The organism is Stenotrophomonas muris (assembly GCF_052751275.1).
Genome location: NZ_CP199879.1, coordinates 57672 through 114952 on the forward strand (window position 1 = coordinate 57672; position 57281 = coordinate 114952).

At 65.9% G+C, this 57281-nt stretch carries 50 protein-coding genes and 1 riboswitch (2 of these 51 cut by a window edge); of the genes, 28 read left to right on the forward strand and 22 right to left on the reverse strand.

Annotation, left to right across the window (positions count from 1 at the left end; genetic code table 11):
- The 7 genes from leuC to ilvC all read right to left on the reverse strand — a co-directional run.
- Window positions 1-852, reverse strand: partial view of a 3-isopropylmalate dehydratase large subunit gene (leuC, locus tag ACUVWL_RS00215; RefSeq protein WP_032958185.1) — the 5' portion only. The gene continues 567 nt to the left of window position 1, outside the view; 852 of the gene's 1419 nt are visible here — the first part of the coding sequence; its start codon is at window positions 850-852; the stop codon falls past the left edge of the window.
- A gap of 60 nt (window positions 853-912) precedes the next feature.
- Window positions 913-1692: a class I SAM-dependent methyltransferase gene (locus tag ACUVWL_RS00220; protein WP_445978730.1), complete on the reverse strand. Its 780-nt coding sequence runs from the start codon at window positions 1690-1692 to the stop codon at window positions 913-915.
- 10 nt (window positions 1693-1702) lie between these two features.
- The gene (locus ACUVWL_RS00225; protein WP_049440612.1) at window positions 1703-3289 is read right to left on the reverse strand and encodes a 2-isopropylmalate synthase; all 1587 of its coding nucleotides are present in this window, start codon (window positions 3287-3289) and stop codon (window positions 1703-1705) included.
- Window positions 3286-4377 (reverse strand): threonine dehydratase, encoded by a 1092-nt coding sequence (locus tag ACUVWL_RS00230; protein WP_049420878.1) that lies wholly within the window; start codon window positions 4375-4377, stop codon window positions 3286-3288. The genes ACUVWL_RS00225 and ACUVWL_RS00230 overlap by 4 nt, the downstream gene beginning before the upstream one ends.
- A gap of 96 nt (window positions 4378-4473) precedes the next feature.
- Window positions 4474-4725 carry an ACT domain-containing protein gene (locus ACUVWL_RS00235; protein WP_014648335.1) on the reverse strand — a complete coding sequence of 84 codons (252 nt, stop codon included), beginning with the start codon at window positions 4723-4725 and terminating at the stop codon, window positions 4474-4476.
- Window positions 4709-6445 (reverse strand): acetolactate synthase 2 catalytic subunit, encoded by a 1737-nt coding sequence (ilvG, locus tag ACUVWL_RS00240; protein ID WP_014648334.1) that lies wholly within the window; start codon window positions 6443-6445, stop codon window positions 4709-4711. Before ilvG ends, ACUVWL_RS00235 begins: the two co-directional genes overlap by 17 nt.
- A gap of 39 nt (window positions 6446-6484) precedes the next feature.
- Window positions 6485-7459 (reverse strand): ketol-acid reductoisomerase, encoded by a 975-nt coding sequence (gene ilvC / locus ACUVWL_RS00245; protein ID WP_014648333.1) that lies wholly within the window; start codon window positions 7457-7459, stop codon window positions 6485-6487.
- A gap of 687 nt (window positions 7460-8146) precedes the next feature.
- On the opposite strand from ilvC, the gene ggt reads away from it, so the two are divergent.
- Window positions 8147-9865, forward strand: a complete 1719-nt coding sequence (ggt, locus tag ACUVWL_RS00250) for a gamma-glutamyltransferase (RefSeq protein WP_445978731.1) — start codon at window positions 8147-8149, stop codon at window positions 9863-9865.
- 549 nt (window positions 9866-10414) lie between these two features.
- On the opposite strand, the gene ACUVWL_RS00255 is transcribed toward ggt, so the two are convergent.
- Complete coding sequence (locus ACUVWL_RS00255; protein WP_075076028.1) at window positions 10415-11992, reverse strand: BCCT family transporter; 1578 nt, start codon at window positions 11990-11992, stop codon at window positions 10415-10417.
- Between the two features lie 265 nt (window positions 11993-12257).
- Window positions 12258-12359: riboswitch (TPP riboswitch) on the forward strand.
- 82 nt (window positions 12360-12441) lie between these two features.
- On the opposite strand from ACUVWL_RS00255, the gene thiC reads away from it, so the two are divergent.
- From thiC to ACUVWL_RS00285, 6 genes are all read left to right on the forward strand, one after another.
- On the forward strand, window positions 12442-14286 hold the full coding sequence (thiC, locus tag ACUVWL_RS00260) for a phosphomethylpyrimidine synthase ThiC (RefSeq protein ID WP_032955989.1): 1845 nt from the start codon (window positions 12442-12444) through the stop codon (window positions 14284-14286).
- Between the two features lie 93 nt (window positions 14287-14379).
- A complete protein-coding gene (locus ACUVWL_RS00265; protein WP_014648329.1) occupies window positions 14380-15051 on the forward strand; it encodes an ion channel in 672 nt (223 codons plus the stop codon).
- 259 nt (window positions 15052-15310) lie between these two features.
- Window positions 15311-17635: a winged helix-turn-helix domain-containing protein gene (locus tag ACUVWL_RS00270; RefSeq protein ID WP_445978732.1), complete on the forward strand. Its 2325-nt coding sequence runs from the start codon at window positions 15311-15313 to the stop codon at window positions 17633-17635.
- Window positions 17636-17750: 115 nt separating this feature from the next.
- Window positions 17751-18650, forward strand: a complete 900-nt coding sequence (locus tag ACUVWL_RS00275; protein ID WP_032955994.1) for a helix-turn-helix transcriptional regulator — start codon at window positions 17751-17753, stop codon at window positions 18648-18650.
- A 49-nt stretch (window positions 18651-18699) separates the two neighbouring features.
- Window positions 18700-21549, forward strand: a complete 2850-nt coding sequence (locus ACUVWL_RS00280; protein ID WP_014648326.1) for a TonB-dependent receptor plug domain-containing protein — start codon at window positions 18700-18702, stop codon at window positions 21547-21549.
- 169 nt (window positions 21550-21718) lie between these two features.
- Window positions 21719-21928, forward strand: coding sequence for a hypothetical protein (locus tag ACUVWL_RS00285; protein ID WP_049440581.1), 210 nt, complete (start codon window positions 21719-21721; stop codon window positions 21926-21928).
- A 59-nt stretch (window positions 21929-21987) separates the two neighbouring features.
- Here the strand turns inward: ACUVWL_RS00285 and ACUVWL_RS00290 are convergent, their stop codons facing one another.
- Both ACUVWL_RS00290 and ppa read right to left on the reverse strand, forming a co-directional pair.
- Window positions 21988-23109, reverse strand: a complete 1122-nt coding sequence (locus tag ACUVWL_RS00290) for an HDOD domain-containing protein (RefSeq protein WP_445978733.1) — start codon at window positions 23107-23109, stop codon at window positions 21988-21990.
- A 152-nt stretch (window positions 23110-23261) separates the two neighbouring features.
- On the reverse strand, window positions 23262-23798 hold the full coding sequence (gene ppa / locus ACUVWL_RS00295) for an inorganic diphosphatase (protein WP_005410935.1): 537 nt from the start codon (window positions 23796-23798) through the stop codon (window positions 23262-23264).
- Between the two features lie 186 nt (window positions 23799-23984).
- Between ppa and ACUVWL_RS00300 the strand changes: the two genes are divergently transcribed.
- Genes ACUVWL_RS00300 through ACUVWL_RS00310 form a run of 3 tightly spaced genes read left to right on the forward strand, consistent with a single transcriptional unit; the run spans window position 23985 to window position 25452 of the window.
- On the forward strand, window positions 23985-24488 hold the full coding sequence (locus tag ACUVWL_RS00300) for a hypothetical protein (protein WP_049440579.1): 504 nt from the start codon (window positions 23985-23987) through the stop codon (window positions 24486-24488).
- The gene (locus ACUVWL_RS00305) at window positions 24485-24976 is read left to right on the forward strand and encodes a hypothetical protein (protein ID WP_049440578.1); all 492 of its coding nucleotides are present in this window, start codon (window positions 24485-24487) and stop codon (window positions 24974-24976) included. Before ACUVWL_RS00300 ends, ACUVWL_RS00305 begins: the two co-directional genes overlap by 4 nt.
- Entirely contained in the window at window positions 24973-25452 is a 480-nt protein-coding gene (locus tag ACUVWL_RS00310) for a hypothetical protein (protein ID WP_049440576.1), read from the forward strand. Before ACUVWL_RS00305 ends, ACUVWL_RS00310 begins: the two co-directional genes overlap by 4 nt.
- Before the next feature lie 294 nt (window positions 25453-25746).
- Here the strand turns inward: ACUVWL_RS00310 and ACUVWL_RS00315 are convergent, their stop codons facing one another.
- Window positions 25747-26004, reverse strand: a complete 258-nt coding sequence (locus ACUVWL_RS00315; RefSeq protein ID WP_049440608.1) for a DUF2789 domain-containing protein — start codon at window positions 26002-26004, stop codon at window positions 25747-25749.
- Window positions 26005-26112: 108 nt separating this feature from the next.
- Between ACUVWL_RS00315 and ACUVWL_RS00320 the strand changes: the two genes are divergently transcribed.
- The 3 genes from ACUVWL_RS00320 to ACUVWL_RS00330 all read left to right on the forward strand — a co-directional run bounded on the left by ACUVWL_RS00320 (window position 26113) and on the right by ACUVWL_RS00330 (window position 27836).
- Window positions 26113-26700, forward strand: coding sequence for a biliverdin-producing heme oxygenase (locus ACUVWL_RS00320; RefSeq protein WP_111206098.1), 588 nt, complete (start codon window positions 26113-26115; stop codon window positions 26698-26700).
- 162 nt (window positions 26701-26862) lie between these two features.
- Entirely contained in the window at window positions 26863-27348 is a 486-nt protein-coding gene (locus tag ACUVWL_RS00325) for a hypothetical protein (RefSeq protein ID WP_136191766.1), read from the forward strand.
- Entirely contained in the window at window positions 27345-27836 is a 492-nt protein-coding gene (locus tag ACUVWL_RS00330) for a hypothetical protein (protein ID WP_065428105.1), read from the forward strand. The genes ACUVWL_RS00325 and ACUVWL_RS00330 overlap by 4 nt, the downstream gene beginning before the upstream one ends.
- Before the next feature lie 21 nt (window positions 27837-27857).
- On the opposite strand, the gene ACUVWL_RS00335 is transcribed toward ACUVWL_RS00330, so the two are convergent.
- Window positions 27858-29885 carry a sodium-translocating pyrophosphatase gene (locus tag ACUVWL_RS00335; RefSeq protein WP_032956016.1) on the reverse strand — a complete coding sequence of 676 codons (2028 nt, stop codon included), beginning with the start codon at window positions 29883-29885 and terminating at the stop codon, window positions 27858-27860.
- Window positions 29886-30240: 355 nt separating this feature from the next.
- Between ACUVWL_RS00335 and ACUVWL_RS00340 the strand changes: the two genes are divergently transcribed.
- Window positions 30241-30744 carry a hypothetical protein gene (locus ACUVWL_RS00340; RefSeq protein ID WP_014648314.1) on the forward strand — a complete coding sequence of 168 codons (504 nt, stop codon included), beginning with the start codon at window positions 30241-30243 and terminating at the stop codon, window positions 30742-30744.
- A 74-nt stretch (window positions 30745-30818) separates the two neighbouring features.
- Here ACUVWL_RS00340 and ACUVWL_RS00345 read toward each other — a convergent pair whose 3' ends face one another.
- From ACUVWL_RS00345 to ACUVWL_RS00355, 3 genes are all read right to left on the reverse strand, one after another.
- A complete protein-coding gene (locus ACUVWL_RS00345; protein WP_014648313.1) occupies window positions 30819-31208 on the reverse strand; it encodes a DUF488 domain-containing protein in 390 nt (129 codons plus the stop codon).
- A gap of 120 nt (window positions 31209-31328) precedes the next feature.
- Window positions 31329-32123: a hypothetical protein gene (locus ACUVWL_RS00350; protein ID WP_046432358.1), complete on the reverse strand. Its 795-nt coding sequence runs from the start codon at window positions 32121-32123 to the stop codon at window positions 31329-31331.
- A 165-nt stretch (window positions 32124-32288) separates the two neighbouring features.
- Window positions 32289-33545, reverse strand: a complete 1257-nt coding sequence (locus ACUVWL_RS00355; protein ID WP_445978734.1) for a 6-phosphofructokinase — start codon at window positions 33543-33545, stop codon at window positions 32289-32291.
- Between the two features lie 136 nt (window positions 33546-33681).
- On the opposite strand from ACUVWL_RS00355, the gene ACUVWL_RS00360 reads away from it, so the two are divergent.
- The 3 genes from ACUVWL_RS00360 to ACUVWL_RS00370 all read left to right on the forward strand — a co-directional run bounded on the left by ACUVWL_RS00360 (window position 33682) and on the right by ACUVWL_RS00370 (window position 36516).
- Complete coding sequence (locus tag ACUVWL_RS00360; protein WP_032956019.1) at window positions 33682-34245, forward strand: adenylate kinase; 564 nt, start codon at window positions 33682-33684, stop codon at window positions 34243-34245.
- A 331-nt stretch (window positions 34246-34576) separates the two neighbouring features.
- A complete protein-coding gene (gene mpl, locus ACUVWL_RS00365) occupies window positions 34577-35941 on the forward strand; it encodes a UDP-N-acetylmuramate:L-alanyl-gamma-D-glutamyl-meso-diaminopimelate ligase (protein ID WP_069117927.1) in 1365 nt (454 codons plus the stop codon).
- On the forward strand, window positions 35938-36516 hold the full coding sequence (locus tag ACUVWL_RS00370) for an LON peptidase substrate-binding domain-containing protein (protein WP_445978735.1): 579 nt from the start codon (window positions 35938-35940) through the stop codon (window positions 36514-36516). The genes mpl and ACUVWL_RS00370 overlap by 4 nt, the downstream gene beginning before the upstream one ends.
- 177 nt (window positions 36517-36693) lie before the next feature.
- On the opposite strand, the gene ACUVWL_RS00375 is transcribed toward ACUVWL_RS00370, so the two are convergent.
- Window positions 36694-38691 carry a bifunctional DedA family/phosphatase PAP2 family protein gene (locus tag ACUVWL_RS00375; RefSeq protein WP_049440502.1) on the reverse strand — a complete coding sequence of 666 codons (1998 nt, stop codon included), beginning with the start codon at window positions 38689-38691 and terminating at the stop codon, window positions 36694-36696.
- Window positions 38692-38776: 85 nt separating this feature from the next.
- Here ACUVWL_RS00375 and ACUVWL_RS00380 point away from each other — a divergent pair, with 85 nt between their 5' ends.
- The 5 genes from ACUVWL_RS00380 to ACUVWL_RS00400 all read left to right on the forward strand — a co-directional run bounded on the left by ACUVWL_RS00380 (window position 38777) and on the right by ACUVWL_RS00400 (window position 46887).
- Window positions 38777-39439 carry a serine/threonine-protein kinase gene (locus tag ACUVWL_RS00380; protein WP_014648307.1) on the forward strand — a complete coding sequence of 221 codons (663 nt, stop codon included), beginning with the start codon at window positions 38777-38779 and terminating at the stop codon, window positions 39437-39439.
- A complete protein-coding gene (locus tag ACUVWL_RS00385) occupies window positions 39436-39942 on the forward strand; it encodes a DUF2867 domain-containing protein (protein ID WP_346601641.1) in 507 nt (168 codons plus the stop codon). The genes ACUVWL_RS00380 and ACUVWL_RS00385 overlap by 4 nt, the downstream gene beginning before the upstream one ends.
- Window positions 39943-40125: 183 nt before the next feature.
- Complete coding sequence (locus ACUVWL_RS00390) at window positions 40126-45360, forward strand: RHS repeat domain-containing protein (RefSeq protein ID WP_014648305.1); 5235 nt, start codon at window positions 40126-40128, stop codon at window positions 45358-45360.
- A gap of 7 nt (window positions 45361-45367) precedes the next feature.
- On the forward strand, window positions 45368-46384 hold the full coding sequence (locus ACUVWL_RS00395) for an RHS repeat-associated core domain-containing protein (protein ID WP_080053011.1): 1017 nt from the start codon (window positions 45368-45370) through the stop codon (window positions 46382-46384).
- Complete coding sequence (locus ACUVWL_RS00400) at window positions 46381-46887, forward strand: hypothetical protein (protein WP_041863781.1); 507 nt, start codon at window positions 46381-46383, stop codon at window positions 46885-46887. The genes ACUVWL_RS00395 and ACUVWL_RS00400 overlap by 4 nt, the downstream gene beginning before the upstream one ends.
- A 155-nt stretch (window positions 46888-47042) precedes the next feature.
- Here ACUVWL_RS00400 and ACUVWL_RS00405 read toward each other — a convergent pair whose 3' ends face one another.
- Complete coding sequence (locus ACUVWL_RS00405) at window positions 47043-47726, reverse strand: hypothetical protein (RefSeq protein WP_032956036.1); 684 nt, start codon at window positions 47724-47726, stop codon at window positions 47043-47045.
- A gap of 108 nt (window positions 47727-47834) precedes the next feature.
- Here ACUVWL_RS00405 and ACUVWL_RS00410 point away from each other — a divergent pair, with 108 nt between their 5' ends.
- The 3 genes from ACUVWL_RS00410 to ACUVWL_RS00420 all read left to right on the forward strand — a co-directional run bounded on the left by ACUVWL_RS00410 (window position 47835) and on the right by ACUVWL_RS00420 (window position 50836).
- Complete coding sequence (locus tag ACUVWL_RS00410; RefSeq protein ID WP_088375448.1) at window positions 47835-48653, forward strand: SDR family oxidoreductase; 819 nt, start codon at window positions 47835-47837, stop codon at window positions 48651-48653.
- Window positions 48654-48746: 93 nt separating this feature from the next.
- Complete coding sequence (locus ACUVWL_RS00415; RefSeq protein WP_134809250.1) at window positions 48747-49739, forward strand: YiiG family protein; 993 nt, start codon at window positions 48747-48749, stop codon at window positions 49737-49739.
- Between the two features lie 155 nt (window positions 49740-49894).
- Window positions 49895-50836, forward strand: coding sequence for a YiiG family protein (locus ACUVWL_RS00420; protein WP_111206092.1), 942 nt, complete (start codon window positions 49895-49897; stop codon window positions 50834-50836).
- Window positions 50837-50938: 102 nt separating this feature from the next.
- Here ACUVWL_RS00420 and ACUVWL_RS00425 read toward each other — a convergent pair whose 3' ends face one another.
- The gene (locus ACUVWL_RS00425; protein ID WP_014648300.1) at window positions 50939-51811 is read right to left on the reverse strand and encodes an ion transporter; all 873 of its coding nucleotides are present in this window, start codon (window positions 51809-51811) and stop codon (window positions 50939-50941) included.
- Between the two features lie 63 nt (window positions 51812-51874).
- On the opposite strand from ACUVWL_RS00425, the gene ACUVWL_RS00430 reads away from it, so the two are divergent.
- Window positions 51875-53101, forward strand: a complete 1227-nt coding sequence (locus ACUVWL_RS00430) for an acetylornithine transaminase (RefSeq protein ID WP_049440495.1) — start codon at window positions 51875-51877, stop codon at window positions 53099-53101.
- Between the two features lie 144 nt (window positions 53102-53245).
- Here the strand turns inward: ACUVWL_RS00430 and ACUVWL_RS00435 are convergent, their stop codons facing one another.
- The gene (locus ACUVWL_RS00435; protein WP_014648298.1) at window positions 53246-53848 is read right to left on the reverse strand and encodes an HAD-IA family hydrolase; all 603 of its coding nucleotides are present in this window, start codon (window positions 53846-53848) and stop codon (window positions 53246-53248) included.
- Window positions 53849-53971: 123 nt separating this feature from the next.
- On the opposite strand from ACUVWL_RS00435, the gene azu reads away from it, so the two are divergent.
- Entirely contained in the window at window positions 53972-54421 is a 450-nt protein-coding gene (gene azu / locus ACUVWL_RS00440; protein WP_032956045.1) for an azurin, read from the forward strand.
- 72 nt (window positions 54422-54493) lie between these two features.
- Here azu and hemL read toward each other — a convergent pair whose 3' ends face one another.
- Both hemL and thiE read right to left on the reverse strand, forming a co-directional pair.
- The gene (hemL, locus tag ACUVWL_RS00445; protein ID WP_049407023.1) at window positions 54494-55783 is read right to left on the reverse strand and encodes a glutamate-1-semialdehyde 2,1-aminomutase; all 1290 of its coding nucleotides are present in this window, start codon (window positions 55781-55783) and stop codon (window positions 54494-54496) included.
- A 16-nt stretch (window positions 55784-55799) separates the two neighbouring features.
- Window positions 55800-56426: a thiamine phosphate synthase gene (gene thiE, locus ACUVWL_RS00450; RefSeq protein ID WP_032956049.1), complete on the reverse strand. Its 627-nt coding sequence runs from the start codon at window positions 56424-56426 to the stop codon at window positions 55800-55802.
- Window positions 56427-56460: 34 nt separating this feature from the next.
- Here thiE and ACUVWL_RS00455 point away from each other — a divergent pair, with 34 nt between their 5' ends.
- On the forward strand, window positions 56461-56685 hold the full coding sequence (locus ACUVWL_RS00455; protein WP_445978736.1) for a rubredoxin: 225 nt from the start codon (window positions 56461-56463) through the stop codon (window positions 56683-56685).
- A 40-nt stretch (window positions 56686-56725) separates the two neighbouring features.
- Here ACUVWL_RS00455 and ACUVWL_RS00460 read toward each other — a convergent pair whose 3' ends face one another.
- On the reverse strand, window positions 56726-57281 hold the 3' portion of the coding sequence (locus ACUVWL_RS00460) for a SirB1 family protein (protein WP_024957828.1). 290 nt of this gene lie beyond the right edge of the window; only the last 556 of its 846 coding nucleotides appear in the window; its start codon lies off the right edge, out of view; its stop codon occupies window positions 56726-56728.

Consider the following 57281-nt stretch of genomic DNA (forward strand, 5'->3'; position numbering starts at 1 on the left):
TTCGCTGTCGAAGCGCGCGCCGTCATCACTGCGCAGCTGCTGCCAGCGCGCCACCGCAGCCTCGAAATCGGCGCCCTTTGGGCCGCGCGGGGTGTTGGCGACGAAGTCGAAGGTGACCTGGTCCGGCGCCACCATACCGGCACGCGCACCCGCTTCGATCGACATGTTGCACAGGGTCATGCGCTGTTCCATGTCCATCGCTTCGATGGTGCTGCCGCGGAACTCGATCACGTGGCCGGTGCCGCCATTGACGCCGATCACGCCGATGATGTGCAGAACCACGTCCTTGGCGCCGACACCCGGCGCCAGCGGCCCATCGACGGTGATCGCCAGCGTCTTCGCCTTGCGCTGCAGCAGGCATTGCGTGGCCAGCACGTGGCCGACCTCGCTGGTGCCGATGCCGAACGCCAGCGAACCGAAGGCACCGTGGGTGGAGGTGTGGCTGTCGCCGCAGACGATGGTCATGCCCGGCTGGGTGAAGCCCTGCTCGGGCGCGATCACGTGGACGATGCCGCGGTTGTCCGAGGCCATGTCGAACAGCTCGATGCCGTGCTCGGCGCAGTTGCGCGCCAGCGTGGCGACCTGTGCCTCGGAGGCGGCGCTGGCATAGGGCAGCGTGCCGTCCGCGGCGGCCGGCAGGGTCGGCGTGGAGTGGTCCATCGTCGCCTTGGTGCGGTCCGGCCGGCGCGGCGACAAGCCGCGTTCGCGCAGTTCGGTGAAGGCCTGCGGCGAGGTCACCTCGTGGATCAGGTGCAGGTCGATGTACAGCACGGCGGGCGCGCTGTCGGATTCGGGAACCACCACGTGGGCGTCCCACAGTTTGTCGTACAGGGTGCGGGGTGCGGAAGTCATGCGTATGCCTGGCAGAAGTACGAAATAGCGAACATCAGTAAGGAAAGCGGAACGGTCAAGTCAGCGACGGCGGGCGAGCACACGCAGGCGCACGTAGTCGGCCAGCGGCTGGCCAGATGCGTCACGCGGCAGCTCGGCCAGCAGTGCGGTGGCCGCCTCGCGCACGGTGGCGCGGGCCTCGGCCGGCAGGTCGTCCAGCAGCGGTGCGGCGAATACCCGCAGCCAGCCGGCCACGCCGGTCGGCAGTGCGGTCGGGCGCGGCGTGCACTCGATCAGTTGCACCTGGAAGCCATGCTGGCGCAGGCGATCGGCGTAGGCATCGGCCGTCGGGAAGTACCACCGGAAGGTGCTGGCGCCATGCCCGTGGGCCACGCGCGCGGCCTGCACGGCCGCGATGATCGTGGCCACGTTGCCGTGGCCGCCGAACTCCGCGACGAAGCGGCCACCGGGGCGCAGGGCGCGGCGCACGCCTTCCAGCACGCGGTCCGGAGTCGTCATCCAATGCAGTGCCGCATTGCTGAACACCGCATCGAACTCGCTGTCGAACGACAGTGCGTGGCCGTCCATCAGCTGGGCGTCGACGCCGCGCGCACGGGCGGCGATCACCAGTTCCGGCGAGGCATCCACGCCGTGGATGCGCGCACCGCTCAGGGCCAGTTCGGTGCTGAGTACGCCATCGCCACAGCCCAGGTCGAGGATGCGCTCACCGGCGCGCGGGTCGAGCAGGCGCGATACCGCACCGCCGAGCAGCGGCACGAAGCCGGCATCGATCGCATAGTCCTGGGCGTTCCACTGCTGGCCAGCGGCGCTGGCCTGGGTGGGGGTGTCGAAGGCGCTCATGGTGGGATCCTCAGGCGGTGGCGGAAGCGGGAACGTCGGTGCTGCTGTGGACGGCGGCCTGACGCTGGCGCAGCAGGCGGTTGGCCACATCCAGCCAGGCCAGCGCGGAGGCTTCGATGATGTCCTTGCTGGTGCCGGTGCCGTCGTACTCCACGCCGTCATGGCGCACACTCAGGTTGGCTTCGCCACGCGCATCGGCACCGATGCCGACGCTGTGCACGTGATAGCTGTCCAGCATCAGCTGCACGCCGGTGGCGGCCGACAGCGCGCCGAACAGCGCATCGACCGGGCCGTCGCCCTGCGCGGTCTCGGCCACGCGGTTGCCATCCGGGTCGGACAGTTCGACCAGCGCGTTGGCGCGGCTGCCGACGTCGCTGATGGTCATCGAGGCCAGGCGGTAGCCCTGCGCGCTGGAGCCGCCCTGCATCAACGTCTGCAGGTCGGCATCGGTGACCACGCGCTGCTGTTCGCACAGGCCCTTGAACTGCTCGAACACCAGCTTCAGTTCGTCTTCGTCCAGCCAGAAGCCCAACGCACGCAGGCGCGCTTCGACGGCGGCGCGGCCACTGTGGCGGCCCAGCACCATCTGCGAATCTTCCCAGCCCACGTCTTCCGGACGCATGATTTCGTAGGTGCCGCGGTGGCGCAGCATGCCGTGCTGGTGGATGCCCGATTCATGGGCGAACGCGTTGGCACCGACGATGGCCTTGTTGCGCTGTACCGGCATGCCGACCAGACGCTGCAGCAGCTGCGAAGTGCCGACGATGCGTGGGGTGTTGATCGAACTGTCCTGTTCGTAGAAGGCCTGGCGGACCTTCAGCACCATCGCGATCTCTTCCAGCGAACAGTTGCCGGCGCGCTCGCCGATGCCGTTGATGGTGCACTCGACCTGGCGTGCACCGCCTTCGATGGCGGCCAGCGAGTTGGCCACCGCCAGGCCCAGGTCGTTGTGGCAGTGCGCGCTGAAGATCACGTTGGCCGCGTTCGGCACGTCGGCGACGCCGGCGATGACCTGCTGGAACATCGCGCGGATTTCTTCCGGCGTGGTGAAGCCGACGGTGTCGGGCAGGTTGATGGTGGTGGCGCCGGCGGCAATGGCCACGCGCGAAACCTCGATCAGGTAGTCCAGCTCGGTGCGGGTGGCATCCTCGGCCGAGAACTCGACGTCGTCGATGTAGGAACGGGCCAACGAGACGTGCTTGCGTACCGACTCCAGCACCTGCTCGCGGGTCATCCGCAGCTTGTGCTCGCGGTGCAGCGGGCTGGTCGACAGGAACACGTGCAGGCGCGGGTTGGCTGCCGCTTCCAGTGCACGTGCGGAGGTCTCGATATCGGCCTGCAGGCAGCGCGACAGCACCGCCAGGCTCAGGCTCGGGCGGCGCAGCTCGCGGCCGATCATCGCCATCGCCTCGCGGTCGGATTGCGAGCTGGCCGGGAAGCCGGTCTCGATGATGTCCACGCCCAGTTCGTCCAGCGCACGCGCCATCACCAGCTTCTGCGGCGGGCTCATGCTGCAGCCGGGGGACTGCTCGCCGTCACGCAGGGTGGTGTCGAAGATGCGGATGCGCGGGGTGGTAATTCGTTCGATGGTGGTCACAGGGAAATCTCCTCGACAGCGGGTGCGACGGCTTGCAGGGGGGAAGGGGAAGAGGCGGGGGAGGCGAGGGCGCTGGCCTTGGTCGGCGAGCGCGGGGTTTCGCTGCGCCGTCGCCGCGGTTTGCGTGGCGGGCGCGGACGGATGTCGGTGAGCAGGCCGGCCAGGACACCGGCATCGATGTTGCCGCCGGACACCACCGCACACTTGCGGCGGCCGGCGACGCGGCGGCCGGCCGCCAGCGCCAACGCGCCCGCGCCCTCGGCGATGATGTGTTCCTCCAGCGCCAGCCGGACCAGCGTTTCGCGCAGTTCGGCCTCGCGCACGATCACCACATCGTCCAGCAGCGAGGTGCACAGGCGGCGGGTCAGGAAGCCGGGAATCTTCACCCGCACGCCGTCGGCCAGAGAGGCAACCGGGGCGATCTCGCGCACGTCGCCGCGGATCGCACGTGCCATCGAATCGACGCCTTCCACCTGCGCGCCAATCACGCGAACGCCCTGCGATTTCAGCGCCAGTGCAACGCCGGAGGCCAGTCCACCGCCGCCGATCGGCACGATCACCACGTCCGGCGCGTGTGCGGCCAGCTCGATGCCGACCGTGCCCTGGCCCGCGATCACATCGGCGTCGTCGAACGCGGACAGGAAGCGGTAGCCGTGTCGCTGTGCCAGTTCGACCGCGAAGGCGTAGGCCTCGTCGTAGCTGGTGCCGTGCTGGCGAACGGTCGCGCCCCAGTGGGCGACGCCGGCGATCTTGGTGGCCGGTGCGCCATGTGGCATCACGGTGATGGCCGGCACGTCCAGGCGGTAGGCCGCCCACGCCACGCCCTGGGCATGGTTGCCGGCCGAGGCGCAGATCACCGGCCGGGTATCGCCGCGCTCGCGGCCGGCCAGCAGCGCGTTCAACGCGCCGCGGACCTTGTAGGACCCGGTGCGCTGCAGGTTCTCCAGCTTCAGCCAGGTGCCGAAGCGCTCGGCATGGTGCAGCGGGGTAGGCGGCAGGAAGCGGCGCAGCCGGGCCTGCGCCGCCAGTACGTCGGCGACGCTTACGTCGCCGACATCGCTTTCCTGGCTGGCATCAGCGGCCGGCATGGGCCACCAGCGCGGTGCGGGCGACCGCCGCATGCGGGCACGGGCGGCGAAGAAGACGCCTCCGTACCGGCACCGTGGTCACTACGGTACGGGTGTTCATACGGATGCTCCTTCCACGGCAGTGACCTGCACGGACACGCAGTCGTAGATCTTCTCGATCTGCCGGCACAGCGTTTCCGCCGGGCGCTGGCCATCCACCACCAGCTGCAGGTGCCAGCGGCCATCGTCGTCGGCCACCGGCGCACCGCTGATCGCGCGCGGTGCGAAGCCGCGGCGTTCGGCCATGCCGATCACGCGCAGCAGCGCGCCTTCGGCCGGGTGCAGCACCAGGTCAAGCCGGTATTGCATTGGGGGTCTCCTGGCGGGCATGGGCGGGGTTGCTTTCCAGCATCGTGCTGTTGGCGGTGTTCGGCGGCACCAGTGGCCACACGTTGGCACGTGCATCGATGGCCACGTGCAGCAGGGCCGGGCCCGGTTCGGCCAGCAGCGCGGCCAGGCCGCCTTCCACGTCGTCGCGGTTGTCGATGCGGGTGGCGGCGATGCCGAACACCTGTGCCAGCGCCACGAAGTCCGGGTTGTCGGACAGGTCGATCTCGCTGTAACGCTCGGCGAAGAACAGCTCCTGCCACTGCCGCACCATGCCCAGCGAACTGTTGTCCAGCAGCACGATCTTCACCGGCAGGCGGCAACGCGCGATGGTCGCCAGCTCCTGCACGTTCATCATGAAGCTGCCGTCGCCGGACACCAGCACCACGGTGCGCTCCGGGCATGCGAACTGCGCACCCATCGCCGCCGGCAGGCCGAAGCCCATGGTGCCCAGCGCGCCACTGGTCAGGTGGTTGCGCGGGTGGTTGAAGCGGCAGTGCTGCGCCACCCACATCTGGTGCTGGCCGACATCGCAGGCGATCACCGCATCGGCCGGGGCCAGCTCGCTCAGGCGCTTCAGCAGCGCCGGGGCGTAGATGTGCTGGCCCGGTGCGTCGTAGCGTGCAGAGAAGCGGTCGCGGTGCTGCGCGCAACGCCTGCGCCACGCGTCCTGGTGGGCCTTGGGGGAGGGGAAGGCCGCACGCAGGGCACGGATGGCATGGCCGACGTTGCCAGGCACGGCGACATCGGCGCTGCGCAGCTTGGAGATCTCGTAGGCGTCGGCATCGATATGGACGACGCGGGCGAACGGTGCGAACTCGGCCAGCTTGCCGGTGGCGCGGTCGTCGAAGCGTGCACCCAGCACCAGCAGCAGGTCGCTTTCCTGCACCGCCATGTTGGCCGCGCGGGTACCGTGCATGCCCAGCATGCCCAGTGACTGCGGATGGCTGGCCGGCAGCGCGCCCAGGCCACGCAGGGTCATCACGGTGGGGATGGCGCTGGCTTCGACGAAGTCGCGCAGGTCCTGCACCGCATCGCCCAGCGCGATGCCGCCACCGGCGTAGACCACCGGCTTCTCGGCGGCCGCCAGTGCGGCGATGGCTTCGGCGATGGCCGCTTCGGCCGGCGCAGGTGGCGGCTCGACGCTACTCGGCACGTGCGCCGGCAGGTGGCTGGCATCGGCCAGCTGCACGTCCTTGGGCAGGTCGATCAGCACCGGGCCGGGCCGGCCCTCGCGGGCGACGCGGAAGGCATCGGCGACCACGCGCGGCAGGTCGTCGACGCTGCGCACCAGCCAGCTGTGCTTGACGATCGGCATGGTCAGGCCGAACACATCCAGTTCCTGGAAAGCGTCAGTACCCAGCAGCGGCGTGGCGACCTGGCCGGTGATGCAGACCATCGGCACCGAATCCAGCATCGCATCGGCAATGCCGGTGACCAGGTTGGAGGCGCCCGGGCCGGAGGTGGCCACGCAGACGCCGACCTGGCCGCTGGCGCGGGCGAATCCATTCGCCGCCAGTGCGGCACCCTGCTCGTGGCGCACCAGGATGTGCTTCAGCGACGAATCCACCAGCGCGTCGTAGAACGGCATGATGGTGCCGCCGGGATAGCCGAACAGCGTGCGGATGCCTTCGGCTTCCAGCGCCTGGGTCAGCCAGCGCGCGCCGTTGGGCGGCGCGCTGCGGTGTGTGGAAGAGTTCATGGGGGAACCTTGCAAAGCGGGTGGGGGAGGGCCGCGCGGTTACGCGGCCTGTCCTTGCAACCAGACCATCTTGGCGCGCAGTTCCTTGCCCACCTTCTCGATCGGGTGCTCCAGGTCGGCCTGCTTGAACCGGTTGTAGTTCGGCAGGCCCGCTTCGTACTCGGCCACCCAGTTCTTGGTGAAGGTGCCGTCCTGGATGTCCTTCAGCACTTCCTTCATGCGCGCCTTGGTGCCGGCGTCGATCACCCGCGGGCCGCTGACGTAGTCGCCGTACTGCGCGGTCTCGGAGATGAATTCCAGCATGCGCGAGATACCGCCTTCATAGAACAGGTCGACGATCAGCTTCAGTTCGTGCAGCACTTCGTAGTAGGCGATCTCCGGCTGGTAGCCCGCTTCGACCAGGGTCTCGAAACCGGCCTGCACCAGTGCCGAGGCACCGCCGCACAGCACCGCCTGCTCGCCGAACAGGTCGGTCTCGGTCTCTTCCTTGAAGGTGGTCTGGATCAGGTTGGCGCGTGCACCGCCGAGGCCGGCCGCATAGGCCAGTGCGTACTCGGCCGCCTTGCCGCTCTTGTCCTGGTAGACCGCCCAGATGCAGGGCACGCCACGGCCGATCTCGTACTCGCGGCGCACCAGCGCGCCCGGGCCCTTGGGCGCAACCAGCACCACGTCCAGGTCGTCGCGCGGCCTGATCATGTCGAAGTGCACGTTCAGGCCGTGCGCGAACAGCAGCACCGCACCCTGCTTCATGTTCGGCGCCAGCACGTCGTCGTAGAGCTTCTTCTGCACCATGTCCGGGGTCAGCACGGCGACCAGGTCCGCATCCTTCACCGCGTCGGCCGGTGCTTTCACGGTGAAGCCGTCGGCCTGTGCCTTGACTTCGGTCGGGCCGCCCGGACGCAGGCCTACCACCACGTCGAAGCCGGATTCGCGCAGGTTCAGTGCGTGGGCGCGGCCCTGGCTGCCGTAGCCGATGACGGCGATCTTGGTCTGGGGCAGGTCGTTGGTGCTCATGGGGGAGGTTCCTTGCGGTGGGAAGAAAAAAGAACGGCCGGTCGTCGAGGTGACGTACCGGCCGGTCAGGGGAAAGCGGTGGAGGAGGCACCATGCGCCGCGCAGGCACAGCCACCACGAGGCGTGGCGGCGGTGTGGGTCCGGGTTTTGCGTTGGGCGTTGTGCATGGTGGTTGCGTCTGAAACCAGGTTCTGAAATGAAAAAACCCGCACCGGGGCGGGTGCGGGTTTTTGAAGAGTTCCGGTGTATTCGTTGCTTACACGCTGGCTCGTCCCGCACCTGTTGGTTGGGTAATAAGTACGAGCACAAGAATCGAACGCAGCGAGGCGGCGCCGATGTCGGCGGCTTCGTTGTGGGTTCGCGGTGGCGTGTTGTGATGCAACATGTGATCGAGAGAAACACAGCCGTTTTGGCGATGTCAACCCTCGCGACGGAATTCTTGTTGGTTTCCGTTGCATCCGGCGCAATCGCCTGTGGCACAAGGATGGTTGCCGCTGAAAGTGTTTCGGTGAACCGGAATTCACTCCTTTCAGGGCGGTTTTTGCGCGGAATCCGGCGGATCCTCGCCTTGCTGGGTGCGGACCTTGCACACCCGCCCCAGGATCAACGTCCATGACCTCTGCCCGATACCCCAGGATGGCCGCAGCGGCGAAGATCGGGGGACCACCCTTCCATCGGAACCCGACCGTGTCCCGACGCCTTGCCCGTTCCCTGCTGGCCGCCGCTGTACTGGCCGCTGTGCCCGCACTGTCTTCGGCCGCCGACCGCATCACCGGCCACACCTTTGCCACCCGTTCGGAGGTGATCGCCCCGCATGCGATGGCCGCTACCTCGCAGCCGCTGGCCACCCAGATTGCACTGGACGTGATGAAGGGGGGAGGCTCGGCGGTGGACGCGGCGATCGCCGCCAACGCCGCGCTTGGCCTGATGGAGCCGACCGGCAACGGCATCGGTGGCGACCTGTTCGCCATCGTCTGGGACTCGAAGACGCAGAAGCTCTACGGCTACAACGGTTCGGGGCGCTCGCCGAAGTCGCTGACCCTGGCCGAGTTCCAGCGACGTGGCCTGAAGGACATCCCGGCTACCGGCCCGCTGCCGGTCTCCGTGCCCGGCGCGGTCGACGGCTGGTTCGCGCTGCACGACCGCTTCGGCCGCAAGCCGATGGCCGACAACCTGGCGCCGGCCATCCGCTACGCGCGCGAGGGCCATCCCGTCGCCGAGGTGATCGCCTACTACTGGGACCGCTCGGTGCCCAAGCTGTCGCAGTACCCGGGCTTCAAGGAGCAGTTCACGATCAACGGCCACGCCCCGCGCAAGGGCGAGATGTGGAAGAACCCGAACCTGGCCAGCACCCTGCAGCAGATTGCCGACGGCGGACGCGATGCCTTCTACAAGGGCGCCATTGCCCACACCATCGGCGACTACTTCAAGGCCAATGGTGGCTACCTGAGCTACCAGGACATGGCCGACCACCATGGTGAGTGGGTCGAACCGGTCAGCAGCAACTACCGTGGCTACGACGTGTGGGAGCTGCCGCCGAACAGCCAGGGCATCGCCGCCCTGCAGATCCTCAACGTGCTGGAAGGCTACGATTTCTCGAAGATCCCGTTCGGTTCACCCGAGCACGTGCACCTGTTCGTCGAAGCGAAGAAGCTGGCCTTCGCCGACCGTGCGCGCTTCTATGCCGACATGGCCTTCCAGCCGGCGCCGGTGCAGAAGCTGATCTCCAAGGAATACGCCGCGCAGCGCCGCGCACTGATCTCGATGGACAAGGCGCTGAAGGAAGTGCAGCCGGGCACGCCGAAGCAGCTGGAAGAAGGCGACACGATCTACATGACCGTGGCCGACGCCGACGGCATGATGGTGTCGTTGATCCAGTCCAACTACCGCGGCATGGGCAGCGGCATGGCGCCGCCGGGACTGGGCTTCATCCTGCAGGATCGTGGCGAGATGTTCGTGCTGCAGAAGAACCATCCCAACGGCTATGCACCGGGCAAGCGGCCGTTCCAGACGATCATCCCGGCGTTCATCACCAAGGGCGGCAAGCCGTACGCCAGCTTCGGCGTGATGGGCGGCGCGATGCAGCCGCAGGGCCACGCGCAGATTGTGATGAACCTGGTGGATTTCGGCATGAACCTGCAGGAAGCCGGTGACGCACCGCGCATCCAGCACGAGGGCTCGACCGAACCGACCGGACAGGCCACGGCGATGACCGACGGTGGTGAAGTGAATCTGGAAACCGGCTTCCCGTACGAGACGGTGCGTGCGCTGATGCGCAAGGGGCATCGCATCGTGTTCGCCGATGGGCCTTATGGCGGGTACCAGGCGATCATGCGCGACCCCGAGAGCGGGGTTTATTACGGAGCTTCGGAGAGTCGCAAGGACGGGCAGGCGGCGGGGTATTGAGGTTTCCCTGCCACCGGGCGCAGCCCCCTCTGCGGTGATGGTTCAGCGATGCTTGGCTTGGCCGGGCGGATGGATTGTCTGGGGGACGCCGTGAATACGTCCCTGTAGGCTCGGTCGCCGCATCCATGCGGCTCACGCCCCCAGCCAACCCACCCGCCCGGCCACGGACAGTTTCCGTGTCCGTCACCGCAGGAAAAGAAAAAGAAGAGCAAGAGCAAAGGCAACGGCAACAGCCGCGGGCTTTGGGTTGGGGTCGGATCCGTTTTCCGCAGGAAAACGGATCCGACCCCTTCTTGTTTTCCGATACACATCTTCCACGCAAAGCGTGGAAAACCAACCGTCACCGGAAATCTGTCGGGCGTGGGGCGGTGTGGGTGGGCAGGACCGTTGGCGCCATGGATGGCGCCATCGAGCCCCCATGGATGGGTTCACGGCGTGTCCTGCCCACCCACACCGCCCCACCCAACCAGCAGCAACCCGGAGCCGCCTTTGAATTTGACCTTGGCCCTTGCCTGGAAAAGCGGTGCAGCCGCAGGCTGCAAAACACACTCAATCTTGATCGTGCGCGCGCGCCGCCTCGGCCTGGGTCTCCTCCTGCGCCGCCATCTCGCGCGCGATCCACGCATCGATCATGTGCCGCTGGCGCTGCGCCTGCCGCCGCTCACGCGTGTACTCCTGGTCGAGCACGCGGTACAGCGACACCATCACCAGCACCATCAGCAGCGCGAATGGCAACGCCGCAATCGTGATCATGCCCTGCAGTGCATCCAGGCCACCGGCCAGCAGCAAGGCCGCTGCGATCAACGCCACCGCAATGCCCCAGGCCAGCTTGCGCTTCAACGGAGGATCGCCTGCTTCGTCAGTGGACATGCTGGCCAGCACCAGTACCGCCGAGTCGGCCGAGGTCACGAAGAAGATCATCAGCAGTACCAGTGCGATGCACGACAGCAGCAGCGGCAGCGGCATGCTGTCGAACAGCGTGAACAGCACGGTCTCGTAGCCATTGCCCAGCGCCTGCACCAGGTCGGCATGGCCGAAGATCTGTGCCCACAGCGCGGTGCCGCCGAATACCGCGAACCAGAAGAAGCCCAGCAGCGTCGGCGCGAGCACGACGCCGATCACGAACTCGCGCACGCTGCGGCCGCGCGAGATGCGTGCGATGAACGACCCCACGAACGGTGCCCACGAGATCCACCAGGCCCAGTAGAAGATTGTCCAGTCCGCCACCCAGGTGCTGCCGGAGAACGGTGACATGCGCAGGCTCATCGTCACCAGCTGGTTGAGGTAGGAGCCCAGCGTGGTGGTGAAGGTATCGAAGATGAAGCCGGTCGGCCCCAGCACCAGCAGGATGGCGGCCAGCAGGGCAGCCAACGCCAGGTTGAAATTGGACAGCCACTTCACACCTCGCTCCACGCCACTGGCGGTGGAGGCCATGTACAGCACGAAGGCGACGGCAATGATGGTCATCTGCACGGCGACGGTAGCCTGCACGCCGAACACGCGCTCGATGCCGGCGGCGATCTGGATGGTGCCGAAGCCCAGCGTAGTCGCGACACCGATCGCGGTGGCGACCACTGCAGCGATGTTGACCGCCCTACCGATCCAGCCGCGATGGTGGCGGCCGATGATCGGCTGCAGCATGTCGCTGACCAGGCCGCGGCCGTTGCGGTTGAACTGGAACCAGGCCATTGCCAGCCCGATCAGCGCATAGATGGCCCACGGATGCAGGCCCCAGTGGAAGAATGCATAGCGCATCGAGGCGCGTGCCGCATCCAGGCTCTGCGGAGCAAGCCCTTCCGGTGGCTTGCTGAAGTGCGAAATGGGCTCGGCGGCGCCCCAGAACACCAGGCCGATGCCCATGCCGGCGGCGAACAGCATCGACATCCAGCTGGCTCGCGAGAACTCGGGCTCGGCGTCTTCGCCACCGATGCGCAGGTTGCCGAAGCGACCGAAAGCCAGGTACATCAGGAACACCAGGGCCAGGAATACCACCAGCAGGTACAGCCAGCCGACGCTGCGGATGACTTCTGCCAGCATCGACTGCACCACGGCATTGAAGGGGCCTGGTGCAATACCGGCAAGCAGCACCAGCAGCAGAACGAGTGCGATGGAAACGCGAAACACCATGAAGGAGCTTCTCCGATCAAGGGATTGAGGGGAGCGAGCAGAGCTTGCAGCGAAGGACCGGCGGCATGCAGCGCGAACCGGGCAGGGGCCGCGTCGGCGGCGAAGGACGCATCGGTCGCTGGAGGGCGACGGACGTGCACGTTACTGAACGCGACGTCATGGTTCTGTTAACGAACAACGATCCGGATCAGATCCGCTTTCCACAGGAAAGCGGATCTGACCGCGGGGGCAACTCCCGGAGCGGGCGGTCTATGCTCTAATGCACGCCAAGAAGCGGGGGTACCGCGGCCATGTGGCCACGGTTGAGACAGTCCCTTGGAACCTGATCCGGCTCATACCGGCGTAGGGAAGCTTTGCAGTGCAGCCGTGCCCGGACACCGCCCAAGGACCGTCCGTGCGCGGTCGCAGTGCGCCGCCGCTTCGTCCCTGACCTTCCTGGACGATGCCCGATGAACGCACAGCTCTCCGCCCTGCAGCAACAGGCCCAGCAACTCTCCGAATCCGTGACCCGGCCCATTCCCGGCTCGCGCAAGATCCACGTACCCGGTTCGCGTCCGGATCTGCAGGTGCCGATGCGCGAGATCGCGTTGACCCGCACGCCGACGCTGTTCGGCGGCGAGGAGAATGCACCGGTCACGGTCTACGATACGTCGGGCCCGTACACCGATCCGGACGCGCGTATCGATCTGTCCGCGGGCCTGCCGGCGCTGCGTCGTGGCTGGGTGGAGGAGCGCGGCGATACCGAACAGCTCGACGGCCTGAGTTCGTCGTTCGGCCGCGACCGCGAGCACGATCCGAAGCTCGATGCTGTGCGCTTCCCCACACGCAGCCTGCCGCGACGTGCACGTGCAGGCGCGAACGTCACCCAGATGCACTATGCGCGCCGCGGCATCATCACGCCGGAAATGGAATTCGTCGCCATCCGCGAAAACCAGCGGCTGGACGCGATCCGCGATGCCGGCCTGCTGCAGCAGCACCCGGGCGAGGCGTTCGGCGCCTCGATCCAGAAGATCATCACGCCGGAGTTCGTGCGCGATGAAATCGCGCGCGGCCGCGCGGTGCTGCCCAACAACATCAACCATCCGGAAAGCGAGCCGATGATCATCGGCCGCAACTTCCTGACCAAGATCAACGCCAACATCGGCAACAGCGCGGTGTCCTCGGGCATTGCCGAAGAGGTGGAGAAACTGGTGTGGGCGATCCGCTGGGGTGGTGACACCGTGATGGACCTGTCCACCGGCAAGCACATCCACGAAACCCGCGAGTGGATCATCCGCAACTCGCCGGTGGCGATCGGTACCGTGCCGATCTACCAGGCGCTGGAGAAGGTCGACGGCCGCGCCGAAGCGCTCACCTGGGAGATCTTCCGCGACACGCTGATCGAGCAGGCCGAGCAGGGCGTGGACTACTTCACCATCCACGCCGGCGTGCTGCTGCGCTACGTGCCGCTCACCGCCAAGCGCGTGACCGGGATCGTCAGCCGTGGTGGTTCGATCATGGCCAAGTGGTGCCTGGCGCACCACAGGGAGAATTTCCTCTACACGCACTTCGAAGACATCTGCGAGATCATGAAGGCCTATGACGTGACCTTCTCGCTGGGTGACGGCCTGCGCCCGGGCTGCATCGCCGATGCCAACGACGCGGCGCAGTTCGGTGAGCTGGAGACGCTGGGTGAGCTCACCAAGATCGCCTGGAAGCATGATGTGCAGACCATGATCGAAGGCCCCGGCCACGTGCCGATGCAGCTGATCAAGGAGAACATGGACAAGCAGCTGCGCGAATGCGGCGAAGCGCCGTTCTACACGCTGGGGCCGCTGACCACCGACATCGCGCCGGGCTACGACCACATCACCAGCGCGATCGGTGCGGCGATGATCGGTTGGTTCGGCACGGCGATGCTCTGCTACGTGACGCCGAAGGAACACCTCGGCCTGCCCAATCGCCAGGACGTGCGTGACGGCATCATGGCCTACCGCATCGCCGCGCATGCGGCCGACCTGGCCAAGGGCCATCCGGGCGCGCAGGTACGCGACAACGCACTGAGCAAGGCGCGCTTCGAGTTCCGCTGGGAAGACCAGTTCCACCTTGGCCTGGATCCGGAGAAGGCCAGGGAGTTCCATGACGAAACGCTGCCGAAGGATGCGCACAAGCTGTCGCACTTCTGCTCGATGTGCGGCCCGCACTTCTGTTCGATGAAGATCACCCAGGATGTGCGTGACTACGCCGAGGCCGGCATGAAGGAGAAGTCGGAGGAGTTCCGCGCCGCGGGTGCCGAGGTCTACCACCAGGGGTGATGCGCAGACGGTGGTGCCGGCCCGCGGCCGGCACTACCGCTCATCACGCCGCTCCCGGCTATCCTCCGCCCATCATCCCGGGGAAAGGACACCATGCCTGTTGCCATGACCACCCGTTGGCTGGCCATTGCCCGCCGGCATCCTTCGGCCTGGTTGCTGGGCGCGCAGCTGCTGGCGGTGCTGCTGTATCCCGCGCTGGATGACACCGCCGCCGGCCGCGCGGCACTGGGCATGTTCGGCATGGCGGTACTCGGCCTGGCGCTGTGGGTGGTCCAGCGCAGCCCGCTGGGCACCTGGCTGGCGCTGTTGCTGGCCATTCCCTCGGTGGTGTTCTCGTTGGCAGGCGCATTGCTCGAGCGCACCGCATTGCTGACCACCGCGCAGGTGCTGGAGAGCCTGCTGTACTTCTACACGGCTGGCGCCCTGATTGCCTACATGCTCCAGGACCACAAGGTCACCCGCGACGAACTGTTCGCAGCTGGCGCAACCTTCACCCTGCTGGCGTGGGCGTTCGCCTTCGCGTTCGCGGTGTGCCAGCAGTGGTATCCGGGCAGTTTCCAGGGCACCGGCGGGCAGGCGCAGCGCAGTTGGATGGAGCTGCTTTATCTCAGCTTCAGCTTGCTGTCTGGAGTCGGCTTGAGTGATGTCGTGCCGCTTCATCCACAGGCACGAGCACTGGTCATGCTGGAGCAGTTTTCCGGCGTGATGTACGTGGCTTTGGTGGTTTCGCGGCTGGTCGGATTGACCATGCTGCGGCGCATGTGAAAATGAACGCCAGATAAAAATTTCGCGCCCAAGAGGGCGCGAATGATGTCGCGAATTATGTGAATGCGTCGGCGAGAGAGAGCCTGATGTCGACCACGCGATAGGCGAGGTAACTTGCATAGGCTAGTATTCGCGCGCTCGATTGTTTTTGCGGTATGCGCCGATGCTTTGTGCGGAGTCTGGCTTTTCGCTGTTCCCAGGACGGGACCGTAACGAAGGCAAACACTGCCCGGGACCTGTCTCTACTGTGTAGCAGAAAATGAACAGCAGCGAAATACAGCCACCCGTGTCCGATCGGATACGGATAGGAGAGTGCATCGTCACTCTGTCCTCGCGCGAAGTCGAGGTCGTCGGTGCGCGTCGTCCGCGCCGGCTGACGCCGAAGGCGCTGGGCGTTCTGCGCGTGCTGCTGCGGCAGCCGGGCCGTGTGGTCACCCGCGACGAGTTGTTCGCCGAGGTGTGGCCGGACACGCTGCCGACCAACGATGTGCTGACCCAGGCCGTTACCCAGCTGCGCAAGGCGTTCAGCAACGACGACGACAGCGGCCAGGCCTACATCGAGACCATTGCCAAGACCGGCTATCGGCTTCTGGTACCGGTACAGGCGCTGGACGATGCGGAGCCGTCGGCTGCGGGCTTGCCTGACGACGAAGATGTGGACGTGCAGCCCGCACTCGCCGCCGCTGCGGCGCTGCCCGCGCGCGCGCAGGAATCGCGCCGCCGCTGGCGCCATGTCCGCCGCCGCGTGCTGCTGGCGCTGGGCGTGTTGATGCTGGCCACGCTGCTGGTGATGACCACGCTGCTGCTGCGCCGCGCACCGGCCAGCAGTTCGCCGGTGGAGGCCGCCGTGGAGAACGGCACGCGGGTGATCGGCAGCCCCCAGCGCCCCTATCGGTTGATCACCGCAACCAGCGGCTTTGAAACCTATCCCACGCTGTCACCGGATGGTTCGCTGGTGGCCTATGAAGGCGCCAACGAAGATGGCAACGGCGGTGGTGCGATCAAGGTACAGACCTCCGGCAACGCGCCGGCGCGCCAGTTGCTGGCGCCGCCGGCCGGTGCCGTCGATCGATTCCCGAACTGGTCGCCGGATGGTCGCGAAATTGCCTTCGCACGGTTCTCCGCCGACGGTGGCTGCCAGGTGCTGATCGCCAGCGCAACCGGTGGCGCCCTGCGCCAGGCCACGCGCTGCGATGGCACCGAGCTGCTCAGCTTCGACTGGACGCCCGATGGTCGCGGCCTGGTGTTCGGCAGCATGGTCGGGCGCTACGCGCACCGTGGCATCCGCGTGCTGGACCTGGCCAGTGGTCAGTGGCGCGCGCTGGCGTACAGCGTCGACCAGGACGACTTCGACTACGCACCGCGTTACTCGCCCGATGGGCAATGGCTGGTGTTCGTGCGCAATCCGCAGCTGGGCGATCTGTGGCGGGTGCCGGCCGCGGGCGGTACGCCCGAGCAGCTGACCAACGAGGCGGCAGAGCTGCGCGGATGGGCCTGGCTGGACGATGGCCGCACCATCGTGTTCGGTCGCCGCGTCGACAGCGAGGCGCGGCTCTATTATCTGGACGTCGAGCGGCACACGCTGCGCGATGCCGGCCTGGATGATGCGCAGTGGCCCGCCGTGTCGCGACGTGGCGGGATGCTGGCCTTCGTCCACCGGCGCGCGCAGTTCGGCGTGTTCAAGGTGCCGGTGCAGGGCAGCGGCGCGCCCGAGCGCCTGTTTGCATCCAGTGGCCGCGATGGGCAGCCGATGGCAGCGCCGGATGGCCGTCAGCTGGTCTTCACCTCGGATCGCTCCGGCAGCTTCGCCCTGTGGTGGGCGGACATGCAGCGGCCGGATTCGCTGCGCCCCATTGAAGGGCTGCGGCCGGAAGCGCGGCAGGCACCGGACTGGTCGGCCGACAGCCGCCAGCTGCTCGTGGTCGGCCGCGACGCGCATGGGCGCACGGTGGTCTACGAGATCGCGCCACGCGATGAACGCCTGCAACCTTTGCCGGTCCCGGCCGAACAGCCGCTGCAGGCCCTGTATGGCGCGTCGCCGGAGCAGTTGTTTGTGGTCGAGCGCGATGCCGACCAGCGCACCCGGTTGAGTCTGTTCGACCGCAGCACCCAGCCCTGGCGCCGGTTGGCCAGCATCGAAGGGGTGTCGCAGGCGCGCTTCGACCGCAGCAGTGGCCGCGTGTTGTTCACCCGCCTGGCCGCCGGTGGCCTGTGGTCGGCCGATGCCGCGTTGTCGTCGGGCAGCGTGCAGCAGATCAGCGATGACCGGCCCAGCCGCTGGCGATACCGGGCCTGGACCGTGGCCGGCAACACTGGCGTCGGTTACCTCGGCACTTCGAGCACGTGTGGCACCACCTTCGTGCGCATCCTGCCCGGCCGCGCGGAGCCGGAACGCTGCCTGGATGCGGAACGGCTCAGCGCCGGCAACGGACTCAGCGCCAGCGCTGACGGGCGTGACCTGTTCGTGGCGATGGCGGTCAGCGATGGTGCCGACATCGGTGTGATGCGGTTGCCCGAACGCCCCCCCGCGCTGTTCCCGGCGTTCTCCAAGTTATTGTTTTTCAGTGGAAATGGGCCTTCGTAATTTCTTCGTCTGGATCTCGTCGCGAATTCGTGGCGATCTCGTCGGACTTTCCTGACGCGGTGCCGCCTGATTAGGCAAAACGGAGTCCTGTACTAGGCAAATCCGTGGTGCCCCCATGCGTCAACTCTCGCTGGCCGATCGCGGCCAAACCGTCTCCCTGGACCGGTCGCTCGACGATGTCACGCCGACCTGCCTGGGCGTGGCCCGGCTGGGCAGCCTGCAGACCGCCGGCTCCAGCTTCACTGTCTGGATGCAGGTGCGTGGCAGTTCGTGGGTGGAGGCCAAGGAAGGACGATTCCGCCTGCGCCAGGGCGAGTGGATCGCCTTCGAAAAGGAATCGCGGCCGTTGGTGCAGGCCGGTCGCAACGGGTTGTGCGTTGGCCTGAACCTGAACGTTGAAGCGCTTCGCGTGCTGACCGAGATGGCCGACTGTGGCCTGTATGCCGGTCGTGGCCGCATGAACCGCAGTGACGCCCGCGTTGCGCTGCGCTTGTGGCGCGATGCGCTGGCCAGCGGCCAGCCGGCCCAGGCCTTGCGTCCGCTGCTGCTGCACCTTGCTGGCCTGCAGCGTGGCCTGGCCGACAACGTGCAGCGCTGCCCAGGCCGCTCGCGCAGCCGCAAGCGCCAGGTGTTCGGCCGCATGCAGCGTGCGCGCCTCTATCTGGAAGGCAACAGCCACCGGGTGGTGCGCATCGGCGAACTGGCCGAACTGACCAACTTCTCCAGCTGGTACCTCTCCAAGACCTTCCAGAGCCTGTACGAGGAAAGCCCGCAGTCGCTTTCGGCACGACTGCGCCTCGAACGCGCCGCTGATCTGCTGCGCGACACCGACATGATGGTGGGCGAGGTCGCCGCCGCCAGCGGCTTCGACAACTGCTGCAGCTTCGCGCGTGCGTTCCGCGCCCGCTACGGCCAGTCCGCGTCGCGCTTCAGGGAGAACGGCGGCTTGCTCCCGCCACAATCCGCAAAGTCTCCGGTTGGTTCGCGCAAATACAGCGCTGCAACGCAATCGTAACGTGCTGGGGTGTTTTAACACGCTGCTAACACGTACCTTGGAGAGATAGATGAACGTTCGTAATCCCGCAGTGCGGTTCGGCTTGCTGCCGGCCGGCATTGCGCTGGCGCTGGCGCCGGCCTTTGCTTCGGCTCAGGAAGCAAAGGGCACCACCGACCTGGACCGCATTTCGGTCACCGGCTCGCGCATCCGCGGCGCCTCGGTGGAGACCCAGCAGCCGATCCTGACCATGACCCGCGAATCCCTGGAAAAGCAGGGCTTCTCGAGCGTCGCCGACGTGCTGAACAACCTGACCTCGGCCGGCTCCCCGGCCATCTCGCGCTCGGAATCGCTGGCTTCGGGCGAGAACGTGGGCGGCTACTACGTCGACATCCGCAACCTGGGCGCCGAGCGCACCCTGGTGCTGATGAACGGCAAGCGCCTGGGCGCTTCGACCTCGGGTCTGCAGGACCTGAGCCAGATCCCGATGTCGGCCGTTGAGCGCATCGAGATCCTGAAGGACGGCGCCTCGTCGATCTACGGTTCCGACGCCATTGCCGGCGTGGTCAACGTGATCACCCGCAAGAACTTCGACGGCGGCGAAGCCAATGTCTACGTCGGCCAGTACGGCAAGGGCGACGGCGACAGCGAAACCTATTCGATGACCCTCGGTGCCCGCGGTGAGCGCGGCAGCCTGACCCTGTCGGCCGAGTACTCGAAGCAGGATCCGGTGTGGGCCAAGGACCGCTGGTACAGCCGTGACGGCTCGCTGGGTCCGAACTCCACCTCGGCTGATTGGAGCCCGATCAGCCAGAACGGCAGCTGGTGCAACCCGAAGCTGTACGACTGCAGCAAGTCGAGCGCGGTGTGGCAGACCCTGAACCCGGGTGGCAATCCGAAGAACCCGAACGACTACCACGCGATCACCGAAGACGAGTTCGCCAACTCGAACGAGCAGATGACCCTGCTGACCGGTGTGAAGCGCAAGTCGGTCTACATCAACGGCACCTACGACTTCACCGATTCGATCAGCCTGAACACCGACGTGCTCTACAACGAGCGCCAGACCTTCCAGCAGATCGCCGGCTATCCGTACCAGTCCGCTTCCAAGTCGATCAACACCCCGCTGTCGGCAGACAGCGCCTTCAACCCGGTTGGCCAGGACGTCAGCTTCCGCCGCCGCCTGTGGGAAGTGCCGCGTACCACTGACAGCCAGCTGAAGACCCTGCGCTTCGCTCCGACCCTGACCGGCTTCTTCGAGCTGGGTGGCAAGACCTTCGACTGGGATGTCGGCGCGCTGTGGAACCGCAACGAGTCGATCAAGAGCAACCGCGGTGACATGAGCCTGATCGGCGCGCGTCAGGCGCTGGGCCCGTCGTTCATCGATGCCGGTGGCGTTGCCCGCTGCGGCACCGCCGCCAACCCGATCCTGGGCGATTGCCGTCCGTGGAACCCGCTGCTGCCGTACGGCGTTGAGGGTCAGGGCTCGCTGGCGAACCAGGAGCTGCAGGACTTCCTGTTCCCGACCTTCACCACCCGTGGCGTCACCAAGACCACCAGCTTCACCGCCAACCTGTCGGGCGCCATCGTGACCCTGCCGGCCGGCGACCTGGGCTTCGCCCTGGGTGTCGAGCACCGCAAGGAAGAAGGCAGCTACGTGCCGGACGCCTTCGCACAGTCGGGCCAGTCCACCGGCCTGGGCCAGAAGCCGACCCGCGGCCAGTACGATCTGAACGAGGTCTACCTCGAACTGAACGTGCCGCTGCTGGCCGACATGGCCTTCGCCAAGGAACTGACCCTGAACGTTGCCAGCCGTTATTCGGACTACAGCAACTTCGGTGGCACCACCAACAGCAAGTTCGGCCTGACCTGGCGTCCGCTGGATGAACTGCTGGTCCGCGGCACCTACGCCGAGGGCTTCCGCGCTCCGACCATCAGCGACCTGTACGGTGGCCTGAGCTCGAGCTTCGAGTCCTACATCGATCCGTGCGGCGTGAAGGCTCCGGGCAGCGTTGCAGGCAATGCCGCGTGCTCCGGCGCAGGCGTGCCGGCCAACTACGTGCAGCTGGGCCAGGCAGGCAAGGAATGTTCGACCCTGCCGTGCCAGTCGGGTGACCAGTTCATCTCGGGTGCCAATCCGAACCTGAAGCCGGAAACCTCCAAGAGCACCACCTTCGGCCTGGTGTGGAGCCCGCGTTGGGTGCAGGGCCTGGACGTGTCGCTGGATTGGTACAAGTACGAAATCAGCGACATGATCATCGCTGACAGCGTCGACCGCATCCTGCGTGACTGCTACGTGCTGGGTAACGCTTCGCGCTGCTCGAGCGTGACCCGTGCGGCTGACGGCCACGTCAGTGCGATCACCTACGGCACCGCCAACCTCGGCAAGATGGAAACCCAGGGCTACGATCTGGGCATCAAGTACCGCCTGCCGGAACTGGCCATTGGTCAGTTCAGCATCGACTGGCAGACCAGCTACACCGCCAAGTACGACGAGCAGCGCCAGAACAGCGCGGGCGACAACATCATGGTCGGCCGCGTCAGCGAGCCGGGCCTGTTCCGCGTGCGTTCGAACCTGGGCGTCAACTGGCAGTACGGCGATTTCGGTGTGAACTACACCGCGCGCTACTACTCGGGCATGAAGGAAAGCTGCATCTCGCTGGCTGACGGCTGGTGCGATGCTCCGAACCACATGGCCAACGGTGAGACCGATCCGCTGCGTCACACCGGTTCCAACACCTTCCACGACCTGCAGGTCAGCTGGAAGGCGCCGTGGGATGCGACCATCGCCCTGGGCGCGAACAATGTGTTCGACCACAAGGGTGCCCTGCAGTACTCGGCTCCGAACTCGGCGTTCGCCTACTACGGCGGCTTCGACGTGGGTCGCTTCCTGTACATGAAGTACACCCAGCGCTTCTGATCCATCGAAGTGCGGTAGCAACAGAAGGAGGGCGGACCGCAAGGTCCGCCCTTTTTCTTGTAGGGGAATTCCGGAAATTGTTGGAAGGTGAGCGCAGTCACGGTCCCGTCGTGTCGTAATCAACACAGTCAGGAGGTCCACTACCGGACGCTTGCATGTGGAGAGGGATATGAAGAACACGTTGCTGCGGCAGGCATCCGCCGCTGCATTGATCTACGCAACGCTGGTGGGCGCAGTGTTCGCGCAGGGCCTCGGGGTCTGCGGCGGTGGGCTCTACTGTGAGGAGCTCCGCCAGCAGTGCCTGGCCAGTGGCAAGTCACCGGTCATCTGCGAGTCGCAGTACCGTCGCTGCGTGCAGGACGCCTGCGGTACCCGCTGACATGGAAAGGGCGCACCTTGTGGGTGCGCCCTCTGTCATCCGGACATCATGCAACGCGCTCAGGCGTCGCTGGGCACCAGTCCCATCAGCGCATTGGCGTGTTCGCGCCATTGCGGCAGTTTGTTCAGCACGCCTGCGCGCTGCAGGTAGTCCTCGTCCACCGGATCGCCATTGACCAGCGCCAGGGCCACGTGCACCGCACCGGTCACCCAGAAGCTGCGGGTGTTGGCGCGCCGCGGCTGCAGGTGGAAGGCCACCGCTTCGATGATCGGCATCGGCAAGCCCCACAGGCCCAGCAGGTAGGCGCCGGCCTCGGCATGGCCAGGGCGGGTGTCGCCGGCCAGCGAGGGCTCGCTGCGCTCGTTGCGCACACCCGGCAGCAGCAGGCCGATGTCGGCCAGCAGCGCGGCAGTCGCTCCCAGTTCGGCACTGGATTCGGGCAGCAGGCGTGCGGCGAGCCGCGAGGCCAGCAGTGCGCGCTGTTGCAGCGAGTTGCGCTCGGCGGCCGACAGCGTCGGTGCGGAGAACACTTCGCTGGCCAGCACCAGGTCACGCAGCGTGGCCAGGCCCAGCCGGGTCACGGCGGTGCGCAGGTCGGCAATGGTGCGGCCCTGGCTGAAGAAGGCCGAGTTCGACAGTTGCAGCACCTTGGCGGCGATCGCCGGATCGGCGGCGACCAGCTTGGCGACATCGGCACTGTCGGCGTCGTCGTCATGTTCCAGGGCCTGGGTCAGGCTCAGGTACAGGTGCGGCGGCGAGGGCAGTTTCTCGATACGGCCGATGGCATCGCGCAGGCGCGGGCTGTCCAGCACTTCGCGCAGTTCTTCCAGGCTGGTCAGTGCCTCCAGCAGCACTTCCGGCGCCAGCGGCAGCGGCAGGAAGCGGTGGGCGACACCAATGAGGCGCGCCGGCGGCGGCCGGTTGCCATGCTGCGCATCGACCAGCGCGATGCGGATGGTCTCCGGGCGCAAGGTCCGGATCTGCCCCAGCAGCGTGGTGGCATTGAGATCCGGCAATTGCGGGCAGACGATCACCGCGTCCACGCCCTGCGTGGCCACCGCGGTCATCGCGGCCTGGCCATCGGTGGCGGTCAACGGCTGCCAGTCTTCCCCAAGATCGGCAATGAATTCGGTCAGCTCGGCCGGCAGGCTGGCTGCATCCCCAACAAGCAGAATACGCACGACACATTCCCCTGGCTGTCTCGACGATGGATGTCGATGACGTGTGAAGTGACGCAATTTACCTAATACGGCAGCAAGAGTGATGTGCCGTCGTCATGAAACGTGACCCGCATCGCTCCGGCAGGGTACCGCCGGAGCGATCCGGTTCAGGCTCAGGCCTTGCTGTCGAGATGGCGCTGGTGCGCCTCGATCAGGATCTGCTTGGCCTCAGCGGCGCCGCCCCAACCGTCCAGCTTGACCCACTTGCCCTTCTCCAGGTCCTTGTAGTGCTCGAAGAAGTGGCCGATGCGCTCCAGCCAGTGGCTCGAGACCTGGGCGATGTCTTCGACGTGGGCGTAGCCGCTGAAGATCTTCGAGACCGGCACGGCCAGGATCTTCTCGTCGCTGCCCGCCTCATCGCTCATCTTCAGCACGCCGACCGGACGGCAGCGCACGACCGAGCCCGGCACCAGCGGCAGCGGCAGCACCACCAGCACGTCGGCCGGATCGCCGTCGCCACACAGCGTGCTCGGCACGTAGCCGTAGTTGCACGGGTAGCGCATCGGGGTGGAGAGGATGCGGTCGACGAAGATCGCGCCGGTTTCCTTGTCCACTTCGTACTTCACCGGCTCCGAGTCCTTCGGGATCTCGATGATGACGTTGATTTCTTCCGGCGGGTTCTTGCCGGGCGAGACGAGTTCCAGACCCATGGTGTGCTCCAGGTGGGGGGGATATAGACGGATAGCTCACCATTTTATGCCTTTGCCGGGCGCTGTGCAGGGGGTGGGGGGCCGACGCGCTGCCGCAGCCAGACCTGACGGACCGCACCGGCCTTGCCTGATAGGCCCGGACAGGTAGCGGGCGCACGCTGGCACCCCATCCCGAGGAGTCCCGTCATGACCTGGAAAGCTTGGTGCTGCTCTGCCTCCCTTCTGGTTTGTCTGTTGCTGCCGGCGGCGCCAGCGGGCGCCGGCCCACGATTTGTCCCGCTGGGCGAACGCCCGTGGCCGGGGCTGGCACCGGGGGATTCACCCTTTTACGATCTGGAGCGCGAACTGCTGGAGGAGTTCCGCGAGCTCTGTCCCGAATTCTTCTGCCAGGGCCTGTTCGACAACTACGCGCCGCTGCGGTTGCAGTGTGCTGTCGAGATCGCCTCGGACACCGTGAGCCAGTGCGCCTTCTACGTTGCTGCCAGCTCGCACGACGTGCATCCGCTGACGGGAGACCTCTCGGCAACCCGGTCGAGCTGGGTCTGCGAGCTGCCGCTCCCGCCTGGTTTGGGAGTGCAGACCTGGTTCGATCATATGGACGTGAGGCCAGGCCGCTCCGGCAGACTGTTCAATCCATGGCCAGGCCAGCAGTCCTCACTGTTCGAGCTGCTGCAGGAGTGCCTGCCATGAATGGTCTGCTGTTGGCGACTCTGCTGGCGGCCGCTTCGCCCGCGCTGGCGCACGGGCCCCATGTGGATCTGATCGACTTCCCGCTCAGTGAAGGCAGCTGGGATCGCTTCTTTGCGCTGCAGGGCGCCCTGGTACAGGGCTTCGACCGCGTCTGTTCAGATACGTTCTGCGAAGGGGAGTACAGCAACTACCGGGTGCTGGAGGTTCGCTGTTCGGTACTGGCGCCGCGCGGAACCGTACAGGGCTGCAGCTGGGTTATCGTGGCCAGCGAGCTCGGTATCGTGCCGCAGACCGGCCAGGTGCGGGTCGATAACGGCCGCTGGGTGTGCCAAGTGGGTTTGCGGCCAGGCGTCCCGGTCGACACCTTCTTTGCTGCGCTGCAGCAGCCTGAAGGGATTTTCAGGCCCCTGCCGGGAACTGGAACCGGTCTTTTCGATGTGCTGCCCGAGTGCCTGCGCCGTCCAGGACACCACGGGAGGGAAGCATGATGGGCGCGCTGCGGTTGGGGGTCATCTGCGGACTTCTGCTGGCAACGGGCCTCGCCCACGCCGGTCCCGCCTATGTAGACGCGCGGCTGTATCCGAATCAGGCCGAAGGCTGGCAGCGCTTTCTGGCCATCGAGCGGGCCTTGGTGCGCGGATTCGACGATATCTGCGGAGATACCTTCTGCGAAGGCGAGTACTACAACCTGCAGGCGATGCGCCTGCGTTGCTCGGTGAATCAGGATACTGGACTGCTGGCGGGTTGCATCTGGACCTTCGCCGGCAGCAACACCTCGGTACGCAGGGACGGCCACATAGAGGTGGATGTGCGCAGCTTTGCTTGTCCGCTGCCACTGGCTGCTGACACGTCGCTGGCGGCATTCCTGCACACCCTCGAGGCCGCTCCCGCCCACGATGCGATCAACGTTGCGCTGCCCGGCACTTCGGCAACTGTCTATGAGGGGTTACGCGAGTGCATTTGAGTATCGCCCTCGCCCTCGTCCACAACTGCAAGCGGTTCATACCAGCATTGGAGGGCGTGCGCGGGCCTGGGATTCCCGGCCCGCTGTCGGTCGACGCGGGCCGGATGCTTGCCCACGGCATTGCCCGGAGCACTGGGGGCTGCATGGAATCCCACCGGACCGCAGGGTGCGGTGGGCTGTGATCGGCACTATTGATCGACCGCGAGAAGGACCCCCTGGAAGTTCAGGTCGTGATCTGCATCTCCCGGACACCCGGTAGCGCCAGGTCGAACCTGGCGACACATGACCCGGCAATCATCGACCGGTTGCCGCCTTCACCGCATCTTCGTGCAGGGATTCGTTCAGCTCATCCACCACGGTGGTCCACGCCGCATCGGCCTGCAGCGATTCAGACAGGAACTGGCGCTGGGCGTCATTCCAGTACGGTGCCTCGGCCACCTCCACGCCTGCGGGCAACTGGTGCCCACGAATGAAGCCGGCGATGCCCTCGGCACTGGCATCCAGGCCCAGCTGCAGGAACAGGTTTGTCATGCGCGGTTCGGTGGTGATCATCATCGGTTTCCTGCTGGGAGAAGGGATGGTCCATTATCGGTGTTCACAGCCTTGGGGTAAGCCCTGTGGCGAACGTCCATAGCACCACCATCTCCTGGCATTTTCCCCGTGAACGTACCCCCTGCTCCTGAAGAGAGCCGCAGCCTTCGGCTCAAGGCCGCCACCCGTGACAGCCACGGCGCGCTGGACAAGCACATCATGGCCGGCGACATCTTCGCCAGTCGCAGCAATTTTTCCCGTTTCCTGCGCGTGCAGTACCGCTTTCATCACAGCATCGATGGGCTGTACGCCCATCCTGCAGTGGTCGCGCTGCTGCCCGACCTGGACGAGCGTCGTCGTCTGGCGCAGATCGCGCGTGATCTGCAGGACCTGGAGCAGAGGCTACCGGAGGTAGACAGGGTGCCATTGCCGTGCGATCTGGCGCTGCCGGCCCTCCTGGGCTGGTTGTACGTGGCCGAAGGTTCCAAACTGGGCGGAGCCGTTCTTTACAAGATGGCCGCCACGCTCGGTCTCGATCGTGGCTTCGGCGCCCGCCACTTGGCCGCGCACCCCGATGGAGCGGCAGGCCAATGGCGCAAGTTCACCGCCGTGCTGGACGCGGTGACGCTGAACGCCGAACAGGAACAGCAGGTGGTCGACGCAGCTGATGCCGCGTTCCGCAGCGTGCAAGGCTACGTCAAGCTGGAATTCGCCTGAAGCTCTGCTGCTGCGTACGGAGGGCTGTCTGGATATGGCTCCAGTCTGCCTGATGAGTCTGCTTCAATGCGGTAAACCCTGACAGGGAGTTCTGGAGTTCCTTGCTGCACGGGTTGGCGTCGAGCGCGCAGACTGGAATCCCATCCATCGTTGGAGCTTGAGATGCGAGCGGTCATCGTCGCGTTGATTTCGGGCATTGCGAGCATGTCTTTCGTCGTTGGAGCAACGGCTTCAGAGCACGGGTATGTCGATCTGGGCGCCTACTCGAAACAGACTTCGTATTTTCACGAATCTGCATGGAAAATCCGCTCCGATCTGATCAGACAGTGCGAACAGAGCGCTTGTGTGAACTGGTTGGGGCAGTACCGCCCACTTCATTTCGAGTGCTCTGCGGATACGCGAAGCGGCCTCATCGGCGCGTGTCATTGGGTGTTCGTAGCCATGCATCTTGAGTTGGATCCGCAGAGCGGCGTGGTGCATGGGACGACCACGACATCCGGATGTGAATTGCCCCTGCCCGAGAACCTGGGGGCGTTGGAGTTGGCAAGCGCGCTGTTGGATACTGATCCGCTGAACGTTCCGCTGCCGGGAATCAATCGTTCCCTGCTGAGTCTGAGCAGGGAATGCCTGCCGGGGCGCTTCGCATGACGCGCGCATACTGGGTGGTTCTTGTGGGCGGATTGATGCTGGCCTCAATGGTGCAGGCGAAGCCTATCTATGTGGACGCACGGGACTACCCCACGCAGGGTGCCGGACGCGCTGCATTTGAAGCCCTGGAAGCGAAGTGGCGCGAGGGGTTCACGATCGCGTGCATGGACGCGCTCTGCGATACCGGCTACAACAACTATCTTCCTGTGCATCTGAGTTGCGCAGTGCGTGCAGACGATGGAATTTTGAAGAGCTGCCATTGGGCCATCGCGGGAAGTGCTCGGAGCATCCATCCCGGGACAGGAAGAGGGGAGTACGAGATCCGGACAGCGGTTTGTGAAATTCCCCTGGCTGCAGATACGCCGCTTGCGATCCTGCTGGCGACGGCAGCCACCAAAGATCCCTTTGATGATCCGCTGCCGGGCGCAGGGACGAGTGTCTACTCCAGCATTTCCGATTGTCTGAGCGCCAGGACTGACGACCATTGAAGGTCGTCAGTCCTGCGAAATTCACAGCAGCGGCACCAGCAGCAGCGCCACGATGTTGATGATCTTGATCAGCGGATTGATCGCCGGGCCGGCGGTGTCCTTGTACGGGTCACCGACGGTATCGCCGGTCACCGCGGCCTTGTGCGCCTCGCTGCCCTTGCCGCCGAAGTGGCCGTCCTCGATGTACTTCTTGGCGTTGTCCCAGGCACCGCCGCCGGTGGTCATCGAAATGGCCACGAACAGGCCGGTCACGATGGTGCCGATCAGCAGGCCGCCCAGCGCGCGTGGCCCCAGCAGCAAGCCGACCACCACCGGCACCGCCACCGGCAGCAATGACGGCACGATCATTTCGCGGATCGCCGAGCGGGTCAGCATGTCCACCGCCTTGTCGTACTGGGGCTTGCCGGTGCCCTGCATGATGCCGGGGATCTCGCGGAACTGGCGGCGCACTTCCTCCACCACCGCACCGGCGGCGCGGCCGACCGCTTCCATCGCCATCGCACCGAACAGGTAGGGAATCAGGCCGCCGATCAGCAGGCCGATGATCACCGTGTGGTCGCTGAGATCGAAGCGGAACTCCTGGCCGGGATTGGCCGCCTGCAGGTTGTGGGTGTAGTCGGCGAACAGCACCAGTGCGGCCAGCGCCGCCGATCCGATCGCATAGCCCTTGGTCACTGCCTTGGTGGTGTTGCCCACTGCATCCAGCGGATCGGTGATGTCGCGGATCTCCGAGGGCAGCTCGGCCATTTCGGCGATGCCACCGGCGTTGTCGGTGATCGGGCCGTAGGCATCGAGGGCGACAATCATGCCGGCCATCGACAGCATCGCAGTAGCGGCGATGGCGATGCCGTACAGGCCGCCCAGCGCGAAGGCTCCCCAGATCGCCGCACACACCGCCACCACCGGCAGCGCGGTGGACTTCATCGAAATGCCTAGGCCGGCGATGATGTTGGTGCCATGGCCGGTGGTCGAGGCCTGCGCCACGTGCTGCACCGGCTTGTACTGGGTGCCGGTGTAGTACTCGGTGATCCACACGATCAGCCCGGTCAGCACCAACCCGATCAACGCGCAGCCATACAGCGCCATCGGCCCATGCACGTTGTCGGACATCAGCCCGGTGGTGATCGGATAGAACGCAATCGCCGCCAGCACGCCGGAGACGATCACGCCCTTGTACAGCGCACCCATGATCGAGCCGCCCGGCTTCACCTTGACGAACAGCGCACCGATGATCGAGGCGATGATCGATACGCCGCCCAGCACCAGCGGGTAGAGCACCGCGTTGGCGCCGGCCTCGGCCAGCATCAGGCTGCCCAGCAGCATGGTGGCGATCACGGTCACCGCGTAGGTCTCGAACAGGTCGGCGGCCATGCCGGCGCAGTCACCGACGTTGTCACCGACGTTGTCGGCGATCACCGCCGGGTTGCGCGGATCATCTTCGGGAATACCGGCTTCGACCTTGCCGACCAGGTCGGCGCCGACGTCGGCTCCTTTGGTGAAGATGCCGCCGCCCAACCGCGCGAAGATCGAGATCAGCGACGAACCGAACGCCAGCCCGACCAGCGCGTGCAGCGCCTGCTCCATCGGCAGGCCCATGCGCAGCAGCAGTGCGTAGTAGCCTGCCACGCCCAGCAGGCCCAGCCCGACCACCAGCATGCCGGTGATCGCGCCGCCGCGGAAGGCGACGTCCATCGCCGCGCTGATGCCCTGGCGCGCCGCCTCCGCGGTGCGCACGTTGGCGCGCACCGACACGTTCATGCCGATGTAGCCGGCGGCGCCGGACAGCACCGCACCGACCGCGAAACCAATCGCGGTGTACCAGCTGAGGAACACCCCGACCAGCACGAACAGCACCACGCCGGCGATGCCGATGGTCAGGTACTGACGGTTGAGGTAGGCACGCGCACCTTCCTGGATCGCGGTGGCGATCGCAACCATGCGCTCATTGCCGGTGGGTTGGCGCAGGATCCAGCGCGCCGAGACGATTCCGAACAGGATCGCGAGAATGGCGCAGCCCAGCGCCAGTGACAGCCCGTGACGTTCCAGCATTAGACCCCTCCGCAGAATGGATGTAGGCATCCAGTGGCGATGAACGGCACCACGAGGGGGACGACGGGCTGCAGCCTGGAACCAACCCGTACCGACCTTGGTGGTCGTCCGACGTATGGCGGTGTTCAGCATTCCCTGGTGCCCGCAGTATGCGTGCCGCTCTTTGTAGAGTCGAGCCATGCTCGACTGGCCCGTGGGAGCCGCGCCGCATGACCCGTGGGCGCCCTGCCAATGAACGCGTCGACATGCGCGCGGACCCGCCGCCAGGCAAGGGCATGATTTGCGAGCCACCGGCCTTTGCACCCCGTTAAGCCAGCCTCTGCAAGCCTGCGCGGAGTCCCGATGGAGATCCCCCATGCGCCTGTCCCTGTTGATGCTCGCCGCCCTGGCCCCGGCCGTGCCGGCACTCGCTGCGGAAACCCCGGAGCTGCAGCGTGCCGTGGGCGCACCCCAGGCGGTGGGCGCGGTGCATACGCTGCGGCAGATTCCCGAGGCCTGCGCACGCCTGGAAGGTGCGTTCACCGGCGATGCCGCCGCCCCGTACCGCTTCTCCGCCGTGCGTACCAGCGAGCAGTGCCAGCCACGTGCGCGCTTCGTCGACTACACCAAGGCACAGCCGAGTGCCGACAAGGGCTGGAAGCTCAACGATGTGATCCGCGTGCCCAACGCGGCATGCCCGGCGCAGCAGGCGGTGGTGCGGGTGTGGCGCCTGCCGTCGAGCAACAAGGTTGAGCTGGATGGGCAGGGCCAGTCGCGCATCTATCTGGAAGAGGCCAAGAAGCAGGCGGCAGCCGGCCAGATTCCGCAGGTGACGATGTTCGCCGCGCAGCTGCAGATGGAAGGCAAGGCCTGCAATTGAGATGATGCGTGCGCTGCGCCCACGCAGTCGTCCACGGGTGGTAGTGCCGGCCGCTGGCCGGCATCCGGCTGATCTCACTCCGCCAGCGTCGCCCCGCGCGCCACCAGCAGCTCGCGCAACGCCCTGCGATGGCAATGCGCTTCGTCCTCGCAGTAGCAGCCCACGCTGAGGTCGCTGTGCTGCGACATCGCGGCCAGCAGGTCCAGCGCGTGCGCGGCATCGGGCGCTTTCATCTCGGCCTTGTAGTGGCGGAAGAACGCAGTCCAGTCGGCGGCGGTCTTCGCCTCATGGGCCTGTTTCACCAGCTCCGCGCTGGGTGACAGAGTCGGGAACCAGACGTCGTACCAGTCCCGTTTCGCGAATTCGCTGCGGGGCACGCCGCGCGGTGGTCGCCGCACGGTGCCGATGCGCAGGCCCTCACCGGGTTGGCGCGGGCTGCCGAGACGAACAACACGCAGTGCCATGATGACCTCCAGGCGGGGCGTCCATCATCCTGCGATGCACGTGCGCCAGGCGTGAACCGCTGGGGAAACGAAAAGGCCCGGGCGCCTGCGCACCCGGGCCTTTTCCCATGCCGGCAGCGGTCAGTTGCCGCGGCAGTCCTTCAGCCACAACACCCGACCGATCTGGTCGTAGCTGTCGACCACGCCGGTCAGCGTTACTTTCTCGCGCGGGCGCAGGGCCAGCGCATACGCGGCCTGGTTGGCTGCGAACGAGCAGGAAATGGCCACACGCTCAAAATCGATGCTGCCATCGCTGGGCAGGTCGAAGCTGGTGTTGTAGGTGCCGCCACTGCGCAGCACGGTGGTGATGCGACCGGTGATGGCGTAGGTCTTGCCCTTGTAGCGCGGCTCGACCGCGGCCGGGTTGTCCTTGTTCTGGTTGCGCAGCTGGAAGCCGAAGCGGTCGGCGGCAATGGTCACCACCGAGGCCTGCGGAGTGGCCTTGGCCGCCTGTTCGCCCGCCTTGCCTGGCTTGATCTGGTTGAGCAGCTTGCACATTTCTTCGCGCACGCCGTCGGCCGGGGCGATGGCGCCCTTGTTGACCTTCACCACCATGCCGACGGTGCCCTGGCCGCCTTCGGAGGTGGCACTGATGATCATCGGAATCGGCTTGTGGGCCATGGATTCCGGCTCTTCGATCAGCATCGAGCCGCCTTCCACGTCCTCGCTGAGGACGTCCATGTTGGCGTTCTTGGCGATCACCCGCATCTGGCCAATGGCGCTGGCCACGGTCAGGTCCGGATGGGTGACCGATGAAGTGAAGGTAGTGCCGACGAAGGGATTGCCCTTCTTCTGGAAGTTGCTTTCGCAGGTCGCAGCGAAGGCCGGCGCGGCAGCACCGCACAGCAGCGCGGCGATCAGGATCGGGTGCTTCATGGTTACAGTCCTTGTGGAATGGCAGCACGGGCCCGGGTCTTGAGGGCCGGGCAGCGTCGAATCTGGCTTGCAGCGGCCCCTTTGCCCCGGGCCGGAGCCCGATTGTGGGGCGCTTCGGCGGCCGCCGCAATGCGCCCTGTGCGCCGCACAGGACGCAGGCACACTTCAGCCCTCGAAGGCCGGCAGCTTCTGCTTCACCGCCACGTTCTTCAGTGTCACGTACTTCGGCAGGCCGTCGGTGCCATAGGGAAGCGGCGCTTCGCCCTTGATCAGCGGCGACAGGTAGGCGCGCGCCTTGGCGGTGATGCCGAAGCCATCGCGGCGGATGAAGCCGGCCGGCATCTTCTTTTCGTGGTTGGCGATCTTCGACAGCGGGGCCGCTTCGATCTTCCAGCGATAGGGCGCATGGCTGCTGCGCACGATCACCGGCATCACGCCGTTCTGGCCCTTCAGTGCCAGCTGCACGGCGGCCCTGCCGACCGCCTGTGCCTGCTCCCAGTCGGTCCTGCTGGCCAGGTGGCGGGCCGAGCGCTGCAGGTAGTCCGGCAGCGCCCAGTGCACCTTCAGGCCCAGCTGGTCCTTGACCCGTGCAGCAAGGTGCGCGGCCACGCCCCCCAGCTGCGAGTGACCGAACGAGTCCTTGCCGCCGCCTGCGTCGGCGACGAAGCGGCCATCTGCGGTCGCGATACCTTCCGACGCCACCACCACGCAGTAGCCGACGCGCTCGACCACGGCCTTCACCTTGGCCAGGAATGCGGCCTCGTCGTAGGCGCGCTCGGGCAGCAGGATGATGTGCGGCGCTTCGTCATCACCGTTGCCAGCCAGACCGGCGGCCGCGGCCAGCCAGCCGGCGTGGCGGCCCATCGCCTCGTAGATGAAGACGCGGGTGGAGGTCTCGGCCATCGCCGCAACGTCCAGCGCCGCCTCGCGCACCGAGACGGCGGTGTACTTGGCCGCCGAGCCGAAGCCGGGGCAGGTGTCGGTCACCGCCAGATCGTTGTCGATGGTCTTGGGCACGCCAATGCAGGTCAGGTCGTAGCCGGAGGCCTTGGCCAGCTGCGAGACCTTCAGCGCGGTATCGGCCGAGTCGTTGCCGCCGTTGTAGAGGAACCAGCGCACGTCGTGCGCGCGCAGCACCTCCAGCAGGCGGTCGTAGCGGGCGCGGTCGGCGTCCAGCGATTTCAGCTTGACCCGGCACGAGCCGAAGGCACCGCCCGGGGTATGGGCCAGCGCGCGGATGGCCGCGGCACTCTCCTTGCTGGTGTCGATCAGCTCCTCGCGCAGGGCGCCGAGGATGCCGTTGCGGGCGGCCAGGACCTTGATGCCCTTGGCCCGCGCCTGCTCGATCACCGCCGCCGCCGTGGCGTTGATGACGGCGGTGACACCGCCGGACTGGGCATAAAGGAGAGTACCGTTGCGCATGCTTCTACCTGCTCGGGGGAGGGGACATTGCAGGGACATTACCCGGATGCGGTAAAGTGGCGCTATTGCGGTGCAGCGATACCGGACCGTCCGGGACGCGAACCTTCTTTGTTTTCAACACGTTGGAGTCAGGTCAATGCGATTGGTTCTGTTGGGACCGCCCGGTTCGGGCAAGGGGACACAGGCGACGCGCCTGAAGGAAAAGCTGGGCATCGCCCACATTTCGACCGGTGACATGCTGCGCGCGGAAATCGCCGCCGGCACCGAGCTGGGCAAGCAGGCCAAGACGGTGATGGATGCCGGCAACCTGGTGTCGGACGACATCCTGCTGGGCATGCTGGAGTCGCGCCTGACCCAGGCTGATGTCGCCAAGGGCTTCATCCTCGATGGCTACCCGCGCAACGTGGCCCAGGCCAATGCGATGGACGGCCTGCTGGCCAAGATCGGCCAGCCGCTGGACGCCGTGGTGCAGCTGGACGTGGCCACCGAGCTGCTGGTGGATCGCATCGCCGGTCGTGCCAAGGAGCAGGGCCGCGCCGATGACAATCCGGAAGCGGTGCGCCAGCGCCTGCAGGTCTACAACGAGCAGACCGCCCCGGTGGTCGATTTCTACGCCGGCCGTGGCACCCTGGCCCGCGTCGATGGCGTCGGTGAGCTGGACGAGATCGAAGCCCGCATCCTGGCGGCGATCAAGGCCTGATCCGGCCGGGCCGGCGCGAATTGCCGGCTCCCCGGGCGCAAAAAAACACAGGCCTGGTCCGCGAGGATCAGGCCTGTGTCGTTTGACAGGCGCCAGCGAAGGGCTTGCTCAGGGCCCCGCAGCATGAGCTCCCTTGGGGATGGCCTCTTGGGGAGTAGGACCGGTTCGGGTACTGCGGCTGGCAGTTCGAATTGTGTCCGGGTTCACAGAACATCGCTATCGGGAATTCCCTGACAGCTGATTGGAGTTTTCTCACATCCCGTGTAGGGGTTGTCTTACCCGATAGCGGACATTGGCCCTATACAGCCGTCATCGGTCACAATCCTCGGTCATGAGCAGCGTACATATCCTTGCAATTGCCGGCACCTTCATGGGCGGCGTGGCCGCCCTGGCGCGGGAACTCGGGCATTCCGTCAGCGGCAGCGACCAGGCCATCTACCCGCCGATGTCGACACAGCTCGAACAGCTGGGCATCACCCTGGACCAGGGCTACCGTGCCGACAGCGTGCCGGCCGGCACCGACGAGGTGGTGATCGGCAACGCGCTGTCGCGCGGCAATGCCGCCGTGGAAGCCGTGCTCGATGCCGGCCAGCGCTATATATCCGGCGCGCAGTGGCTGTCCGAGCAGGTGCTGCCGGGCCGCGACACGCTGGCCGTGGCCGGTACCCATGGCAAGACCACCACCACCACCATCCTCACCTGGCTGCTGGAAAGTGCAGGGCGCTCGCCCGGCTTCCTGATCGGCGGCGTCGCCGAGGATTTCGGAGTCTCCGCGCGCCTGGGCCAGGGCCGCGAGTTCGTGGTCGAAGCCGATGAGTACGACACGGCCTTCTTCGACAAGCGCAGCAAGTTCGTGCACTACCGGCCGCTGGTGGCCATCCTCAACAATCTTGAATACGACCACGCCGACATCTTCCCGGACGTGGCGGCGATCCAGCGCCAGTTCCACCACCTGGTGCGTACCGTGCCCGCACGTGGGCGGCTGATCGTCAACGGCGAGGATCAGCACCTGGCCGAAGTGCTGGCGATGGGCTGCTGGACCCCGGTCGAGCGGTTTGGTTTCGATCCCTCGCTGGAGTGGCATGCCGAGCTGCTGGCCGCCGATGGCAGCGCGTTCCGCGTGCACCATCGTGGGCAGGCGCTGGGCGACGTGCAGTGGTCGCTGCTGGGCCGCCACAACGTGCTCAACGGGCTGGCCGCGCTGGCCGCTGCGCATGCAGTGGGCGTGGCGCCGGCCGCGGTGATCCCGGCGCTGGCGCGCTTCCGCAGCGTCAAGCGCCGCATGGAAGTGATCGGCAGCCATGGCGGCATCACCGTCTACGATGATTTCGCCCATCACCCCACCGCGATCGCCACCACGCTGGAGGGCCTGCGTGCCAGGGTCGGCGATGCGCGCATCGTGGTTGCGATGGAACCGCGCAGCAACTCGATGCGGTTGGGCGCACATGCGCAGGCACTGGCACCGTCGCTGGCGCTGGCTGATGAAGTGGTGTTCCTGCATCGCCCGGAACTGGCCTGGGATGCCGCTGCGGTGATCGCTGCGGTACGTGGTGACGCCCACGCGGTGCCGGATACCGACGCATTGCTGGCGCAGCTGCAGTCCAGCGTGCGTAGCGGCGACCACGTGGTGTTCATGTCCAACGGTGGCTTCGACGGCGCCCCGCGCCGCTTCCTCGCCGCGTTGCAGGCCCGATGAGCGTCGACAGCCCGCTGCCGCTGTTTCCGCTGCACACCACGCTGGTGCCGGGTGCGGCGGTGGGCCTGCGTGTTTTCGAGCGCCGCTATCTGGACCTGGTCCGCGACAGCGGCCGCAGTGGTGAGGGGTTCGGTGTCTGCCTGATCCTCGATGGCGAGGAAGTCGGCGCACCGGCGACGCCGGCGGCCTACGGTGTGCAGGTGCGCATCGAAGACTTCGATGTCGGTGCCGATGGCGTGCTGCAGCTTCGCCTGCGCGGCACCCGCCGTTTCCATGTGGAGCGTACCCGCGTGCGCGACAACGGCCTGGTGGTGGCCGACGTGCGCTGGTGCGAGGAAGACCCGGACGACGAACTGCGACCACAGCACGCGCTGCTGGCCACGGTGCTGGAGCACATCATCGAACAGGCCGGCGAGGCTTATGCGCCGTCCAACCCGGCGTTGCTGGACCAGGCCAGCTGGGTCGGCTGGCGGCTGGCCGAGCTGTTGCCGCTGAGCGAGCAGCAGCGCCTGCAGCTGCTGCAGATGGACGACCCGCACCAGCGATTGCAGCAGTTGCTGGGCTGGATGCCGTAGCAGCCTGCCTTGGGTGGGTGTGCACCTTGGTGCACACGCTGGGGCATGCGTGGAATGCCATCCACGCACGGCGTGGATCTACTGTAGAGCCGAGCCTATGCTCGGCTTGATGGTTCCCGCGAAGAGCAGCCGAGCATGGGCTCGGCTCTACAGTGGGTGATCGCGCACCGGTGCCGGTCAGGGCGTTGTGGTCTTCAACCGCAGCACCGGCAACCCGGTTTCGCTGTGCACGTCCTCGCGCTGCGGCAGGTCCTGCACGGCGTCCTTCACTGCGTTGAGCGCCGGGTCGACGCCACGCAGCGGGTGCCACATGCCGATCCACTCGAAATGACGCTCGTAGCGCAGGGTCTGCGCACTGCCCAGCCATAGCGGCGTATTGCCCGGTTGCAACTGCGCAGGGGCTGGCCACAGGCGCAGTACGTAGCGCTCATCGCGGTGTGTACCCGGGCGCACCATCAACAGCGCTTCCACGCGCGTGTCCAGCGTGGCTGGCAGCACCGGCAGTTCGTCGGCACCCGTGTTCTTGTCCAGCATCAGCAGCGCCTCCTGCCAGCCGGCCTGTTCCTGCCGCTTCCAGCCGCGTGCTTCCAGCTGCGCCTGCAGCGGGGCCAGCGGGCCCGCCACCTGCACGTCCAGCGGCCAGCGCTGGTCGTCGTCGAACTCGTTGCGGCGCGCCGGCAGTGTCGCCCAGTCGTGCTGCCACCAGGCCTGCATGTCCATCGCCTGCGCCGCCGGCAGGGTCGGCTCGAAGCGTTCCAGCTTCACCGGAATGTGGCGCGGCGCGTACCACATCGCCGCCACGGCGAAGACACCGTAGAACAGCCACGCCACCGGCTTCACCCAGAACGAGCGGTTGAAGCGGCGGCGGTAGGCGATGCCCAGCACCAGCAGCCAGAACGTGCCGAACAGCATGCCGCCGATCACATCGCTCAGCCAGTGCGCGCCCAGGTACAGGCGCGAGAAGCCGATCAGGCTGACCACGATGCCCGACACCAGGTACGGCCAGACACGGGTGCGGCCAGGCATCTCGCGGGCGATCAGCACCGCGAAGAAGCCGAAGGTGATGGTGGCCATGGTCACCGACACCGACGGGAAGCCAAAGCCACTGCTGGCATCGACCGGTCGCACCACATCCACCGTTGCGCCGAGCAGCATGGTCAACGCCAGGCCGAAGGCAAGCGCGGCCAGCCAGTGCGCGGCTGCCATCCAGCGGCGGCGCCAGATCAGGTAGCCCATCGCTGCAGCGGTGGCCGGCAACAACACCTGCCAGGCGCCCAGCGATGCCAGCGCGGCCATCGGGTAATCGGCCAGCGGATTGCGCAGCGCCAGCATGGCCTGGTGCACCAGCAGGTCGATCGCCAGCGGCTCGCCATGGGCGACCACCACGGTCAGCAGCGCGAACCAGCCCCAGCCCAGCACCAGCAGCATCAGCGCCAGCATCGCCAGCGGCACCGACTCGCGGCGCTTCGGGTCCAGCACACCGACGGTGTAGCGGCCCAGCGTCGGGTGTCGGTTGGACCAGTCCAGCAGCCGCGCCAGCCAGTTGTCCATGCGCGCGGCCGACCAGCGGTAGCCGTACAGCACGATGGCCCAGACCAGGCCGAGGATCACTGCCAGCAGGCCGACCACCACCACCAGGCGCCCTGCGACGGCGGCCACCGCGTCGTAGGCCTCGCCGAGCACCCAGCCCGGTGCCAGGAACAGCACCGCCCACGAAATGCTGGCGATGCCACTGGCCTGCATGTAGCGGCTGGCCGGCATTTTCATCATGCCCGCGATGGCCGGCACGAACGGCCGGATCGCGCCCACGTAGCGTGCCACCAGGATGCTCTTGAAGGCATTGCGGCGGAACAGGTTTTCGCCGCGGTCGAGGAGCTGCGGGTAACGGCTGAAGGGCCACACGCCACGCAGGCGGTCACCCCAGCGGCGCCCGATCCAGTAACTGATGCCATCACCGGCGAATGCGCCCAGTGCGGCTGCCGCCACCGCATACGGCCCGGAGATCTGGCCCAGCCCGATGAACACGCCCACCGCGAACAGCAGCGGCAGGGCCGGCACGATGGCACCGAGAATGATCACCGCATCGCAGAAGGCGATGAGGAAGATAACGGCACCCGCCAGCACGGGGTGAGCGGCAATCCACGCGAGGGTGGCGTCGATCCATGAAGAGTCCATTGCCCGATTATAGGGGCGTGAAGGTGACTGGTTCCCGGCCGCTTGGTGACCGTTTGCAACGGGCGCCATCGCCTAGAATGGGCACATGCCGCATTCGTCAGACACGCCCTCGCACGCCCTGAAGGCCGACAGCTTCGGTCGCATCCTCCTTGTGGAAGGGCCGGCCGGCTCCTTTGTACGCCGTGATCTGGGCGCCACACCACTGTGGTTGCGGCTGCCGGCCTGGTGGCTGGCCCGCCGTGAAGCACGCGCACTGCGCCACATCCACGGCATGGCCGATGTGCCGCAGCTGCTGGCGTGGGATGGACGTCATCTCGACCGCAGCTTCATGGCCGGCGACGCCATGTACCAGCGTCCGCCTCGCGGTGACCTGGCCTGGTTCCGCGCCGCGCGTCGCCTGCTGCAGCAGCTGCATCGCAATGGCGTGGCCCACAACGATCTGGCCAAGGAAGCCAACTGGCTGGTCACCGACGATGGCCGCCCGGCGCTGATCGACTTCCAGCTGGCGGTGATCGGCAACCCGCGCTCGCGCTGGATGCGCCTGCTGGCCCGTGAGGACCTGCGCCACCTGCTCAAGCACAAGCGCATGTACTGCCGCGAGTCGCTCACCCCGGTGGAAAAGCGGGTGCTCAAGCGCACCTCCTGGGTGCGCGAGCTGTGGTTCGCCACCGGCAAGCCGGTCTACCGCTTCGTCACCCGCCGCATCCTGCATTGGGAAGACAACGAGGGGCAGGGGCCGAAGCCGTGAGCCGTACGCAGGTGGTGACCGGCCTGCCGAGCGCAGGCAGCATCCTGCGCCCACAGCTGGCTGGCGCCGACTTCGTGCACGCCTGCCAGGCGACGACCCGTCGTGATGGGCGCTCGGCCTTGCAGGCCTATCGCGACATGGCGGCGACCATTCCCGGCTGGTTCGATGGGCTGATGGCACTGCGCAATCGCGGCATGCGCCTGCTCGGCATGAAGCACCTGGGCTCGTTGCGTGCGGTACAGGACATCGCGCAGCCGCGTCCGGGGCAACGGCTGGGCATCTTCACCCTGCAGTCGCTGGATGACGATGCCATCGTGCTGGAAGACGACGACCGCCACCTGCGTGTGCAGCTGGCCCTGCAGTGGCAGGGCGATGTGCTGGAAGTGGCGACGGTGGTGCATACGCACAACGCGTTCGGGCGTGTGTACATGCTGCCGGTCGCCCCGGTGCATCGGCTGATCGTGCCGCATCTGCTGAGGAAGCAGGTGCAGGCGTACCGGTAGATCCACGCCATGCGTGGGTGCATTAAGCAATTCAATGGTCGCGTGCAAGTGCCAGATGATTGCCGTTGACGACCCCTTCCATCTGTTCGCAGCGCTCGCCTAGAATCAGGAACGAGAGAGTCGCATGGAAGCAACGTCGCGCCGTCCTGGCGCGGCTACGCGTGCGGACGCGAGGGGAAAATTGTGAAGCGAGTTGCTGCTTGGCAGTGCCGTGTTGCTACGGCACTGACGCTGTGCGTGGTCGCAGGTTCGGTCTCGGCAGTCGAGCCCTACCAGGAATACCGCAAGCTCATTGAGTCCGCCCAGAACCTGACGGCGCTGAAGGATGATCTTTTCGGCGAGAGCGTCAGCCTCTACAACGGCAAGACTGAGTTTGCCGTCACCGACGTCAGCCTGCCAGGCAACAACGCCCTGCCGGTGCAGATGCGGCGCCGGTTCAGTGTCGAGATGGACCTGGTCGGGAGTGGCAGCTTCAACGCCAGTCTCGATGGTGTGGGCGGCTGGGAGGTCGACACGCCGTACATCACCGGCATGTTCCCCGGCGCGAGCGCCTGGCTGAACAATCGTTGCAGTGGCGACATGGTGCCTCAGTGGCCCATTTCCTTCCGGCTCAACGAAGTCTGGCAGGGCAACATGATCCATGTCCCGGGTGGTGGTGATCGCACCATGTTGGGGGCCTGGAACAACACGCCGATGCCGACAGACGGCGTTGCACGCAAGTGGAGCACCTCGCATCGCGATGCCATCGACTGTATTCCAATGAAGTCGGGTCTGGCTGGCGAGGGCTATCGGGTCAGGACCACCTCGGGCGAGTCGTACTTCTTCGATACCGCGTTCACGCGCTTTGGCGGCACGCTGGAGCGCTCGGGCGGCGAAGGAGACAGGACCAAGATCGCTCGCACGCGCATCTACCTCATGGCCAGCCGTGTAGAGGACCGGTCGGGCAACTGGGTACAGTACGAGTACAACGGCAACGGTCACCCGACCCGGATCTGGTCCAGCGATGGCCGCGAGATCACGCTGGCCTACAGCGGCACGCTTCTGGTGTCGGTGACTGCCGCGGGCCGTACCTGGAACTATGGCTACGGTCAGGTCGAAGGCCAGAACCGCCTCACCGCAGTTACCCAGCCCGATGGAAGCACTTGGTCCTACGCCTACTCCAGCGCGCTGCGCGCCTGGGAGAAGGTGAACTGGGACGGCAACAGCAACGAGACCTGTCAGGAGCAGCCGCCGGAGCGTGACGGTACGCTGGTCATGACCATCAAGCATCCGTCCGGTGCGATGGGTGAGTTCCAGTTTTCGAATGGTCGCCAGTACCGCAGTGGCGTCCATGCCAGCGAGTGCATCCGCCGGATCGCACAGTCGGCGTACTACTACGAAATCGTCACCCCGTTTTTCTACGACGTAGTCTCGCTGAGAGCCAAGAAGATCTGGGGACCGGGCCTGCCGAAGGTGCTGCAGTGGAGCTATGACTATGGCAGCGGCTACGAGCCGCTCTGGGGCGGCGTGGGCGGTGCAGCCATCTACCCCTGCACGACCTGCAAGAAGGAAAAGCAGGTCACGATCTCAAATCCCGACGGAACCCGCACGGCCTACCGCTATGGCTCGCAGTACGCGCTGAATGAAGGGCGGCTGCTGGGTAGCAGCGTCATTGACGCGGCCGGGAATGTGGTCAAGAGCAGCACCTCGGTCTACATGACCGAAGACGAAGTGAAATCACAGCCATTCGCCCCGCTTCACGGGATGATCTACAGTGGCGACGAGCCGAGCACAGCTCAGGTGCGGCCGGTCGTGGCCGAGGCCATCCAGCAGGATGGCGTGACCTACCAGACCAGCATATTGTTGTTCGATGATCTGGCTCGCCCGTTGCGTGTCAATAGCGCCAGTCCTTTGGGCAGCCGCACCGATGCCACTCAGTATGCGGACGACCGAAGCAGATGGATTCTGGGCGCGATCGCGAAGGTCACCAACGAGAATACCGGCGTGGTGGTCGAGCAGACGACGTTCGATGGCCTGATGCGGCCCACGGAAGTGCGTTCGTATGGGTTGTTGAAGCAGGTACTGGGCTACAACCCTGACGGAACCGTGGCCATGGTGGATGACGGTCGTGGCAATCGCACTACGCTTTCCGGCTGGAAGCGCGGCACGCCACAGCAGATCCAGTTTGCCGACGGCGCTGTGCAGTCGGCGGTGGTGGACGACAATGGCTGGGTCAGCAGCGTTACCGATGAGAACGGTGCAACCACCCAGTACGGCTATGACGCAATGGGACGCATGGCCACCATCGACTGGCCGGCGGGCGACAGTGTGGCTTGGGCACGTACGACACAGAGTTTCACCGCCATCAACGGCGACGAGTACGGTATCGGAGCGGGTCATTGGCGGCAGACCGTCGCAACCGGAAACGCGCGGCGCAACGTCTATTTCGATGCCTTCTGGCGTCCGCTGCTGACTGAGGAATATGACGAGTCCTCGCGTGGCGTGACCCAGCGCTACCAGAGGTTTGCCTACGACGAAGCGGGTCGGCAGGTGTTCGCCTCGCACCCTGGCGAGTCTGCTGTGCTGAGTACAGGTACATGGACCGGCTACGACGCGCTGGGGCGACAGACCTCGGTGTCCGTCGACAGCGAGGCCGGTCTGCTGACATCGCTGACCAGTTATCTGGCGGGTGGCGGCTTGAAAGTGGTCGACCCCAAGGGCAATACGACGCTGACCACTTTCCAGGCGTTCGGTGCGCCGTCGACGGAATCCCCGGTGTCGATCATTCACCCGGCGGGCGCGTTCACCGATATCGATCGCGACATCTTCGGCAAGCCGCGCTCGATCGTGCGCCGCAACCAGGACGGCAGCGCCCGGATTGCCCGCAATTATGTGTATGACGGTCATCAGCAGCTCTGCAAGAGTGTGGAGCCGGAGACCGGCGCAACGCTGATGGGTTACGACGCAGCGGGCAATCTTGCCTGGAGCGCAGCTGGCCTGGACCTTTCCAGCACCACGGCATGCGACGCTGATGCTGGACCGGTTGCGGCCCGCAGGATCGTTCGTGGCTACGATGCGCGCAATCGGCTGTCGACACTTGCGTTCCCGGATGGGAATGGCAACCAGGGCTGGACGTATACAAGGGACGGCAAGCCGGCCACGGTGACCACGGCAAACGATGCGGGGACGACGCAGGCGATCAACACCTATACCTACAACAAGCGTGGGTTGTTGACGGCCGAAACCTCCAGTGACAGTACCCTCGGCATCCAGTCGCTGGGATATGCCTACAACGCCAATGGCGCACTTTCAGGCCTGACCTATCCGAGTGGGCGCTTCGTTGACTATGCGCCCAACGCGCTGGGCCAGCCGACCAAGGCGGGAGGCTACGCCTCAGGGGTGACTTACTACGCCAATGGGGGCATGAAGCAATTCACCTATGGCAATGGCATCGTGCACACGATGGCGCAGAACCAGCGCCAGTTGCCTACCCGGGTGGTCGACAGTGCCGGAGCGCTGGACACGACCTATGAGTACGACGCCAATGGCAACGTCGCGCGTATCGTCGACAATCTGGACGGGCAGCGCACGCGCACCATGGCCTACGACGGACTGGATCGTCTGATTCAGGCCACCTCGCCTTCGTTTGGCGGAGATGGCGTGTACCGCTACACCTACGATGCTGTGGACAACCTGCGTTCGGCCGCGCTGACCGGTGTCAAGGATCACGTCTATTGGTACGACACCCATAACCGGCTTACCAACGTACAGAACAGTGGAGGCGCCACCACTCTGGGCTTGAGCTACGACGCACAGGGCAACCTCTCCAGCCGCAACGGCGTCGGCTACAGCTTCGACTTCGGCAATCGCCTGCGCAGTGTGGCCAGCGCGGAGCGATACCGATACGACGCACATGGCCGGCGCATCCTGTCGGCGGGCGCCAATGACGGTGCCACCATTCGATCGCTGTACGGCAACGACGGTGTGCTGCGCCGGCAGGAAAATGCCCGGGAGGGCCGCAATACCGAGTACATCCACCTCAATGGCAGCCTGGTGGCGCAGGCCATCCAGGTCGTCGCGCCGGTTACGCCGGTCCTGACCGCGCCCGCGTTCAGCAACAACGGTGCCTATGCACTGCAGTGGACGGCGGTGTCTTACGCCAGCCGTTATGAACTGCGAGAGCAGGCAGCTGGCGGAGCTTGGGCCACGATCTACAACGGCGCCGAACGTAGCTGGAACACGTCCGCGAAGGCGGAAGGAACGTTTGGCTATGCTGTCCGCGCTTGCCAACAGGACAGCTGCAGTGGCTGGTCGGCGACGGCCAGTGTCGTGGTGCAGCGTCCTCCTGCGGCAAAGGCTGCTGTAAGCGCGCCCGCAACGGCATTCAATGGCAGCTACAGCATTACTTGGACGGAAGCGGCGGGCGCGGCAACCTATCGCCTGCAGGAGCAGGTGGGAGCGGGCGCCTGGCAGACGGTGCAGGAGAGCGCGGCGCGCAGTCTCGCGGTCTCCGGCAAGCCGGCCGGGACGTATGGGTACCGGGTCTTTGGCTGTAACCCAGCGGGCTGTGGTCCTGAATCAGATGTTGCCCGGACCCAGGTGATCTATCCGCCTGCAGCGGCACCTTCGCTCAACGTGCCGGGGCAGAGTCTCGATGGCAACTATACGATTGCGTGGAGCAGCGTCGACGGCGCATTGCGCTATGCACTGGAGGAGAGCTTCAACAATGGTGCATGGGCACAGGTTGCCTCACTGGCCAGCACCAGTCAGGCATTCGGTGGCAAGGGGACTGGCAACTATGCCTACCGCGTCCGGGCCGGCAACGATGCGGGGTGGGGCGTGTACTCGGCGACGAGTGTTGTTTCAGTGATCCGGCCACCGGCACCGCCCAGCCTGAGTGCGCCCGCAGGAACCTCGTCGGGCAGTGTCACGTTGAATTGGACGGGCGTTGCCATGGCGGCCAGCTACCTGCTGGATGAGAGTGTCAATGGCGGAACCTGGACGGCGGTCCAGAACGACGGTTCGACCCAGTCGCAGCGCAATGGTCTGGTGTTCGGCAACTACGCCTATCGCGTAAGGGCATGCAACATCTCTGGCTGCAGTGACTTCTCCAACACGGTGGTCGTCGCTTCCAATCCGCCCCCGGGTACGCCGCAGTTCATTCATTCCATCAAGTCGCAATGGAAGGAAGGGCGCGCCACCAAAATCTCCTGCGAGGTGAAGTGGACCAGCATGCCGGGTGCAACCAACTACGAGATGATGGCCTACGGCGGAAGGCTCGAGTATTCCGGTCCGGAGAGCTCAATCGAAGCTCAGGGCGCGGTCTACTGCGCGGAAGTACAGATTGTGCGCGCCTGCAATGCCAGCGGTTGTTCAGCCTGGTCCAACCCGTATCCGCAGAGCGTTGTGGATTACGGCGACCTGACCAACCCTCGGTGACCTGAAAATGAAGATCAAGAAAATTCTGGTTGGTGTCGCTGTTCTGTTGGGACTGTTGCTGGGCACAGTGAGTGTTTCGGCGCAGGAGATCGTCCAGTATGTGCATACCGACGCGCTGGGTTCCCCGGTTGCCATCTCTGATGCCAACGGCGCGATCGTCGAGCGCACCGTTTATGAGCCCTATGGTGCGACCGTAGGTGATGCGAAGGGGGATCGCCCGGGATTCACCGGGCATGTGTCGGACTCGGCGACGGGTCTGACGTACATGCAGCAGCGGTACTACGATCCGTTGGTCGGGATATTCCTATCGACAGATCCGGTCGACGTGGGCTTGGACAACGGAGCCCTATTTAATCGATACATGTATTCGGCACTGAACCCCTATACTTTCGTTGATCCAGATGGCCGCTGCACTGGCTCTAGAATCACGAATAGTGACGGTACTTGTAAGAGTACCGGTGGGAACACGACGGCCACTGGGCCGACATCATCTGACTCCGCGATTCCGAGGGCGCCATCCTCTGGCTCATCTCCAAGCGTGGCATCTGGCGGAGAATCAAACTCCAACTGGCAAGAGATAAAGTCGCGTCTTGGCTTGTCGGGAGATTTGACAAAGAATGGAAACATCTTTGACGTCGGTGCCCTTTTTCATGATATCGCGATACCCGCAATGTACTCGCGGGGCGGCGGAGGGCTGGCTTCTGTTCCTGCTGCAATTCCAATGCTTGCTCGATTCAATTTTGCGGTACGAGCAGAGCATGTATTTAGAAGCGCCGCAGGGCATGTGAATCCCACTACGGTTGCTTCACAAATGAGATTTGTTGGTCTTTTCCAGCGTGTCAGCTCAAACCCGGCGAACCTAAGGGTGGATGCGGTTGCCGCGCGGCTAATGACGCAAGATGCAGCCTCTGCCGGTGTCAGTACGTACACTCAGACGATGAGGGGAGGGGCGCAGGTTTGGGTTCATGTGCGGAATGGTGAGATAGTCAACGCAGGCGTTAATGCCGCCGGAAAGGTAAGATGATGATTGATTCTGATGAATTGACTGATGTGGCGAAAACTCTTGCCTGGTACAAGAGTAATTTCTTCGAGGGCTGTGAAGAGAGCTTTGTTGCGGATTTTATGGTTTTTTGTTGGCAGGCGGTTGATCCCGGTCGCGTTGCTTCGCTGGATTTAGATGATGAAACTGTAGATGCATGCGCCGACATGCTCTCTGAGTTGAAGCTCTTTGTTGATGAGAGATGCGGGGAATGGGGGGCGCCTGCTTTCTGGAGGCGCTATATCGATTGGGCGGACTACGCCGCAGATTTTCCGCTTGATGAGTGCAAGCGGTTTATGCGAGAGACTGTTGGTTATCTTGAGCCTTCATTTTTCGTATTTACGACCACCGGCGGCACTGAGATGAGGTCCGAAGCAATGACGATTTTTGCCGAATACTCGCAGTCCCGCAAGGCGCGGGCTGCCTATGTTCGATCGGTAATTGAAAGTCGGCTGACGACTGACTCCTTCTATCAGCGATCCCGTTGATTCTCTCTGTCGCGAGATGCGAGAAACTGCTGCTGCGGTCGTCGTTCGGCTTTGTGGTCAGGGCAAAGCCGATATGTATGCTTCGCGCGGTCGATGTCGCCGGGCATGGCCCGGTCCACAGAGCATCTCGGCGCTTAACGCTAACGCTTAATGCCTTACGGCGTCGCCGGCACCACCTGCTGGCCAATGAAGTTGCGCTTGGCGTCGAAGTCGTACGCGATCTGCAGCTGGCCCACATCCGGGCAGGCGTGGCAGTCGCGCAGCGGCGTGCGGTACAGCAGGCGGACGCCGCCGTTCTCCAGCGGCGTGGCCCCGGCCGACTGCGCCGGTGCGAACGGCGTGGCCTGCGGGTGGTCCTTCAGCAGGGCCTGCACGGCGGGGTCGGCACGCAGGGTGTCGTCCAGCTGCACGGCATCCACATCGATGCGCTTGCCGGTGGCGTCGACCAGGCGGGTGCCCTCGTTGGTGTTGGCGCGGAACGGATACTCGACCGTCGCAATGCCCAGGCCTTCGTTCTCGTGCCAGGCCGTCACGTAGGCCAGCTCGCCCCCGGTGGACAGCTGTTCGGCGGCGGTGATCGCATCGGCGCTGGCGCCGCCGGCGCGCATCGCATCGCGCAGGCAATCACGCGTGGCGGCGTTCTCGCCCTGGCGGCAGGCGTTGAGGTCGCCATCCCACACCACGGCCTCGCTCCAGCGCAGCTTGCCGTCGGCGGCGGCCTTCTCCGCGCTGGGCGTGTCACCGGCAGGTGGCTCCTTGCCCGGTTCCGGCGAACGGCCCTGGCAGGCGGTCAGCAGGGCAAGCCCCAGGGCAGGCAGCAACAGGCGGGAACGGCGCATGGCGTGGACCTCGTGCGTTGTCTGGAGGCCCAAGTATCGTCAAGGCCGGGTGAACTCCACGTCGGCGCGGCATACTAGCGGCTCATTGCATACGCTGGAGTGTGGGACGTGGGCAGTCTGCAGGGCAAAACGCTTTTCATCACCGGTGCCTCGCGTGGCATCGGCCTGGCCATCGCACTGCGCGCTGCGCGCGACGGCGCCAACGTGGCCATTGCGGCCAAGTCGTCGGTGCCGAATCCGAAGCTGCCGGGCACCATCCATACCGCGGCCGAAGCGGTGACGGCGGCAGGCGGGCAGGGCCTGGCCCTGAAGTGCGACATCCGCGAGGAGGAGCAGGTACACGCCGCAGTTGCGGCCACGGTCGATACCTTCGGTGGCATCGACATCCTGGTCAACAATGCCAGCGCGATCTGGCTGCGTGGCACGCTGGATACGCCGATGAAGCGCTTCGACCTGATGCAGCAGGTCAATTCGCGCGGCAGCTTCCTGTGCGCGCAGGCCTGCCTGCCGTACCTGCTGCAGGCGCCGAACCCGCACATCCTCACTCTCGCGCCGCCGCCAAGCCTGGAACCGCAGTGGTGGGGCGCGCATACCGGCTACACGCTGGCGAAGATGGGCATGAGCTTCGTCACGCTCGGCCTGGCCGCGGAATTCGGCCCGCAGGGTGTGGCGGTGAACGCGCTGTGGCCGCGCACGGTGATCGCCACCGATGCGATCAACATGATTCCGGGCGTCGATGCGGCCGGCTGCCGCACGCCGCAGATCATGGCCGATGCTGCGCACGCGGTGCTGGTGCGCGAGGCGGCGGGTTTCCACGGCCAGTTCCTGATCGACGATGACGTGCTGGCACAGGCGGGTATCACCGATCTGTCCGGCTATGCGGTGGATCCATCGCGTCCGTTGTTGCCGGATCTGTTCCTGGAGTGATCGCGCGTCGCCGGCAGAGGCCGAGGGCTGCGACCTTCGGCCTGCTGCGCTAGAATGCGCGGCTGTAATCGTTTTCAACAAGGACGTGAACCCATGTCACGCACTCTTTCCGTCGCGGCGCTGGCCGCTTCGCTGTCGATTGTCCTGGCTGCCTGCGGCGGCAAGGCACCCGCAACCACTGGCGACGCCGGCCCTTCCAGCACGCCCGACGCCAGCGCGGCGCCGTCCGACGCACAGCAGCAATTGACCGCCAAGCTCAACGCCTACATCGGCTGCTTCAACACGCTTGATTCGAAGACCCACGGCAGCATCGAGTCCTATACGCGCTGGATCAAGGACGTCGAGGCCGGCCCGAGCGGGCGCGAGACCCAGGTGTACGGTCCGTTCGAGATCAGCGATTACGACATGAAGCAGTGCGATGGCCCCGTGACCGAGGCGATGGCTGCCAAGCCGGCGCTGGCTGAGCTCGATGCCGCTGCTGGCCATTACCAGCAGGCGCTGAAGGCACTGGTGCCGCTCAGCAAGGACGCGCACGACTATTACGATCGCCAGGACTACGAAGACGACCAGTTCGCCAAGGGAAAGCAGCTGCACGCGCCCTTGATGGCCGCCTTCAAGGAGTTCGTGACTGCCAGCGAAACGTTCAACGCCGAGCTGGAGCGCCAGAACGACGCCGCCCAGCGCGAGCAGCTCAAGGTATTGGAACAGGCCGAGGGACGCACGCGCGAGTACTACCGTCTGGCAATGATGCTGGAAGCCAAGGCCATCATGGATCTGATGAGTGAGGATGACTTCGATCAGGCCAAGGCGCGCGAGCGCCTGGATGCGTTCAACCGCATTTCCGACGAAGCGCATGCGAAGGTGGCTGATCAGGAGCCGGGCAAGCTGGACTGGAACAGCTTCGAGCGTGAAGCCGAGAACTTCCGTCGCGAAGGCAAGGAGCGGCTGCAGCGCGTCGGCGAGAAAAAGCCTTACAGCGATTTCGAACGACGCATGCTGGATTCGCCCTCGATGGCGCCGCGTGGCTCCGCCAACAAGCTGATGCAGGAATACAACGCGCTGGTTTTCCAGAGCAACCGCCAGTAGCGAAGCTCAACGTTATTTTTGTCGCGATCGAGCAGGATGATTGCGACATGACGCGCCCCGCAGCCCCGAATGCCAGCACCTTCCCGAGGTGCTGGAGCGCGCGCCCGCGCCATGCATGAAGATGCCTGCAGTTTTCACTGGTGCAAGGAACTGATTTGAACGCATCCACACGCCTGATTCCCGTTCTCCTGCTTGGCGCGCTGGCCGGCTGCAACAACCCGGCGGGGCTGGCGGTCGCCGACCCCGGGCTGGGGAAGGTGAACGCCTACATCGAGTGTTACAACGGCGTTGAACAGCCCATCCGCGAGGGTTTCCAGACCTATACGGGCTGGATGAAGGATCCCGAGGCCGGCCCGACCGGCAAGGAAGCGCAGCCGCGTTCACCCGGCAAGCTGTTGTCGCACCGGGTCGACCATTGCGGCCAGCCGCTGACCGATGCGCTGGCAAAGACCCCTGCCACGCCGCTGGATGCACCAGCGCGACAGTACCAGCGGGCATTCCAGGCACTGAACACCCTGATCGAGCGTGCCGATGGGTACTTCACCCGCGAGGACTATCGTCGCGATGGTGGCGAAGGGATGCGCAGCCAGCATACCCCGCTGATGCAGGCCTATGCTGATTTCTTCAAGGCCAGCGAAGCGATGGATGCTGCGCTGGAAAAGAACGAGAACGATCGCCGCGCCGCCCAGCTGAAGCAGATCGAGGAAAGCGAAGGCCGCTCGCTGGCCTATTACCACCTGCGCCTTGTCGGCGATGGCAAGCAGCTGGCGATGGCGTTCCAGAGCGACGCACCGGACGTTGCGGCGTTGCGCGGCGAGCTGGCCGACTATCAGGCGCTGGTGACGGAAATCCAGAACAGTGGTGTCGGCAAGGACGACCCGATGTGGGGTCATGTGCAGCGTTCGGCCGACAAGCTGGTGCGTACCGCCGGTCGCGGTGTCGAACGTCTGGAGCAGGGCAAGCCGATCACCGCCGATGCGTTGGCCGCCGAGCGCAAGGCGTCGGGCAGCTGGCTCACCACCGATCCTGAGGGCGCGCAGTCGACGATCCTGGATGCCTACAACGACCTGGTGACCACCAGCAACCGCATGCGTTGAGGAGGATCCACGCATGGCGTGGAGCTACCGAGGGTAGTGCCGGGTCACGCCCGGCACGCACCCTGCGGGTTTGGTAGTGCCGGCCGCTGGCCGGCATGTGCCTCAATGGCTGAATGCATCCGGTAGTTCACCCCCGCACTTGCGGCAATGCCGGGCATCCGGCTCGTGGCCTTCCAGCCCGCAGTGCGGGCAGCCACGCGCATCACGGCGCGCGGCCAGCTCGGCTTCACGCATGGTGCTGGCCAGCTCCGCGGTGTAGATGCCGGTGGGCACGGCGATGATGCTGTAGCCGATCAGGATCAGCACCGACGTGACGAAGCGGCCAAGCACGGTCTGCGGCACGATGTCGCCGAAGCCGACCGTGGCCATGGTCACCACCGCCCAGTACATGCTGGCCGGGATGTTGGTGAAGCCGTGTTCGGGGCCCTCGATCACGTACATCAGCGCGCCGGCGATGATGGTGATGGTGATCACCGTGAACAGGAACACCAGCACCTTGCGCCTGCTGCGCCACAGCGACGTCATCAGCACGCCGCTTTCCTCGATGTAGCGGGTCAGCTTGAGGATGCGGAACACGCGCAGGATGCGCAGCGCGCGTACCACCAGCAGGCTCTGCGCGCCAGGAATGAACATCGACAGGTAGGCGGGCAGGATCGACAGCAGGTCGATGATGCCCCAGATGCTCACCGCGTAACGCAGCGGGCGCTTGACCACGGCCAGCCGCAGCAGGTACTCGGCGGTGAAGATGATCGTGAAAGCCCATTCCAGGATGTACAGGCCGGTGGACCATTCGGCATGCAGGTGCTGCACGCTGTCGATCATCACCACCAGGATGCTGGCGACGATCGCCACTACCAGGATCAGGTCGAAATTGCGCGAGGGCCGCGAGTCGTGGCGGTAGATGATGTCGAACCACCGGCGGCGCCAGCCGGTCTCGGTGGCGGGGTTCAGCTGGGGGGCAGAAAACGGTCGCATGGGCGCATTGTGCCGCAGGGGTTCCGGCGCGAGAATGGGGATTCCTGAACCCTGCCGACTGCCATGACCGCCGCTACCGATCCGCTGATCTCCCTTTCGCACTATTACCTGCCGGTCTACAAGCCCCGCCAGGTGGTACTGGAGCGAGGCCAGGGCGCCCGCGTGTGGGACAGCCAGGGCCGTGAGTTCATCGACCTGGCTGCCGGCATCGCCGTGTGCGGGCTGGGCCACAACGATCCGGACCTGGTGGCCGCACTGGTCGAGCAGGCCGGCAAGCTCTGGCACACCAGCAACGTGTTCTACAGTGCGCCGCCGCTGCACCTGGCCGAGGAGCTGGTGAAGGCCAGCCGCTTCGCCGAGCGCGTGTTCCTGTGCAACTCCGGCGCCGAAGCCAACGAAGTGGCGATCAAGATGGTCCGCAAGTGGGCCTCCAGCCAGGGCCGCCCGGCCGACAAGCGGGTGATCATCACCTTCCGTGGCAGTTTCCACGGCCGCACCCTGGGCGCGGTGACCGCCACTGCCCAGCCGAAGTACCAGGAAGGCTACGAGCCGCTGCCCGGCGGCTTCCGCTACATCGATTTCAACGATGAAGTACAGCTGGAAACCGCGATGGCCGCCGGCGACGTGGCGGCGGTGATGCTGGAGCCGATCCAGGGCGAGGGCGGCGTGATGCCGGCCAAGTCCGGTTTCCTCAAGCGCGTGCGCGAACTGTGCGACCAGCACAACGCACTGCTGGTGCTGGATGAGATCCAGGCCGGCATGGGCCGCACCGGCACGCTGTTCGCGCACTGGCAGGACGACGTGGTGCCGGACATGGTTACCCTGGCCAAGGCACTCGGTGGCGGCTTCCCGATCGGCGCGATGCTGGCCGGCCCGAAGGTGGCCGAGACCATGCAGTTCGGCGCGCACGGCACCACCTTTGGTGGCAACCCGCTGGCTGCTGCGGTGGCCCGCGTGGCGCTGCGCAAGCTGGCCTCGGCGGAGATCGCCGCCAACGTCAGCCGCCAGTCCAAGGCGCTGCGCGATGGCTTCGCCCGCATCAACGACGAGTTCGGTGTGTTCAGCGACGTGCGTGGTCGTGGCCTGATGCTGGGCGCGGTGCTGAGCAAGGACTTCGCCGGCCAGGCCGGTGCGATCCTCGACCACGCCGCCGAGCAGGGCCTGCTGACCCTGCAGGCCGGCCCGGACGTGCTGCGCTTCGTGCCGTCGCTGAACATCACCGACGAAGAAGTGGCCGAAGGCCTGAAGCGCCTGCGCGCGGCGATTGCCGCGTTCATCGCCGCGCGCTGAGGCCATCATGCCGGGGTCGGACCCCTCTCCTGCGGAGAGGGCTCTGACCCCGTTGCTGAGGAATGCCCGTAGAGCCGAGCCCATGCTCGGTTCATCGCGATGCCAGGCCACAGCAGCCGAGCATGGGCTCGGCTCTACAGTAGTTCACGCAATCCGGTAGCGCTTCAACACCTTGCCCAATCCCCGGCCATCGCGCACGGTTTCCGCGTGCAGGCCGGCAGCGCGCGCGCCACGCACATTGGCGAACAGGTCATCGACGAACAGCGTGCGCGAAGGTGCCACGCCCAGCGCTTCCAGCGTGCGCAGAAACACCGCCGGCGCAGGTTTGCGCAGGCCGAAATCCGCACTGCAGAACACGCGCGCCTGCAGGGCAGGAAACAGTTCCGGCAGCAGGGTGGGCAATGCCTGCTGCATCAGCGCGCCGTTGTTGGTCAGCACCGCGATTGGCAGTTGCAGGGCCTGCAATCGTTGCAACACGGCCGCCTGAGGATGGCTGGCGGCCCGTCGCGCCGCGGTCCATGCAGCCACATCGACAGTCGTGCCCAGAAGCTCTCCCAGCTGCGCCAGATAGGCCGGGCCATCCAGCGTGCCATTGTCATGCGCTGCTTCCAGACCGCTGTCGTACAGCGCGGCCTGTACGGCGTGCGTCGGAACCTGCAGTGTCCGGGCCAGATGCAGCACGCGTTGCCCGCGCTGGTACTGCACCAGCACGCCATCCACATCCAGCAGCAACAGGTCGATCCGCATCGGCTGAGCATGCCATTGCGATGAGTGCGCGGGAAACCCTGGAGCTGGCATGCGACAGACGGTCGCAGACGGCGCCGCAGGGGGCTGCCTAGAATGGCGCTTGAATCCGCAGGAGATGCAATGATGAAGGCTTGGAGGGTGGCAGTGGGACTGGGTGCGCTGATGCTGGCGCCGTCGGCGATGGCGCGGGTGTGTGCGGTGAGCATCGACAGCACCGACCAGATGAGCTTCAGCAGCCGCGAGATCAAGGTTGCCGCTGATTGCACCGCCGTGGACCTGACTCTGCGCCATACCGGCAAGCTGGCGGTCACCGCGATGGGCCACAACTGGGTGCTCACCCGCAGCGCTGATTACCAGCCGGTGGCGATGGCGGGCATGCGCATGACCCTGGCTGACAGCTACCTGCCGAAGGCCGACAAGCGCGTGCTGGCGCACACCAAGGTGATCGGCGGCGGCGAGACCACGCGCGTGCGTTTCTCTACCCAGGGCCTGCAGAAAGGTGGCGACTACACCTTCTTCTGTTCGTTCCCCGGCCACTTCGCGATGATGAAGGGCAAGTTCCTCTTCGGTTAGAAAAAAAGGGGACGGAGGGGATTAAGTCGTTTGTGCACAAACGACTTAATCCCCTCCGTCCCCTTTTTGCGATCAGCCCTTGGTGGCCTTGAACGCCACGCGTGCAGCGGCGAGGGTGGCCTCGATCACCGCATCGTCGTGCGCGCTGGACAGGAAACCGGCTTCGTACGCCGACGGCGCCAGGAACACGCCCTGGTCCAGCATCGCATGGAAGAAGCGGTTGAACGCCGGGATGTCACAGGCAGTGGCCTGCGCATAGGTCTCCACCTTCTCGCTGGTGAAGAACAGCCCGAACATCGCGCCCACGCGGGTGGTGGTCACGGCCACGCCGGCTTCGGCGGCGGCCGCTTCCAGGCCGGCACACAGGCGCGCGGTGCGCTCGGCCAGGTCGGCGTGGAAGCCCGGCTGCTGGATCAGTTCCAGCATCGCCAGACCGGCGGCCATCGCCACCGGGTTGCCGCTCAGCGTACCTGCCTGGTAGATCGGGCCGGCCGGGGCGATCTGCTGCATCAGCTCGCGGCGGCCGCCGTAGGCCCCGACCGGCATGCCGCCGCCAATGATCTTGCCGAAGGTGGTCAGGTCCGGGGTGATGCCGTAGTGCGCCTGCGCACCGCCGAGGGCGACGCGGAAGCCGGTCATCACCTCGTCGAAGATCAGCAGCGCGCCATGCTTCGTGCACAGTTCGCGCAGGTGCTGCAGGTAGCCCTCGCGCGGCGGGATGCAGTTGGCGTTGCCGACCACCGGCTCGATGATCAGGCCGGCAATGTCGTCACCCTGCTGCGCGAACAGCGCAGTGGCCGCTTCGAAATCGTTGTAGGGCAGGGTCAGGGTCAGTTCGCTCAGGCCGGCAGGGACGCCCGGCGAGGTCGGCACGCCCAGGGTCAGCATGCCGCTGCCGGCCTTGACCAGGAACGAGTCGCCATGGCCGTGATAGCAGCCTTCGAACTTCACGATGCGGTTGCGGCCGGTCGCACCACGCGCCAGGCGGATCGCCGACAGCGTGGCCTCGGTGCCGGAGTTGACCATGCGCACCATCTCGCACGACGGCACCAGGCGGGTGATGGTCTCGGCCATGGTCACTTCGGCTGCGCACGGCGCGCCGAAGGACAGGCCGTTGTCGATCGCCTTCTTCACCGCCTGGCGCACGGCCGGGTGGTTGTGGCCGACGATCATCGGGCCCCAGGAACCGACGTAGTCGATGTAGCGGTTGCCGTCGACGTCGTACAGGTAGGCGCCGTCGGCTCGCTCGACGAAGAACGGTTCGCCACCGACCGATTTGAACGCGCGTACCGGCGAATTGACGCCGCCCGGCAGCAGTTGCTGGGCGCGGGAGAACAGGGCGTGGGACTGGTCGTGGTTCATGGGGCTTTCCTGGGCGTTACGCGAACTGGGCGAGGTAGGCGCGCTGGGTCGCGACCGGGTCTTCGGCGGCGAACACGCTGCTGACCACGGCGACCAGATCGGCGCCGGCGTCGATGATGGGACCGACATTGTCCGGCGTCAGGCCGCCGATCGCCACCCGCGGCACGCCCAGTGCGGCGCTTTGCCGCAGCAGGTCGGTATGCGCGCGGCTGCTGGTGACCTTGGTCGTGGTCGGGAAGAACGCGCCGAAGGCCACGTAGCTGGCGCCGGCGGCCACGGCCTTCTCTGCATTGGCAAGCTGGTCGTAGCAGGAGGCGCCGATGATGGCCTCGGCACCGAGCAGGGCGCGTGCGCTGGGGATGTCACCGTCGGTGCCGCCGAGGTGCACCCCCGCCGCGCCAACGGCTTTGGCCAGCGCCGGGTCGTCGTTGACGATCAGCGGCACGCCGTGTTCCGCGCACAGCGCCTGCAGGGCGGTGGCCTGCTCCCGCCGCAGCGCGTCACTGGCGGTCTTGTTGCGGTACTGCAGCCAGGTGGCGCCAGCGGCCAGCAGCGGCGCGGTACGGGCCAGCAGGCATGCGGTATCGGGCTCGTCCGGGGTGATCAGGTAGACGCCGCGGGGCGCCGGGGAAGCAGAAGTCATCGATGGCTACCGGTGAGTGGACCGCGATGGGACAATGGCGGCCCGTGAATCCAGCCCTGATTATCCGATGAGCGATGCCACCCCCACCACCTTGCGCACCTGGATGTGCGTGGTCTGCGGCTTCCTGTACAACGAAGCGGAGGGCCTGCCGGAGGAGGGCATCGCGCCGGGGACGCGCTGGGAGGACATTCCGGAGACCTGGAACTGCCCGGACTGCGGGGTCACCAAGGCCGATTTCGAGATGGTCGAGGTCGATTGATGAGGGTAGGTGTGGACTGTTGGTCCACACCCCGGCACCCTCAATGCAGCCGCGGCATCGGTCCGCCGAGGTCGATCAGCTTCTCGCGCAGCCACTGCGCATCACTGGCTTCCGGGTTGCGCTTCAGGTACTGCCCCAGGTCGTGGCGGGCACCGGCCAGGTACTCCAGTTGCAGGTAGGCCAGGCCGCGGTCACGCAGCGCATCGTCCTGCTCCGGGGCGAGCTTCAGCAGGCGGTCGGCACTGCGCGCGGCGCGGTCCCATTCGCCGGCCTCGGCATACACGCCGTGCAGGTTGCGCAGCATGCGCATCAGGATCGCGCGCGCCGGCGCCGGGTCCAGAATCTGCGCCAGCACCTGGTCGTCGGGCATCTGCCCGCCCAGGTGTGACTTGGCGCGTTCGCGCAGTTCGTCCACGTCCAGCGGGCGACCACCATTGAACGGGTCCATCACCAGCACGCCGTCGTCCACCGGCAGGCGCACCAGGAAGTGGCCGGGGAAGGACACGCCGTCGAGCGGAATGCCCAGCCGCCGCGCGACTTCCATCTGCACCAGCGCCAGCGAGATCGGGTTGCCCAGCCGGCGCTCGAATACCTGG

Coding starts and splice junctions, on each gene's coding strand:
- ACUVWL_RS00280 (WP_014648326.1), top strand. CDS start 18,700: ATGAACGTTCGTAATCCCGCAGTGCGGTTCGGCTTGCTGCCGGCCGGC.
- ACUVWL_RS00360 (WP_032956019.1), top strand. CDS start 33,682: ATGCGATTGGTTCTGTTGGGACCGCCCGGTTCGGGCAAGGGGACACAG.
- ACUVWL_RS00285 (WP_049440581.1), top strand. CDS start 21,719: ATGAAGAACACGTTGCTGCGGCAGGCATCCGCCGCTGCATTGATCTAC.
- ACUVWL_RS00375 (WP_049440502.1), bottom strand. CDS start 38,691: ATGGACTCTTCATGGATCGACGCCACCCTCGCGTGGATTGCCGCTCAC.
- ACUVWL_RS00275 (WP_032955994.1), top strand. CDS start 17,751: ATGCGTCAACTCTCGCTGGCCGATCGCGGCCAAACCGTCTCCCTGGAC.
- ACUVWL_RS00270 (WP_445978732.1), top strand. CDS start 15,311: ATGAACAGCAGCGAAATACAGCCACCCGTGTCCGATCGGATACGGATA.
- ACUVWL_RS00425 (WP_014648300.1), bottom strand. CDS start 51,811: ATGCGACCGTTTTCTGCCCCCCAGCTGAACCCCGCCACCGAGACCGGC.
- ACUVWL_RS00255 (WP_075076028.1), bottom strand. CDS start 11,992: ATGGTGTTTCGCGTTTCCATCGCACTCGTTCTGCTGCTGGTGCTGCTT.
- ACUVWL_RS00230 (WP_049420878.1), bottom strand. CDS start 4,377: ATGCCGGCCGCTGATGCCAGCCAGGAAAGCGATGTCGGCGACGTAAGC.
- ACUVWL_RS00265 (WP_014648329.1), top strand. CDS start 14,380: ATGCCTGTTGCCATGACCACCCGTTGGCTGGCCATTGCCCGCCGGCAT.
- ACUVWL_RS00400 (WP_041863781.1), top strand. CDS start 46,381: ATGATGATTGATTCTGATGAATTGACTGATGTGGCGAAAACTCTTGCC.
- ACUVWL_RS00330 (WP_065428105.1), top strand. CDS start 27,345: ATGACGCGCGCATACTGGGTGGTTCTTGTGGGCGGATTGATGCTGGCC.
- ACUVWL_RS00435 (WP_014648298.1), bottom strand. CDS start 53,848: ATGCGGATCGACCTGTTGCTGCTGGATGTGGATGGCGTGCTGGTGCAG.
- ACUVWL_RS00325 (WP_136191766.1), top strand. CDS start 26,863: ATGCGAGCGGTCATCGTCGCGTTGATTTCGGGCATTGCGAGCATGTCT.
- ACUVWL_RS00315 (WP_049440608.1), bottom strand. CDS start 26,004: ATGATCACCACCGAACCGCGCATGACAAACCTGTTCCTGCAGCTGGGC.
- thiE (WP_032956049.1), bottom strand. CDS start 56,426: ATGACTTCTGCTTCCCCGGCGCCCCGCGGCGTCTACCTGATCACCCCG.
- ACUVWL_RS00370 (WP_445978735.1), top strand. CDS start 35,938: ATGAGCGTCGACAGCCCGCTGCCGCTGTTTCCGCTGCACACCACGCTG.
- ACUVWL_RS00380 (WP_014648307.1), top strand. CDS start 38,777: ATGCCGCATTCGTCAGACACGCCCTCGCACGCCCTGAAGGCCGACAGC.
- ACUVWL_RS00220 (WP_445978730.1), bottom strand. CDS start 1,692: ATGAGCGCCTTCGACACCCCCACCCAGGCCAGCGCCGCTGGCCAGCAG.
- mpl (WP_069117927.1), top strand. CDS start 34,577: ATGAGCAGCGTACATATCCTTGCAATTGCCGGCACCTTCATGGGCGGC.
- ilvC (WP_014648333.1), bottom strand. CDS start 7,459: ATGAGCACCAACGACCTGCCCCAGACCAAGATCGCCGTCATCGGCTAC.
- ACUVWL_RS00300 (WP_049440579.1), top strand. CDS start 23,985: ATGACCTGGAAAGCTTGGTGCTGCTCTGCCTCCCTTCTGGTTTGTCTG.
- ACUVWL_RS00395 (WP_080053011.1), top strand. CDS start 45,368: ATGAAGATCAAGAAAATTCTGGTTGGTGTCGCTGTTCTGTTGGGACTG.
- hemL (WP_049407023.1), bottom strand. CDS start 55,783: ATGAACCACGACCAGTCCCACGCCCTGTTCTCCCGCGCCCAGCAACTG.
- ACUVWL_RS00340 (WP_014648314.1), top strand. CDS start 30,241: ATGCGCCTGTCCCTGTTGATGCTCGCCGCCCTGGCCCCGGCCGTGCCG.
- ACUVWL_RS00335 (WP_032956016.1), bottom strand. CDS start 29,885: ATGCTGGAACGTCACGGGCTGTCACTGGCGCTGGGCTGCGCCATTCTC.
- thiC (WP_032955989.1), top strand. CDS start 12,442: ATGAACGCACAGCTCTCCGCCCTGCAGCAACAGGCCCAGCAACTCTCC.
- ACUVWL_RS00415 (WP_134809250.1), top strand. CDS start 48,747: ATGTCACGCACTCTTTCCGTCGCGGCGCTGGCCGCTTCGCTGTCGATT.
- ppa (WP_005410935.1), bottom strand. CDS start 23,798: ATGGGTCTGGAACTCGTCTCGCCCGGCAAGAACCCGCCGGAAGAAATC.
- azu (WP_032956045.1), top strand. CDS start 53,972: ATGAAGGCTTGGAGGGTGGCAGTGGGACTGGGTGCGCTGATGCTGGCG.
- ACUVWL_RS00350 (WP_046432358.1), bottom strand. CDS start 32,123: ATGAAGCACCCGATCCTGATCGCCGCGCTGCTGTGCGGTGCTGCCGCG.
- ACUVWL_RS00345 (WP_014648313.1), bottom strand. CDS start 31,208: ATGGCACTGCGTGTTGTTCGTCTCGGCAGCCCGCGCCAACCCGGTGAG.
- ACUVWL_RS00305 (WP_049440578.1), top strand. CDS start 24,485: ATGAATGGTCTGCTGTTGGCGACTCTGCTGGCGGCCGCTTCGCCCGCG.
- ACUVWL_RS00310 (WP_049440576.1), top strand. CDS start 24,973: ATGATGGGCGCGCTGCGGTTGGGGGTCATCTGCGGACTTCTGCTGGCA.
- ilvG (WP_014648334.1), bottom strand. CDS start 6,445: ATGAACTCTTCCACACACCGCAGCGCGCCGCCCAACGGCGCGCGCTGG.
- ACUVWL_RS00455 (WP_445978736.1), top strand. CDS start 56,461: ATGGCGGCCCGTGAATCCAGCCCTGATTATCCGATGAGCGATGCCACC.
- ACUVWL_RS00355 (WP_445978734.1), bottom strand. CDS start 33,545: ATGCGCAACGGTACTCTCCTTTATGCCCAGTCCGGCGGTGTCACCGCC.
- ACUVWL_RS00405 (WP_032956036.1), bottom strand. CDS start 47,726: ATGCGCCGTTCCCGCCTGTTGCTGCCTGCCCTGGGGCTTGCCCTGCTG.
- ACUVWL_RS00235 (WP_014648335.1), bottom strand. CDS start 4,725: ATGCAATACCGGCTTGACCTGGTGCTGCACCCGGCCGAAGGCGCGCTG.
- ACUVWL_RS00430 (WP_049440495.1), top strand. CDS start 51,875: ATGACCGCCGCTACCGATCCGCTGATCTCCCTTTCGCACTATTACCTG.